A 57,671-nucleotide genomic window follows, 5' to 3' on the forward strand; every position below is an offset into this window, starting at 1 on the left:
CATTACAGTACCGTTTACACCAGGTCGTGGCGATGCCTCACAAGAGCAAACCGACGTTGAGTCGTTTGATGTATTGGAACCAATCGCTGACGGTTTCCGCAACTTCTCGAAAGGTCAGTACACCGTTTCAGCCGAAGAAATGCTCGTTGACAAAGCGCAATTATTGACTTTGACAGCGCCAGAAATGACGGCGTTGGTGGGTGGTTTGCGCGTACTCAATGCCAATACTGGCAAATCGAAGCACGGCGTATTCACTGACCGTCCTGAGACACTTACCAACGATTTCTTCGTTAATTTGATTGATTTCGGAACGACTTGGAGAGCAACGTCGGATGCGCAAAACGTATTTGTAGGCAGCGACCGCGCTACGGGCGAGCCAAAATGGACAGCGACGCGAGTTGACCTTATTTTTGGTTCAAACTCGGAGCTTCGTGCCATCGCCGAAGTGTATGCTTGTGAAGATGCGCACGAGAAATTTGCGCACGATTTCGTAGCCGCTTGGACGAAGGTGATGAACCTCGACCGTTTTGATTTAGCATAAATAGCCTATTCTCTTATATGCTCCACGCGGTGGCCTCTCAGTAGGTCACCGCGTTTTTTTACATCTTCCCGAAAGTTTCAGAACTTTCGGGAAGGTAGTTCACGTGGGGATTATAGTCTAACGGAGCAAAGCGAAGGGGAATTTGGGGGTGATTTCTGGGCTTTTTTACCAAGGCTGGGGCAAAACACGTTTATTTTAAAAAGCTAAATATTCCGTCTATTAATCCACCACTACTTGAATCTTCACCTTTTTGCCTTGTTTGTAACCATATTTTACCTTTCCCTTTTACAGAATAAATGAACCCTTCTCCACTCGTAAGCAGTTCTTTCACGCCTTTTGATATGGTCTTAACTTCAAGTCTTTCCTCAAATGCAATCAGAGCATCCTCATCAATGTACACAGGTTTCTCTGATTCTATTTCTTGTAATATAATTTTTCCATATCCTTTTAAAAATACGGTTCCACTTCCAAAAGTTTTCAACTTTAGCCCATCATTTAGAGTACTTTTCCAATCTTTTTTCTCTAATTTAACCTCTAAATTTATGGTTCTTGCAAAGTGTAAATTTGGCTCAAAAAGCACAGGATTATCTTCGAAAACGTCAATTTTAAAAATCTCTGAACTGTCTTTTGGCGATAAGGCCATTTTTAATGCTTCATTGGCGGTATAAATATTATAAGAAATACTTTTTCCGAATAATTTAGCAACCCAATTTTGATAACTCTCAATCTCAACTTTGTTCTCAAATGAATATTCACCGTCACAAAATATCAATACGCCTTTTTCAGTAATTAATCTCTCTCCCTTTTCAAAAGCGACAGATAAATACGAACTTGGATAGTCAGATATATTAAATTTCATACTTTTATTAACTGTGTTAGTGGTTTTAACTGCAATTTATTGATTTTTTATTTACTAACCATTGATATTCCCAAGTGTCCTTAATAAGTAGGACAACAAGCTTTCAACTACTCAATTATGACTTTCAAACTCTTTGATATTACTTGTAATTACATTCAACTGTTTTTTAATAGGGTCAGCATTGTCTATCAATTCAGTTTCTGTATTAGTCAAAAAAATAAAACCTGTTTTGGTATCGGGGTAAAACGCCATGATTGTCGTCACCCCAAAATCACCGCCTGTGTGCCCTAAGCGTCCGTTTTTAAAATAAAACCAAAATATACCCGAATTATCTTCTTTTCCATCAAATTGGGCTGGCATTTTTCCAACTTCAAATTGTTTTTTAAACAACACATCAAAACTTTCTTTTTTTAAGAAGGTTGATTCTCCCGAAAGTCCTTTCATCATTTCAACAAAATATTTACTCAAGTCTTCATTGGAAGTAATCAATCCGCCATCAGGATAGGTGGCCATTTTATAAAAAGGGAACGGGTTATTACGTTCAAAATAGAGCATAGCCATTTTGGAACGACTATCGGGCGTAATAGTAAAGGTAGTTTGGTTCATACCCAAAGGCTTGAAAATGTTTTCAGTGCAATAATCAGCATACGATTTTCCTGTTTTTACTTCTATTAAATACGCAGCTAAAGCAGCTCCAATATTGGAATAACTATAAGTAGTACCAGCATCTGCGGATAAAAAATTGGTTTTTTGGTAAAATTGTCCGCCCACAGTGAAGTAGGCTTTCAGGAAGTCGGGCAATGACCAAACATTACCATTCTGGCCTACCTTCAATTCTTTTATCATACGTTGGGCAATAGGTCTACTGGTATTTTCACCTGCTAAAATGCTGTAATTGTTTAGATAGACATTCTCATCATCGACAATGCCTGATGTATGCGTAGCGAGGTGTTTTATTCGAATAATACTGTTGGGGACATTCGGATTAGTAATTTTGAAAGGTAAAATATCGTTGATAGGCGTTTCGAGTGTAAAATGTCCTTGTTCAATGGCTTTCATCAAAACAACACCGACAAAAGTTTTGCTAATAGAACCAATAGGTTGTAAAGTTTGATTGGTGTAAGGAACGTTTTTAGCCATATCGGCCTGGCCATACGCACTCTGAAACAAGATTTTATCCTTTTTAACGACCGTTACCGCAAAACCTGCAAAGAGCATATCTTGGGATAAAGCCTTGAAACTAAGGTCTAAATCTTCGGCAGTAGAGAGGGTACTTTCAGAGATAGTGTTCTTTGAGCAATTCAATAAACAGAGGCTCAAGAAAACGATGCAGAAGCGACTCAACTTCTTCATAATTTACAAAGATTAACGTGTACTAAATTTGAATGATGGCACAAAAATCCTTGTCATTCGGGCTAAAATCGCTTTAAATCGCGATTTGACACTCATTTTCTCGCTTTTTTCAGATTTATTTCAAAAATTCTGAAGGCATCTTACCTGTAGCTTTTTTTACAGCCCGATTGAACGTAGATTTTGAATTAAAACCACATTCTAATGCAATGGATAACATAGTGAGATGTTTCAACTTGGGGTCATTTACTTTTTCTTTAAAAAGATTGACCCGGTATTCGTTGATAAAATCATTGAAATTTTTTTCAAAAACTTCGTTGATAACACCCGAAATAAGCTTGTTATGCGTCTGCAAATGCTGTGAGAAATCTGTTAACGTTAATTCAGGATGAAGGTACAAACGCTCTTTTTGCAACAAGTCTAAAATTTTATTTTTCCACATTTCAATCTCTTGCGGTGGCATTTTGGCAATCATTACGGTTTGTTGATGATCTGTTGTGGTTTCTTCAATACTTTCGTTTGTAGTTCCGTATCGTAAACCTTCTGGTTGAAAATAAGTATAGCCCTCTATGCTCAAATAGTAAATACAAATAGCCACCAAAATCCCTTGAAACGCATCAAGCCATAGGGGAGTTGTAAAGATGAAAACATCAATGAAATTGAGCACAATACCCGAAAATATCAAAACCCCGATGGCAATCAGAAATCTTTTAAACCAGACAAAACGCACCCCCTCAGTATCAGAACGTTCGGTAGGTAGCCATTTTCGGTAATTTTGATACAATTGCCACGATAAATACCAATAAACGATTGTACCGACGGTTCGATAGGTATAAAAAAACCAGCTTGCTATTTGGAAAAATAGCGGGCGTTCCCACTTACCATGGTGTCGAAAAATTTGAACAGAATTGATGCAAAACAGAATAAAATACAGGAAAAAAGGCAGAAAATGCACTAAATCCTTCCGAGTAACTCGATAATGACTATTGATTTGAGTCTTAAAATAAAGGAAAATACATACCCCCACCGCCATATAACTGCACGACATCAATCGAATGATAAAAGAATTGGGTTTTTCGGGTACAATATCAGCCATCGCATACCGCAACATATACGTACTAATGGTGATTAACAGTAAACCCAACCAATAATCGGAATAACGTTCTTGTTTCTTTGCTCTGATGATGAGTAAAATGGCAAAGATATACCCCTGAAAAACCGCGATTATTTCTATTAAATTGTAGATACTAAGAGTAAAACGCATGGGGTTGGCAAGTACTGTGAAAGATGTCTGAGTTTTGGGGGTGCAAGTTAAGGAGTTTACGTTTTTCTTAAAACCTCTACATTCCCATTCCCACTTATTTTTGCGTCCCCGTCTTTGACTCGCGAAAAGGTATCCTTCCCTACAGGTTTATCATCTGAATATCAATAATTTACAAAGCTAGTAAATTAATATGAGGTAAGCGCCTACCTTCCCGAAAGTCTCAAAACTTTCGGGAAGGTAGTTCACAGTATAGGGCTTTCCTTCCACTGATTTTAAACGACCATCTGCCCCAGATTTCACTTCAATAGGTATTAGTTTTCCACGGCTTCTTCTAAACATGTCACAGAATTAGGGTAATTAGCAGATAACGGGTTATTTTTTGACCTCAACATTGTGATACGTCATAATTTTCCATTCGCCATCCGTTTTTGCCATTACCTGTAATAATCGTGTACAAAGACGCCCCTTATCGTCCAACACCGTACCTGGTAAAGGGCCATTTAAAAAACCTGATGTCCAAGTAAGACACTCGACAAGGGCAACATCGGGTCGAACGAATTTTAGTGCTACGATTTTCATCTCAAGCCTGGTATCCTTAAATTTACCTTTGAAAATATCGTCATGTCGCGCGACAAAGGATTGATGCCCTGTAAAAAACATTCCCAAAATATTTGTAAAAGTACCGTCTTCAGCAAAGTGTTTTGAATAATTGATTGCGTCGCCTTTGTTCCAAGCACTTACTTCATCATTCACAATATTTTCGATGCTTGTTGTATCTGATTTGGTCTGAGCATGTATGTTACTCATTGCTACTACGACAAGGGCACTTATCAATACACTAACAAAAGCATTTAATTTCATTCGTTTTTATTTTAGGGTGAAACCTCTATTGTTGCTTGTCCAATCTCTAACCTTAAACGCTTATCTTTTTTCCGAAAGTTTCCACCACTTTTGGGAGAGTAGTGCAAAGTAATAACCAGCCAATCCAAATATATAGCTTTTTATTTAGGTCGCTGTTTATTTTACTCGTTGCGGAAGAAAGTAATGCAACGAGGTGTGGTTTGAGGCAATTTTTGCTCTTAATTCTTTGTTCGTCGTACTTCTGAAAACATGGAGGCAGCCCGCCGCCGTTGAGCCTTGCGGGTGGGTTTTGCCGCAAATAGGCATAGATGCTTTACTGGGCGGATTTATTTATTCAATTGATCTTCAATAATTTGCCGAACCACCTGCTCTGATTTCTTTACAATTTTTGCAATTTGAGGAATTGAAAAGCCCTCTTTGCTCATTTCGAGTATGATTTCTTTTTCCTTTCTTTCTTCTCCTTTATTTATTCCTTGATTTATCAAATCTTGGGCATCTGCCATTTTTGTGTGTTGTTCGCTGGCAATGTCCCGCAGTTTTTTTAAATAAGCGTTATATTCTTTCCTTTCTTTCTCTGAAAGTTTCATTTCATCAAGTCTCGCTCCTGCTTCTTTTAACCCTTTCGCTGAAAAGCTATCTTTAACTTCTGAATTTTTAAAAAAATATATCCACTCGTCCAATTTATCTTTTACCCGATTTCCAAACATACCTACTTTTATTACCCAATATTCGGGATATATCTGATGTACTTCCTTTAATTGTGTCTAACGGGCGGCACTGGCGACGGACGACCGATATGCCCGTCCAGTGCATTGTTATGCTGGTTTTACTTTTTTGGCTAACATTTATTGAGTCAATGAAATTCATTATTATAAAAAAGCAGTAGGACCAAAATCACTAAACCTTTCACACCAATCCAAATATTCTCCTGACAGATTCCCATTTCCAATCATTGGCAAATCAGTTGCCTTAATTTTATTAATGTTTATATCGATTAAATCATCTTCGCTTCCTGTATTCTCATCAATTGCTCTCATTACATTCATAGCTGTTACGTCAATTAACTGCTTAATAAAAATATTTAGATAGGATAACTGTTCTGAGCTTAAGTTATTAAAAAAAATAGCATCTTCGAGATGTTTTTTCCTTAATTCTGGAAGCCAATGATTAGGTATTTCATTTTCTATTTCTTCCATTGTTTTTCCAGTAAATTTATTAATATACCAGTTATAATACTCTAAATTATCATCTCTAAAAAACTTAATAATATACCTTCCAAATAGTTCCAATTCTGTTTCAATTGCAAAATAATTTTCCAAAGAATTTTCAAAACAACATAGTACTGTGGGAAGATTTAATTTCCTTGTCGCATTTCTAACTCCTGTCCATAGTCGCATATCATAAACTAGTCCATACTTATTTGGAATTCCAAATTCAAATTGGGTTTGACGATAATTGAGAATTTCAAACTGATGTGGGCTCTTGTCTAGCTTATTAATCTGTAGCTCATAATTATAATGTACTGAAATTGTCTTTTTTGAAATTGATAATTCAATACCTATAGCAGTTGGTTCTTTGAATTCAGATATAAATTCAAGTGTACTTGCAACTAAGAATTCAGAAAATTCATCTTTATTTGGATTTAAGTTTATTTTCATATCACAATTCTAACTTCATTATTATCGTTTTTATATCTACTATAGCTTTTATTTATCCGCAATAATTTACGTTTATTTTTCTTCACCAAACATACATCTTTGAATTGCCTCTCATAATCTCTATAACGGCATTTGTGTCCAAAGCTACTTTTTCCATCACCATTCGCCCTCAATTTTACTAAACTCTTCCCGAACAGTTTTTTGTAAATCGTCGGCGGTTTCATCGCTGATACTTCCAGCACAGGCTAAAAGTAAGTCACGATTTGAGGTCATTACGTTATTTTTACTCATGGTAATTTCTAGTTTTAACAAAACTACGCAAAAAACATGGTTTTTTAGTTCATGCGCTTTTCATAATTATTAAAATACTGGCACCGCAACGCCTTCCACCCTACCCGCTCTCCCCACCCACCTCACCACCTCACACCCAAACGACGAATTTTTCAACCTCTATATAGCATAAACGCCGATTTGTGCGTTAGGGAATTAGCAGCCATTACCTAACCAGCCACCGTTTTGAGAACTATTTTACGTCTATTCTGCCTTCTACTTGTTGCCACTACTGCCTTTTCACAAGAGTTTTACCAACTTCGGGGGTTTGTTCATTCCGAATCCAACGAGCCACTTCCTGGGGTTACGGTTCGCGTCGTAAATGCCAATACGGGCACTGTCACCGACAAAGAAGGGCGTTATCAACTCAAATTATTGGAAGGACTCAACCGCATTTCGGTGTCGTCGATGGGCTACCAAACGGAGGTGTTTGAAGTGGTAGCGGCCAAAGACCTTGTCAGAAACGTGTACCTAAAAATAGACCAAAAGCAACTCGACGAGGTGGTGGTCAAGGTCAAAAAACGAGATTATTCGTACGAGGTCATCAAGCAGGTGCTCCAGCGCAAAGATTCGCTCCTCAGGCAGTATCAAAACTACCGTGCGAAGGTCTATATCAAGAGTGTAGAGCGTTTTGAAACCAAAAAAGTTGCTCCCAAAAAAGAGGAGGATACCCCCGCCAAAGTCGAAGATGCCCTCAAAAAACCTGTCATTACCGACAGCATTCCCAAATTAAATCTCTTTGAATGTCAGCTAGTTCGGCACCAAAGTCGGGCAGGACAACAAAAAGAAGAGCGCGAAGCGGTCAAGCGGCTGGGCGACCAGAGTACGTTGTTTTTTAAGTCGGTGACCGACGGGGAGTTTAACTTTTACCAAAATCACCAAAAAATCGCCAAAATCGGCGATAACGAAATCACCTCACCCCTAAGCGACCTGACGTTTTTGAGTTACCGTTTTCAGCTGTTGAAGTACTACATCGACGGCCCTTACAAAATATACCAAATAAAAGTCATTCCTCGCGAGCTGGGCAACGCGCTCTACGAAGGCACCATCGAAGTCATTGAGGATGAATGGGTTTTGCGTAACGTTGACCTTCAAATCACCAAGCGAGGATTGCTGCGTTACGATGAATTTGGCGTAAAACAGCAGTTTGAAAATGTACAAAACCGCTGGATTCCAACGCGGGTTACGTACCACTGGAAAGTCAAAGAAGGGAATACCAAAAAAACGGGCAAAACCGAAGTATTGCAGTCCGATTATGCCTTTGATTTGACCTTACCAAAGCGCTTTTTTGGGGACGAAGTAGGCGTCACTACCGCCGAAGCCTACAAACGCGACACCACTTTTTGGGAACAAATTCGCCCACAACCATTGACCCGCGACGAACAGAAGTTTATCAAGGAAAAAGAACGGCTCGAAGCGCTGGTGAACTCAAAAGCGTATTTGGATTCCGTTGATAAAATTTTCAACCGCATCACGTTTCCCAAAGTCGTGTATTTGGGCATGGGGCACATCAACCGCGAAAAAAAGACCACTTGGCACTTCGACCCCGTGTTGGGGCTGGTTGACCCGTTGGCCATTGGCGGCTGGCGGGTACGCTACGGAGCAGGTTTTTACAAACGCCAAGAAAACCGAAAACAACTTTGGGTCAACAGCAACTTAGGCTATGGGTTTAAGAACAAGGATGTGATTGGTTTTGTGAGTGTTAGCTATTTTTACAATCCCCTCAAAGTCTCTAACATCAGTCTGGCGATGGGCTCAGGGTTCAACGTCATCAACGGCGCGGCGACGATTAGCGACATTGCTCGTCGAAGCAATTTTTACCGAAATCAGTACATCAATCTTATGCACCGAACGGAGCTTTTCAATGGCTTTTATTTCAGCGCCCAAGCCTATTACGAGACCCGTCGCGATTTGTCGAATTTCCAGTTTAGCTCGCTCGGCGACCGCATTTTTAGCAATAATGCCCCTCAACCTTTCCCCACCACGCACATCTACCGAACCGTTTTCGGTATTGACTATACGCCACGCCAACTTTACTTGCGTGAACCCAACGAAAAAGTCATTCTGGGGTCCAACTACCCTACGTTTAGCCTAAACATCGACCGCGCTTGGCCTGTTTCGGGCAAAAACACCAACGTTTACACCAAGTTGTCGGCCTCAGTACGGCAGACTTTTAACGTAGGTATCATCGGCACGTCGGAGTACCGTATCAGTGCGGGTAAGTTCTTGGATACCACAAGTTTGGCAGTGATGGATTATTCTTACATGCGGGGTGGCGACCGCTACTTTTTCTCGCCTGCCATGTACACCTATCAGCTCATTCCTCAGACGTTTCCTGTGTTCGATTGGCATTTGGAGACGCACTACGTGCATCAATTCAACGGCTTCTTGACGAGTAAAATCCCATTGCTCAACAAAACCAAAATCCGTGAAATGGCAGGAGGTGGCTTTTTGTACGTCCCCGAACGCAAGTTCCAGTATTCGGAATTGTATTTTGGGTTGAATCGTATCTTCAAATTGGGCCGCGAACGGATTCGGTTGGGAGCGTATTACGTCATCGGCCAATCAAACACTTTTGGCGTTAGCAACGGTATCAAATTTTCCATCGAGCCGTACAATGCCGCGAAAAACACGTGGAGTTTTTAAACTGTTCAACATTTTAAAGGTAAACACATAGTTCATATAGATTTTCACATAGGATACATAGACTGCTATGTTTTTTATGTGTTTATGCTAATGTTCCCTATGTGTTTATAAGAAAGAAGAAAAATATTTTACATACAAATAGTGAATTTATTAAACCCATTTTACATACATTTACAGAATAAATAAAATTGATATATGAAGGGAACAAATTTGGGCGAGTTTGAAGAGTTGGTGTTACTTACGATTGCCGCCTTAGCCAGCGAAGCCTACAGCGTGGCCATTTGCGACGAATTGGAGAAACGTACGGGAAGAGCCGCGAAATTAGGCGTTGTTCACGCTGTCCTTAATCGGCTGGAAGAAAAGGGCTTAGCCAAAAGTTTTTTGGGTGAAGCCACCAACGCTCGCGGCGGCAAACGCAAACGTTATTATGAAATAACCCAAGTAGGAAAAATTGCCCTAGTGAACGCCCGTGAAATCCGTGAAGGACTCTGGCGAATCATCCCTGACCTCAACCTTGGCGGCGCAGTATGAGCACTCTCCCCCAACCTCCCCGCAATGCACAACGACTCTTGGAATGGTATTGTCGCCCCGAGCTCGCCGAAGATTTGCAAGGCGACCTCTACGAATTTTTTGAGCGTAACCTTCAACGCCGCGGTCTTCACTACGCCCGTTTTATTTATTGGATAGACGTCCTGAAGTTTATTCGATTGTACACCCTCCGTGCGCCTAATTTTTATTCATTTTTTACTTATACCATCATGTTTAACAGCTATTTTAAAACATCACGACGCAGTTTGGTTCGCAACAAACTCTTTTCAGCCATCAACATTATCGGACTTTCCATCAGCATGTCGGTGGGATTGTTGATGATTTCATTTTTGAGTGACTTGCTTTCTTACGATGATTTTCACGAAAAAAAGAGCCGTATTTACCGTATCAACACCTCACTCCAACCCGCTGGGCAACCCTCCATTGAACTTGCCTCGGGGTCGGTATTGGCGGGTAAAAAAATTCAAGAAACATTCCCTAACGTAGAGCAAGTGACGCTATTGCGGCGGGGTTTCGGCGGGGATGCCAAAGTAAACGAAACCACGCTTCCCCTAGGAGGCTTATGGGCGGATGCGTCCTTTTTTAAAGTCTTTACGTTTCCGCTGCTTTCGGGTAATCCTGCCACCGCGTTAAAAAATCCTTACACGATTGTTTTGCCCGAAAAAACCGCCCAAAAACTGTTTGGTGACACCGACGTGCTGGGCAAAAGCATTCGATTTGATACCACCGAATACACCATTACGGGCGTCATGAAAGATATTCCCAAGCTGTCGCACTTACGTTTTGACGCCTTGGTTTCTTTCGCCAGTATCGAACTCCAAAAACCCGATTTTGACGGCGGTTTTATGAATTGGGGCAATGTTTTTTCAAATTATACCTACGTGTTATTGCCCGAAAACAGCTCACTTGAAACCCTGCAAGCAAACCTCGATAAGCTTTGTTTGTCGGAAAACAAACAACTTAAAAATCAGCAAATTCAGTTGAGCCCCCAATCATTAAACGGCATTACGATTGGCAATCGCTTGGAAAATGCCAGTGGCCCTACCATGAACCAAATCACCATCTGGATACTGGCAGGTTTGGTACTGGTTATCATTTTGTCGGCCTGTTTCAATTACACCAATCTTTCCATCGCGCGGTCGCTTCGCCGAGCGCGGGAGGTGGGTGTTCGCAAAATCGTTGGTGCGTTTAAAGAACACGTTTTGCTACAATTTATTACCGAGTCGGTGCTTATTTCTCTGATGGCGCTGTTGTTGGCGTTTGTACTTTTTCTGGTGCTACGAGCCCAGTTTTTGGGTCTAGCACCTCAGCTTACCGAACTCGTTTCACTGGAACTTTCGCCCAAAATCATCTTGTATTTTATCGGTTTATCAGCCTTGGTTGGCATTGCTGCTGGTTTCTTACCTGCGTTATTTTTTGCCCGTATCAAAGCCATTCAAGTGTTAAAAGACGCTTCTTCGGTGCCCCTTTTCCGCCGCGTTAATCTCCGCAAAGCCCTTATCGTTGTTCAATATACGTTCTCTCTGGTTTTCATCACTACTACGATTCTTGGTTATAATCAATACAAACATTTTATCGTTTTTGACCTTGGATTTTCCACCGAAAATATCCTGAATATCAACCTACAAGGCAACAAAAGCGAAGTTATTCGGAAAGAATTGGCCGAAATCCCAAGCTTGACCGACATTTCCACTTCTCGACTTGTCACCAGCCTAGGAAGCGTGTATGGCACCATGATTAAGTACCAACAGCCCGACGATTCTTCCAACATCGCCCAAAACTACGTGGACGAACGCTATTTGCCCTTACACGGGCATCGGCTGCTTGCGGGGCAGCATTTTACACCACGAGCTAAAAGCGAAGAGAGTTCGGAAGTGATTGTCAATGAGCAAGTCATAAAACGATTCAACATCGGTGGTGGCCATCCGACCAAGGCAATCGGAGAACAAATCAAAACCCTCGACGGGAAAAAGTTTACCATTATCGCGGTGGTCAAGGACTTTCATTACCGAACGGTCGAACACCGCATTGAGCCTTTTGTGTTTTTTTATTCCCCCAACGAAGGCAACCTTAACCTCAAAATCAACTCCAAAGACTTGCCCGCCACCATGGCGCAGATTGAAGCTGTGTGGAAACGCATTGACAAGGTTCACCCTTTGGATGCCCGTTTTTACGACGACCAAATCGAAGAAGCCTACCGCCAATTTTCGGTTATTGTGAAAGTCATTGGATTTCTGGCCTTTTTAGCCGTTTGCATTGCTTCCTTAGGCTTGTTTGGCATGGTTGTTTTTACGACCGAAACCAAACTCAAAGAAATCAGCATCCGTAAAGTGCTGGGAGCCAATGAGCCCTCGTTGGTTTATTTTCTTAGCAAAGGTTTTTTGGGGTTGTTGGTACTTTCGGCGGCCATTGCCTTACCTAGCACGTATTTGTTGTTTAATAAATTGGTACTTACCCAATTTGCCTACCACCAGCCTATCCATTTTTGGGAACTAACGGTCGGTTTTTGGTCTGTTTTGGCGTTGGCAGTTGTGCTTATCGGCTCTCAAACCCTAAAAGCCGCCCGCACCAATCCCGCAAATGTGTTGAAGAATGAGTAAAAAACTTTCCCTGCTCGAAAGAGTAAGACTTTCGAGCAGGTTTTTAGCTATATCTAAACGACTCCGAACAATTTCTATTACCTTGAACTTCCAAGAGTTTTTGTCACTTCTTTAAGGTCTATATCAAGCAAATCAGCTATTTCTTGAGTGGATTTACCTTTTTTGTCTAGTCTCATAATCATTTCAATTTGTTGTTGTTCACGGCCTTTTTCAATTCCCTTTTCAATTCCTTGTTGAAGTCCTTTCTCAATCCCCTTTTCAATTCCTTGTTGAATCCCTTTCTCAATCCCCTTTTGAATTCCCCTTTCTTCTGCCATTATTAAGTCAAGAGCATCTGCCATGAGGGTATGCTGTTCACTTGCAATATCGCGTAATCTTTTAAGATAGACGTTGTATTCTATTCTTTCTTCTTCCGATAATCTCATCTTGTCCAATTTCTCCCCTGCTTCTTTCAACCCTTTGGCAGAAAACGTATCCTTCACCTCCGAATTTTTCAAGAAATATATCCATTCATCTAATTTATCTTTGATTCGATCGCTAAACTGGCTCACCTTGATTACCCAATATTCGGGATAAATCTGGTGTACTTCTTGTTTGTTGTATAAAGCAATCTGTTTATCTGAAAGCACTAAAACATCGCCTTTGTGTATCCCCTTAAACACATTTGTTCCATGATAAACATAGTCCTTCCCCTGTCCTAAGTCAAAATAAGCAATTGTAATCGAAATGACCTTTTTAACTTTTGAATACGCATCCCCTTCTTTCATGTGCTCTGTGATCACTTTAGAAGTTCCGAATAGCATTCTGTGAAAATAATCATATTCTTTGCTATTTTGAATTTCAATAATGACTAACTCATCTTTAGAATTTTCCACCAAAATATCCACCCGATTATGTTTATCATCATCAGTTTTTTTATTGGTTTCACTCTCTAATATTTGCTTAATTTTAACATCTTCTTTGAGTAGTTCCGACAAAAAACCCTCAAGAATATCAAAGTTGGCCTTATCTCTCAAAAGTTGTTTTATGGCCCAGTCAAAACGAATTAGTTGCTTAATTTTCATTTTTTTTAAGTCCCATTTAGACATTTATTTAATGCAAGTTAATCAAACCTCCGAAAGTAACCATCCAGCGTCGTTTCTTCTGATTGGTTTTGCTGTTTGACTTTTAGGATTATATACCAAGTGTTGTTATCCATTTTTTTGCCCTCAATTTTGCTCGAAACGATACGGCTCGCCCACGCCCCAAAAAAGCTACTCGTCATCCCATTAATTGCTTGGGCATTCTCAAAGTCCGAAGTCGTCGTATAAGAAAAAGTTGAAAGGGTCGGGTCAAACTCAAACGCAATAAAAGGGTTTCCGCAATCATCACAGGCCAAATCCCCTATAATGTCTTTTTCATAATACCCCACATATTTGTTTCCCGTCTTTTCAAAACGATACGCCAAAAATGAACTTTGGCTGTTTCTGGACGACAAGGCAATGGAGTGGTTTGGCAAAATTTTAAAAATTTCGGAAGGACGAACATCAGCCTGCTTTTTGCAACCAAATAGCAAGAATAAACATAGAATGGGTAGGAGCTTTTTCATAAGTATGTGGCTTTTTTAAAACAACGAATTAGTGGCCTAAAATAGTGCTATCTAAATGACTACGCTTTCCAATTGCTTATACCAGAATTCACCGCCCACTCAACATACTTCTCCACTTGCGAAATAGCGAAATAAGGCAGATTCAGCAACTGAAACAGCTTCCCTTGGCGGGTTGTGACAGTTTCGATGTTTGCCTCATTTCTTAGAAATCGGATGGCTAAGGAGTGGTCGGTCAAATCCATAAACTCATGAAGTGAACGTAAACTTCCTTTAGCTCCTGATTTTACCTCAATGGGCAACAGGTATTTTTGCCATTTGAGGGTCAAATCTACTTCGGCATTAGAGGTCGCATTTTCTTTTACCCAAAATTGAGGCTTAAAAAACACTTCATTATGCTGTGCAATCAGTTCCTGCGTGATGCAGTGATTAACCACAAAGCCCTTATGGTAATCGTTGAGGTCGTCTAATTGTAGTAGTTCCGCCTGAATCTCAGAGGCATAATTGAGCAGGCCTGTATCCAAAAACTGTAAGCGAGGCTTACGTGAAATTTCGGGCAGTTGAGGCGGCGCAACCTGAGTAGTAGGATAAATCAAATAAATGACTTTGGCCAAATCCAAGGCCCTAAACGCTTCACCCACTTCTCTCGAACGATAGTTAGACCCTCCAAAACCCGCAAAACTGATACGATCTCGCACCAAAGGCGCCGACTCAATGACAAATCGCATTATTTTTGCCTCAGTCGCATTGTGCGCGTATTTGACCACGTCTGACTTGTACGTTTCCCAAATAGATGCATAAATGCCTTTCAAACCCGTCAACTTTCCACCAGATGCCACATATTGTCGGATAACTTCGGGCATACCACCGATGATTACATACTTTTTAAATAGGTCGAACAGTTTGTCGTAAGCAAACGAAGGCAAAGGTATTTGTCGTAACGCTTTTAAGGCATTTTCTTCTCCAGTAGCCATCAAAAATTCCTCAAAATCAAATGGATGCAACACCATTTCTTCGACGCGTCCTACGGGAAATGAACCCACATCACCCAAAGCAAATTCAAGCAATGAACCCGCTGCAATGACATGAAGCTGCGGAATTTCTTCGTAGAAATACCTCAACTGCTTAATAACGTGCGGAATCTCCTGAATTTCATCAATAAAAAGAAGTGTATTTTGCGGTCTATCTGGAAGCGCTTTCTCAAAAATAAGTTGTTGCCATATCTCAGTTACCTCTCGTTCTTTCTGAAAAAAACGCCTGTCGTTGGGTTTTTCTAAATTCAATTGTATGAAATGGTCGTAACTTTTTCCCAACTCCCTCACAAGAGTAGATTTACCAACCTGCCGTGCTCCCCTCAAAATCAGTGGTTTACGATTCTTTTTTTCCTTCCAATCTAGAATTTTTTGTTCTAATTTTCTTTGAAAATTGCCCATATTTGTAACAAATTATAAGCAAATTTACATTTTTTTGTAACAAATAAGGGGCAAATTTTAAGGAATTTTGTAACAAATGGGGGGCAAATTCTAGGGCTATAAGGTTTCAAAAACCTTATAGCCCTGAACTCAGCAGAATTACCGCAATGCGTTCCAATTTAAAATCGCATTCCACAAAAGTGGCGCGTCGTGGTGGTTAAGGTAACGATGAAGTGGGTCAAACGTAAACGCAACCACTTGGCCTTTGCCTACGGGTACGTTGAAAATAGCACCGTGACCGATGATGGTTTGCTCGTTGCGCACCATCCCCGACAAAACGTATGGCGGTTCAGGCTTCGGCGTGGCGGGTTTGGGGTCTTTTACCTCTTTTTTATCAGGCATTCCCATAATCAATCCTTTGTATTCTTCTTCTTCCTTGAGTGGCTTGGTGCCGTATTGCATCAACATCATGTCGCGGTCGCGCTTTTCGGTTTGCAACAATGCCCCTTGTCCTTTGAAAATAGGGAAGGTTTCGGGGTAACCATACATAATTGGATGCGAAGGCTTGCGGTTTTTCACCTGAATAATCGAACCTGGGTGAAACAAAGTGGGCGATTCGTACCGTTTCAATTCGCGCACAATGCCCAAGTCCGACATGATGCTCGATGAGTTGTCGAGGGTTATTAATACCCCACCTTCATCGACAAACTTTTTCAATTCCGCAACTCCCTCAAAACCTGGGCCACCCGTCATGTCGTCGGTGCTACTTGGTGTGCCGTGCGACGGAAACTCAGCGGTTTTGGTGTAAGGCATGGGGCCAAATTTGGTGTCCACTTCGTGCAAGAAGTTGGCTCCCGTACCGCCCACGCGAGGCACCAAAATCACGTCAAACTGCGACCGTAAGTTGCCTTTTTTCAAATGGTCTTTATGAATCGAGGTGTAAGGAATACCGCGTTGTTCAAACGTATAGCGCGACCAGCCTTCGTCTTGGGTTTGGTACCACGTATGGTAAATCGCTACGCGCGGCAAACTTACCTCGTGCTGCTTCACCGACGGCATGGTTTTGGTCGAAATCAAATCCACGCTAAACTTATCCGCCAATTGCTTCGCTTGGTCGGCCGACAAGCCCGAAAACACCACCGCTCCTTGCGCCAACGTGTCTTTACGACCTTCCAGTGTGGTTTTGGCATCTAACACAATGGTTTTAGCATTCTGCGATTTTGCCCAATACGCGGCAGGCAATACCGTATTTTGCGCTTTGTAATTGACCACATAGTACGTTCCTTCTCCCTCGATTTTTCCGTCGTACTTCACATCCGCCGTAAGTAATTTCAAGTCCGACAATTCGTATTTGAGGGTATCTTGTTGGGTTACATTTACGCCATTGAGGTACTGCAACGTCCACGCAATCGCGTCGTAGGGCGGAAATTTGGCTTCTTTCGGGTAGTTTTGCTTGGTCAACAACGAGTACGCATAGTTGCGATACGGTTGGTTCAACAACACCACATAATCCCCTTGATTTTTACCCGTTTCGGCTTTGTGTACTTCAATCCCTTGGGTACGTAGCTGATTGACCAAATACGCTGCCATCGCGGGGTCGCGTTGCTGTTTTCCAATCACAAAAGCCTTAGGGCCGTCTTTGGCTGCTTTGGACAGGTTATTCAAGCTTTTTTGGTAAAAATTCTTCAACAGTAGCTTGCCATTCGCTGCTGCGTATCCCAACGAAGCCAATACGCCCGCTTGCATGTAATTGATGTTGTTTCGGAACGACCAATACACTTTTTCGGTCGCAGGATACGGGCGGTACCACTCGCGACTTGTCACGTTGTCGCCCGCAAATTTAGCATTGGCCAAGTCACGCATGAAGGTATTCGCGCCCGCATTGCCGTAGGTTTCGTAAAAACGCCCGACGGAGTTGTGGTTGTTGGCTACCCAAATGCCGTAGCCAGGGTACCAGCCATCGTAAAACGCCCAGTTGAACACCCCAGGAAGCCCTTGTGCTGCCAACGTCGTCATGTCGTGGTCGGCCATAATTTGCCATTCGCCAATCGCTACGGGGTCCACGGCTTCGCTGTACGGCCCTGTTCCTGTTGAAATGTACAACAAAGGCACCGACTCGTGTAAGTCGAGCATCACCGTAGGATGCCAGTCGAAATAGGCTTTAAAAATACTCTTTGTAATGGCCTGCGAGACCTGTAAGCCGTCGCGGTTGTTGTCGTGATAGACATACTTTCCCCAATACGGTGGCGAAGCAGGCATTCCGTCCTCAAAATTGGTGCGTTTTTTGGTATAACGGTTGTACCAATCCACCATCTTATCCCAGCCGTCGGGCTCGGATACGGGGTTAATAATCACAATCAGGTTGTCGCGAATGGCTTTGATTTCGTCAGACTGTCCCGTTACCAAACGATACGCCAATTCCATCAGCATTTCGGGCGAACCCGTTTCGGAAGCGTGCATTCCACCATTCAGGAAATACACCACTTTGCTGTCACCCAAGATTTTTTGCACATCGGCAGGGTTTACTTTGCGCGGGTCAGCAAGAAGTGCCAGTTGTTTTTTGTAATGGTCGAGGCGCTTGATAGTGGCGGCATTGGCAATAACGGACATTTGAATGGGACGATTTTCTTCGGTAGTTCCAATCTGTTCGTTGACAATGTTCGGCGACGTTTGGGCTAATTTTTGAAAATAGCCGTAAATATCCGCCGTACGATGCAGCACGCCAGGCGCTCCGACAATTTGCCCAAATTGCTTCAACGGCGACGGGATTTTGGGGTCGTTGACCAAATCCAGCACCGACGACGGCAGGAAGCGCGGGTCGGTCGTAAATTCTTTGATTTTTTGGTTGTAAGGCTCGTCAATTTGCTGGGCCTGTGCCGTCAACGCGAGGGCACTGGCACACGCTCCCGACAACAAGAAGCGAAAAAGTGATTTCATAGAGATATGACAAAAGGCGTTGTTTTACAAACGATTCCAGTTGATGAGTACATTCCAAACCATTGGCGCATCGTGAAGGTTGATGTAACGATGCAACGGATTAAACGTAAACGCTACCAAACGACCTGCCCCCACGGGAACGTTGAAAATTCCGCCGTGACCCACGATGGTTTGTTCATTTCTTACCATTCCCGAAAGCACATACGGTTCTTCTTTCTTAGGTTTGGCAGGCGCAGTTTCTTTGGTTGTTGTTCTGTCAGGTAATCCCATGATGGGGCCGTTGTACTCTTCATCTTCCTTCAATGATTTAGTGCCATATTGAAGCACCATCATGTCACGGTTGTACTTTTTGGTCTGCAACAACGGTGAAATACCCTTGAAAATCGGGAATACTTCAGGAAACCCGTACACAATCGGGCTATCCGACTTACGTACTTTAACGTTTACAATGGAACCTGGATGATAAAGCCCTGGCGTTTCTACTTTATCTAAATCGCGGGTAATTCCTGTTTCCGCAATCATCGCAGAAGTGTTGTCCAAAGTCACCAATACGCCACCTGCTTCCACAAACATTCTGAGTTGGTTCATGCCATCAAAGCCTGGCCCGCCCGTCATGTCAGGAGTGGAATCAGGAAACCCGTGCGAAGGGAATTCGGGGGTTTTGGTATAAGGCAATGGCCCAAACTTTTTATCAATTTCGTGAATAAAATCACTGCCCGTACCACGCATTTTAGGAATCACAATCACGTCGTATTTACTGCGCAAATCGCCCGCCTTCAAATCATCTTTTTCGATGGAAGTGTAGGGAATCCCGCGTTGGTCAAAGGTAAAACGCACCCATCCTTCGTCTTGGGTATTGAACCAACTGTGGTAAATGGCCGTTCGTGGGAGGGTCACTTCGTGTTGTTTCACGTTGGCCGTCGCTTTGGTCGCGGTCAGGTCAAGTCCAAACTGCGTTGTCATGTTTTTAGCTTGTTCGGCCGTGATTCCTTGCAACACCACCGATCCCGCTGCCAAAGTATCTTTTATGCCACTCAGGGTAGTTTTGGCATCTAACACTACTGCCTTGCTCGATTTATTCTGAGATTTTAGCCAATACAAGGCCGACAGCACCGTGTTTTGGGCTTTGTAATTGAGGACATAGTCTGTACCCTCTCCTTCCACTTTACCCGTATATTTCACTTCTTGATTCACGAGGGTAAGGTCGCTTGCGGCATACGTGACGTTGTCAAGAGCTTTGACGTCAACTCCATTCAGGTACCCGAGCGTCCACGCAATATCATCATACGATGGGTATTTGGTTTCTTTGGGATAGTTTTGCTTAGTCAACAACGACACCGCTAGATTACGGTAAGGCTGCTCCAACAACACCACATAGTCATCCGAAGTCGATTTATGGACTTCAATTCCTTGCACACGTAACTGATTGACCAAATACGCCGCCATTACTGGGTCGCTTTGTTTTTTGGGAATGACAAACGCCCTTGGCGATTCGGTTTTTCCTTTTTGGATAGCATTTACTCCTTTTTGGTAAAAATTGGTCAACAACAACCGTCGGTTATTGGCAGCATAGGTCAAGCCTGCCAGTACGCCTGCTTGCATGTAATTGATGTTGTTTCGGTACGACCAATTCACTTTCTCGGTAGCAGGATTGGGCCGATACCATTCTTTGCTCGTTACGGGGTCACCTGAATACTTTTGGTTTGCCAAATCGCGCACATACGTCGTGGCACCTGCATTACCAAACGTCTCATAAAAGCGTCCGACAGAGTTGTGATTATTGGCAATAAAAAACGCATAACCTGGGTTCCATCCGTCATAAAATGCCCACGTAAACACCCCTGGCAACCCCTGCGATGCCAAGGCTGTCATTTCGTGATTGGCCATGGTTTGCCATTCACCAATGGTGATGGGGTCGATGGCATCGTTATACGGCCCTGTTCCCGTAGAAATATAAAGCAACGGCACCGACTCGTGCAAATCGAGCATCACCGTAGGGTGCCAATCGTAGTAAATTTTGTACATGGCCTTGGTCAACGCCTGCGACGACTGTAAACCATCGCGGTTGTTGTCGTGATAGGTATATTTTCCCCAATACGGCACGCGTGGGAAGCCATCATCATAGTTTTTACGGTCTTTGGTGTAGCGGTTGTACCAATCCACTTGTTTGTCCCAGCCATCGGGTTCCGATACGGGGTTAATCAACACAATGATATTATCCCGAACGGCTTTAATATCAGGCGTTTGGGCGGTGATTAAGCGATAGGCCAACTCCATCACCATTTCGGGCGAACCCATCTCAGGCGAGTGAAGCCCGCAGTTGATGTAATATACCAATTTAGTATCACCCAACACTTTTTCCAGTTCCGAAGCGGGTAATTTGCGCGGGTCGGCCAGCAGCGAAAGCTGTTTTTGGTAGTGGGCCACGCGTTTCATGGCGTCTTCGTTTCCGATAGCCACCAAATGAATCGGGCGACCTTCTTCGCTTGTCCCTACCTGTTGCATGGTCAGGTAAGGCGAACTTTGCGACAATTTTTGAAAATAGCCATAAATGGCCGTGGTGTTGTGCAAAATCCCAGGGGCACCCACAATCTCGCCAAAGTGTTTACGCGGCGAGGGCACTTTGGGGTCGTCGGGTAGGTTGAGCACCGACGAGGGCAAAAAGCGCGGGTCGGTAGTGTATTCTTTGATTTTTTGGTTGTACGCTTCGTCGATTTTCTGGGCGTACGTCGTTGCCGCACAAAGAGCAATGGTAGAAACGGCAAGCGGTCTAAGCAGACGTTTGAAGTACATGAGTTAGTTTGGTTAGGACAGATGAAGTAATGCAGGCATTAACAGCCTTTAAAGATGGCACGATAAATTGCCTATTTCAAGCGTAGAGAAGATTTAATTTTACATACCAGAGGTTTATTCTTCCTGATTCTAAAAAATCACTTTTATAATCCAAAAGCAACGGATAGGTTTCAAACAAATCCCTGTTCTATTCACTTTGATTCACTATTTTTGGCTTTCTAATCTTTTTTACTCATCAACCCTCGTATAGCCATGTTTAAACCCCTGTTGTGGGCCAGCCTTTTTGCGACCAGTGCAGCCATTGCCCAGTCGAATGTGCACTTTGCTACCCATCCTACCCTAAGTCCCGACGCCAAAACGGCCATTTTTTCCTACGAATCTGACTTGTGGAAAACCGACCTCAATTCTGGCATCACTTCGCGCCTGACCGCCATGCAGGGCAACGAATCGAACCCACGGATTTCTCCCGATGGAAAATGGTTGGCATTTACGGGTACTGAAAATGCCAACGCTGACGTCTATCTGATGCCCTTGGAAGGAGGAACCATTCGCCAATTGACCTACCACAGCACTTACGATTTCGTGGAAGCCTGGTCCTGGGACTCCAAAACCATTTATTTTGAATCAGGTGTACAAAACGGAGGTACTACCTACACGGTTTCGATTTTGGGAGGAACGCCCAAACGCGTTTTTAAACACTATTTCAACCGTACGCACAACGTTGCCGAAAGTCCAACGGGTGAGTTATTTTTTAATGACACCTGGGAAAGCGATAACCAAGCCATGCGCAAACGCTACAAAGGCGACTTTAACCCTGATATTCAGTCGTATAACCTAAAAACCAACACCTATAAACGCTACACCGACTACCGTGGTAAGGACATGTGGGCGACGGTTGACAAAAACGGTACGATTTATTTTGTATCAGACGAAGCCAACGGAGAATACAATTTATACACCTTCGTCAACGGTCAAAAAACGGCGTTGACATCCTTCAAAGAATCCATCAAACGCCCTCAGGTAAGCGCCGACGGCAGTAAGGTTATTTTTGAAAAAGACTACCAACCTTGGGTGTATGACGTCGCAAGCAAAGCCGCTACTCCGCTCAAAATCAATCTTGTTCGGAATTTTACGTTGACCAAATGGCAAGATTTTAAAGTAAGTGGATCTATTTCAGCCTTCGACGTCGCGCCTGACAACAAAAAGTTGGCGTTCGTTTCTCGGGGAGAATTATTTGTGTCGGACATTGAAGGCAAATACATTAAACAACTCAAAACCACTCCTAACGAGCGCGTTCAGGAAGTAAAGTGGTTGACCGATACTTTGACGCTATTGGTGGGGCAAACCGTGGGTGGCTACCAAAACTGGTTTACCCTCAAAGCAGACGGCAAAGGAACGCTCAAACAACTTACAACGGATACGCAAAACAACCGTCAGATTATTTTCAACAAAGACCGCAACTCGGGCGTGTATTTGAGCGGACGCAACGAGGTTCGCCTGCTTGACCTCAAAACCCTTGAAAGTAAGACGATTGTGAAAGATGAGCTTTGGGGGTTTTATAACGACAATGCTTACTTCTCACCCAATGGCGAATACGTGATGTTTACGGCTTACCGCGATTTTGAAAAAGACATTTTTCTTCATCACCTCACCAAAAACGAGACCATTAATCTCACCAACACGGGTATTTCGGAATCGGCACCTGTGTGGTCGCCCGATAGCAAGTACATTTATTTTGAGTCCGACCGTATTAACCCAGGTTATCCGTTTGGCCCGCGTAATGTGAAAGTTTACCGCTTGGCACTCACCAAAATCGAAGACCCGTTCCGCAGCGACAAATGGGAAGATTTGTTTAAAGTAACCAAAAAAGATTCGACCGCTACGGCGGCCAAAACGCCCGAAAAATCGAGCAAGAAAAAGAAAGCAGCAACCCCTGCCGAGCCTAAAAAAGAAACCAAGAAAGAAATCAAACCGATTGAGATTGACCTAGCCGACATTTGGGAGCGCATGGAGCAAGTAGGGCCGTCGTTTGGTCAACAAGGCTCTCCCACTGTTTTTCAAAAAGACGACAAAACCTACGTCATCTACGTTTCTGACCACAGTGAGGGAGAAAATAAGCTTTGGAAAACAACTTACGAACCATTCAAAGCCCCCAAAACCGAGAAAGTGGAAGACGGCGTTCAGGGGTACGATTGGGTACAAGTAGGCGATAAATCGTATTTGCTCATCAACGGTAAACTCAAAAAATTTACGCCAGAATCGGGCAAAGCTGAGGATATTTCGATTGACTTTACCTTCCGTCGCAATTTGGAGGAGGAGTTTCGGCAAATGTATTACGAAGCATGGGCGAGTGTAGAGGAGAATTTTTATAATGAAACCTTCCACGGTGCCGACTGGAAAGCCCTGCGCGACCGTTACGCCAAGTACTTGCCTTATCTCAACCAACGCGATGATTTTCGGACGCTGTTCAACGATATGCTAGGCGAGCTAAACGCCTCTCATTTAGGCTTTTACAGCAACGGCAAAGAGGAAGAGGTTTTCTACAAATCTCGCACAATGGAAACGGGCATTCTTTTTGACAATCAGCGTCCGTTTGTCGTTGACCGCATTCTTAAACGTAGTGCCGCCGACAAACACGGTAAGAAAATTGGCAAAGGCGACATCCTCACGCACGTCAACGGTGAAGCGATAGACTCGCTCCAAAACCGCGACGTGTATTTTACCAAACCTTCGTCTGATACCGAAATTACGCTGACGTTCCGTCGCAGTAACGTCGATTCTAGCTATACGGTAAGAGTGCATCCAAGAGGCTCTTTATCAGGAAATTTCTACGATGAATGGATGGATTGGAACCAAAATTACGTGGACGAAAAAAGTAAAAAACGGATTGCCTATGTGCACATGAAAGACATGGGCATGGGCGAATACGAGCGTTTTGTCCACGATATGACCCGCGATTGGTACAAAAAAGATGCTTTAATCCTGGATTTGCGCTACAACACAGGCGGAAACGTTCACGACTTGGTGCTTAATTTCTTGTCGCAAAAGCCTTATTTGCAGTGGAAATACCGCGAAGGAAAACCCACGCCTCAACCCAATTTTGGGGTAGCGGCCAAGCCAATTGTGTTGCTTATCAACGAGCAATCGCTTTCGGATGCCGAAATGACCGCTACTGGTTTCAAAGCCCTCAAGTTGGGTAAAATCATTGGTACCGAAACCTATCGTTGGATTATTTTTACGTCGGGCAAAGGGCTCGTCGATGGCTCGTTTTATCGTTTGCCTTCGTGGGGATGTTATACGCTTGATGGCAAAAACATCGAGCAAGAAGGTGTCACGCCTGACATTTACATCAAGCAAACGTTCACCGACCGCCTCACCGACAAAGACCCCCAACTCGACCGCGCCATCGAAGAGATTTTAAAAGACCTCAAGTAGAATTTCTGTTATCTTTACGCCCCAAATTTGGAAACTTTAAACTGTAAAATATGCCAAGCTGGTACTTAGGAAAAATCAAATACCAACAAGAACAAGAAAACGGCGCGCTCAAGACGATTTCGGAAGCCTACCTTGTGGACGCGGTTTCATATACTGATGCCGAAGCACGAATTTACCGCATTGTAGCCGACAACACGCCTGACTTTCAGATAAGTAGCCTTACCAAAATGAAACTTTCGGATGTATTTCATTTTGAGGATGAAGGCGGGGAAAAATGGTTTAAGTGCAAAACATTTTACGTCTCTATCGACGATAGCAGCGGCTCGGTGAAGGAGAAAAAAATCATCAGCTACATGCTTGTCAATGCCGATAACCCCAAGCAAGCCATCGAACGTATTGAAAAGAGTTTGGCGACGATGTTGATTCCTTATGAAATCACGGACGTGAACCTAACGCCTATTTTGGAAGTGTATCCTTATTCACCCGAAGACGAAGCGCAACAAGTTCCTGCGGGTTTTCGCCCGCTCGCCGAAGTGATGGCAGAACGCGGAGCTGAGTAAAATAACGCGACCTTTTCAAGAAATGTGCCTTTAGGCACTACCTAGATGTTAAGCCTCTATGAGGTACAAAACCAAGTACTTATCTTGAAAAGTTCGCGTTAAAATAAAAGTAACGAGGCTGCTCAAAAAGAGCAGCCTCGTTTTTTATTGTCTTCTTCGCAACGTCTGTACGCCCCCTCCATTCTCGGAAGGTTGTAGCTGCTTACGATAATTCATTTCTTGAGTTTGTTCTTTTATGTCTTTTGTTTGCGCAGAATTCGATCCCTTCTTATGGTTGGCGCCCGCAAAATCAAGGGTTAAATTAGAAAGATACACCATGCCTCGTTTAAATACCAAATTAACGACTACAATATCATCTTGGGGTACTTTATCATAATGAGCGGGTAGCCATTTAGGCATATCTTTGATAATCTCCGCCATTCGAGGCAGCGTTATTTTCTCGCTTTTACTAAACTGACGCAAAACCACTACACTATCAGCCTGCACGTGCAGCTCAAAAGTAAACAATGACGTCTCCGAGCCAATGTGTAAATCTTTCAGTTTTGAGCGTAAATACGCTTGAAATGCATAATCCCCACCAGGAAAAGCAGCAGCTTCCGAAAACGGGTAGTAATCTATTTCCCCTCCCTCCTCATTATAACAATGTTTTTCCTTCAATAAGCCTGCCCAATACGTCTCTCGGCGTTTTAGCTCACCGTTTTCGTGGTAAACGCGCATTTCACCCCAAAGGTCATTGTTGCGATAGTCGGCAATCCAGTACAATTGTCCCGTCGGATAAAATCCCTTCGAAAACCCCTGGCGAATCCCTGCTTGGTAATCTTTGAAGTTGGTTTCGGACAATAAGGTTCCTTGCTTGTTATACGTTTTAAGGGTAGCAAACCGCTTTTTGCGGTCGTGAAATGTCAGTTCTTCGTCGTGGTCAACAAATTCCCGACGAATAACGGCACGTTGCAACGAATCAGGGAAAGAGGCTTGAATTGTTTGAAGCGTTATTCCCCACAAAATCACCAACAATAGACTAACTTTCTTGCCCATAACTTGTAGATTTTCAAGATACAATCAATAATAAACACTTTGATTCACATTAATGTAATGCCGCTAGATGCACCCTACCATTTTGAAAAAGAAGCGAGATGGGGACAATCTCCCCCTGCGGATTTTTATCGTAGCGGGCAGGTTTCCATTTGGGCATATCTGTGAGAATATCCGTCAACTTGTTTATCGTCATTATATGACTGTTGGTAAACTTGTGTAACACCGCTTTCCCATCTTCTTCTATGTAAATCTCGAAATTATAGATTTGCGAAGTATTACCCGCAACAAACTCGTTTAGTTTGGTTTGCAAATACGCTTGCAACGCCCGATCTCCACCAGGGAAACTTGCTTTTTCCGCCAGTTCGTAGTACGGAATTTCATTACCATCCCTGTCGTAGCAGTGTTTTTTCTTTTGAAACCCCGATCGGTACGTTTCCCGACGCTTTAAACCTCCGTCTTCATAATATACCCGCAGCTCACCGTGAAGTTTATTGTCGCGGTAATCTGCGAGCCAATAGAGGTTCCCGCTTGGGTAATATCCCTTCGAAAACCCTTGACGAATGCCCTCTGCGTAGTCTTTGAAGTTGGTTTCAACCAGTAAAGTCCCGTTCTTACTGAAGTGTTTTAACGTGGCAAAACGTTTTTTACGGTCATGAAATACGAGTTCTTCATCATAGTCTGCAAACGCACGGTGGCGTATCGTACGCCATAGCGAATCGGGCGAGAAAGCTTCTACTTCTTGAGAAGCGATACCCCACATACAAACCAACAAAACACTGATTTTCTTTAACATAGCTGTTCATCTTGACAATTCTATCAAAATTAACTGCTTTTTTTATCAATATCAATACCCATCGGCCACAGGCGTCTGTATTTCTGAGGCTGCCAGTCCCAGTCGTTTTTTAGCTTCTTCAAGCATTACAACGGTAGCGGTAGCGCCAATCCTCGTCACGCCGAGCGCCTTCATTTTGAGCATTTCATCCAACGACCGAATTCCTCCTGCAGCTTTTACTTGAACTTCAGGTGTGCAGTTTTTGCGCATCAAACGGATATCCGCTTCCGTCGCACCTTTGTAATTGTAACTGCCGTCTGGTTGTTTAGTATATCCATATCCCGTCGAAGTCTTCACGAATTCAACCCCTAGCGTACTACAAATTTTACACAGCTTCACTTTGTATTTGTCTTTGGGAAGAAAATCGTTTTCAAAGATAACTTTTAGAATGGCCCCGTGTTTGTGACATTCTTTCAGAATCGCGTAGATTTCTTTTTTGACGTAGCGCCAATCTTCACTTAGCACTTTTCCTACGTTTACCACCATGTCGATTTCGGTGGCACCGTCTTTGCAAGCCTGTCGGGTTTCGGCTACTTTCATCGCGATGGTATTCCCACCATGAGGAAACCCTACCACGGTACAGACGCCAACGTTACTTCCATTTAGAAGTTCGGCGGCGCGTGTTACGTAGTAGGGTTTGATACAAACTGTGGCGACATCGTATTGCAATGCCAACGCACAACCTGCTTCCAATTCGGCATCGGTCAGGTGCGGTTGCAACAACGAATGGTCTATCATTTTGGCCAGTTCTGAAAGAGAAGTAAACATAGAATGAACTTGTTAAGGTACATTCTCCCATAAGAACACAGGCGAATAAACCTACTTAGAGCAAAGCTGGCTAATCACGTTGTACGCTTCAACGAAACCGTATTCTCCCGACTTACTAAAGTCGTAGCAGGCTTCGTTTTTGTCGAGCAATGAAAATTTAATGACTCCTCTCAAGAAAAAGGCTTCGGCGTGGCGTGGTGCTAGTTTAATCGCGCTGCTGCAATCCACCAATGCGCCTTTTTGATCTCCCAAAGATGATTTCACCACCGCCCGAATAAAATAACTATCGGCGTTGGTAGGCTCAATCTCGATAGCTTTGTCTAAGTCAGCAACCGCAGATTTTCCTTCACCGATTGTATTTTTAGCAATTCCTCTCGACAAATACACCTCTGGACGACCTGGCGATAGGTCTTTAGGTTGGGTGTATTTTGTGACAATAACGTCCAACAATTTGATGGTATTTTCCGTAATCAAGGTGTTATAATAAGGCAACGTATTGGCCGACGCACCGTTGATTTCGATGGCTAAGTTATAATCAGCCACAGCCTCTTTGGGTTGCCCAAGTTTTACTTTACAAACCCCTCTCCCGTAGTAGGCCATGTAATTTTGTGGGTTGATTCGCACCGATTCGTTAAAATCGGTCAGTGCTTCTGCAAACTTACCCATTTTGCTACGCGCTAATCCACGGTAATAAAACGACTCTGAATCGTTGGCGTTCAATTGAATAGCTTTTGACAAATCAGTAATCGCGCCGTTCAAGTCGTTCATGTTGGTACGTGCATTTCCTCTACCTGCATAGGCAGCATTATAGCCCAGCTCAATGGCTTTAGTAAAATCGGTAATACTTCCCTTGTAGTCTTTTACGCCAATTTTGCACTGCCCGCGACTATACCACGCTTGCGCGTTATTGGGCTCTAATACCAGTCCTTTGTCAAAGTCTTGCATGGCACGGCGTTGGTCTTCCATTTTAAACCAGATTTGGCCGCGCTGTAACAATGCTTTTGCTTCATTGGGATTAAGCTCAATGGCAGAATTGAAGTCGCGCAACGCTCCTCCCAAATCATCTTGAATAACTCGGCACATACCTCGGTATAAAAAGGCTTTGGCATCTTTGGAAGTAATACCGATGGCCTCATCATAATCGCGCATGGCGCCACGATAATCTTTGAGCGAAACCTTCAACAAACCCCGTTGATAGTAACTAGGCGCGTGATCGGGATTGGCCTGAATAGCAGAGGTATAAGCCAGCATGGCACCTGCTACGTCGCCTTTGGTCTGCTTCGTAAGTCCTTCTTCGTAATAGGTTTCCGCAGAATTTTGGGCAAAGGTGATATGACACGACAATAATATACCCAAAATAGGTAGTAGAGTTTTTCTCATAATTTAGCGGTTAGGATAGAAAGTACAATAATACGTCAATCAAGGTATTTTTTGCAACATAACCGACATAAATATTATCATTTTATGTCGGTTACTATTTTCGCAGGTAGGTTTTAAGTACGTCGGAGTCTGGGGTATTATTTCGGAATAAAAATTGCAAAAACGGCAGACGGGTCGATGTACGGACAACAATGTCCTCCAAAGGCACTTCTGGAACCTCCAGTAAATCAGCCACTTCCTTACCTAAAAGAAAACGCATCTGCGCGATTGGAAAGTTTTGTAACTGTTTTGTAGGTACCTGATTTTGAAGCACTTTCGTGAGGGCTTGGGTCAGCCCTTTCCCTGCTGCTGATGGCTTAAATTGACGGCGATAAATGGCCCGATCTAGGTGGTATGCTTCGCGCAAATCGATGGGTAAAAGGCGCTCATTGACGCCCAGTAGGTATCCAATTATATCCCAAAAGTGCAAATATGATTCTTCGTCATTTGTTTCCGTCTTTACGTTCATTTTCCGCAACCCTCGAACAACGATATACGAAAAGGCGAGGTTTGTCCCTGCCATGTCTTCTTGGTTAATGGGAAGCCCCCAAGCCGAATCCCACTGGGCATAGCGGCTGGTAAAATACCGAACAACGGCGTGCATCAGCCTTATTTTAAGTACTTTTATCACGTTACGGCCGTTGCGCCAATCACGCTCCTGCATGATTTCAAACACAAATTCGCCCGTCTCTTCTAGCCGTTTATAGGTGTCTTTTTTGATTCGTTCGGTCAACCAAAGTACTTGAGCACCGTTGGCAGCAGCGTAGCAATACGGGAGTGAATAGCAGCCCAATAATAACGCAACTTCGGTTTCGTGCTTCCAAAAAAAAGCCATGCCTTGCGCCATTTTTTTAGGGTCGGTCCAGCGAGGTAAATGCCCCTGCTGTTCAAAAAAATGAACGACTTCGGGAAGCTGTTCGGCGAGCGAAACGTTTTTTAAGTCGCCCAAATACCGCATAAAAGCAGCTAGCCCCTCTCGGCCTTGCTGTTGAGCCACGGCCATTACAACATCATCGGCCGCAGGGTCTCCCACCAAGCGAAAAGGGGCTAATAAAGTATCATTGAACGTACGCGTTTGTGCAGGTCTCATGACCTTGAAACCATTTAAACTATAAAAGGTTTGATAACGCGCGCGTTTTGTTTTTTAAGTTCGATAAAAAGACGATTGAGCATTTCTTCGTCACGGTAAATTCCAATTATAGAGCCACCCGAACCCGTAAACGACGCCGAAGCCCCGCAAGCGCGAGCGGTGTCGATAAGCGCTTGGTTTCGGTCGGTGATGGTCATGATTTGGGCGCGGTAGTCAAAATTTTGGTTAATCAATTCACCCAAACGTTTGAAATCTTGGTTTTTGATAACGTCACAGCCTTGTTCTGCTACTCCCGCAATGTTTTGCAACGTGCCAACCACGTGCGGGTCGCCTTGCTCCCATCGCTCACGAATGGTATTCAGTACTTTTCCCGACACTTTACTCAGGTCAGTTTTATAAGCAATGTACAATTTGGGTAACATTCGAGGGTCAAGAGGTTCGTAGTAGCCGTAGCCTTGTTTTTCGATGAGGTCTCTCGAAAAATCCATATAGACACAGCCTTCGTAGCACTGAATAACCCGATCTTGTAAACCTGCCGTAATGCCCAATTCCTCCACTTCTGATTTGAGGGCCAAAGTCGGCAACATCGGCTGCGGAATTTCAACTTTGTAAAACTGCATCAACGCCCGAAGTGTAGCTACCACAATGGCGCTAGAACCTGCCAAGCCTACTTGGCGCGGGATGGTCGTGCGGTAGCGAACGGTAAAGTTTTTATTGGAAAGTTTAATCCCTTCTCTATCGCAGTACTCTACAAATTTTTTAATGGACGCTTTCACCAGCGGTACACCTCCGTGGTAGCCAAGCGTACTGATGGTATCGCGCAGGTGGAAGATGTTTTTATAAATGTGAGTATCTTGTACTTGGGGTTCAATCTGTAACTCAGGCGATTCGTACAGCGTAATAGAAGCGCCAAAATTGCGCACCGAAATTGAAATTGTTTTCCCAAAATATCCATCGGAAGGGTTTCCTAGAAGCCCAGCACGGGCATAAGCACGAGTTTCAATCATTTTTTGTGTGTCTGTCACGCCGTAAGCGACTTTCGCTTTCAGCAACCGCAAATTAACAACAAAAAAGCGAAGGCTGCTACCTTCGCTTTCTCATCTTTGGTTAACTTCCCGAAAGTAGTACCCTCAGTTTTTCTTTTTTGTGGTAATAATAATCACCCCATTCTTCCCTTTGTCACCATACGTCGCCGTTGCCGACTCGTTTTTCAATACCGAAATATTGTCAATTTCACTGGGATTTAGCTTCTTTTCAAGTTCTTCATAATTTATTTCTTTACCATCCAGTATGTAAAGTGGTTGTTCCTTAAAAGGGCTTCCCTTTCCATTAAAAATAATTTTTACGGGGCCATCCGTAAGTGTTGAATTTGCAGCCGTTTTTCCAAACTCAAACCCAATTGGCAATTGATATGAGATAGCCACTGGTTTACCGTTTTGCTTGGCAGGCGTCCAGTTGGGCATGATACCCATGATACGCATTGCTTCTTCGTCACACCCAAAACCAATCCCTTTTACGACACGCGGGTCTTTCACCACTCCGTTTTCATCAATCGTAAATTCTATAAATACTTTTCCTTCTACATGCGCACGACGGGCAGCGGCGGGGTATTTGAGGTTAGTAGATAAAAAATCACCCAGCCCCCTTACGCCACCAGGAAACTCAGGGTTTTCTTCCGCCTTTGTAAAAATAACTCCTTCTTTCGACATTGTTGGAGCAGTGCTTCCACCCTGTACCTGACGCCCGCCACTACTTTGTGATGGAATGGGTTCACCAACGACAGTAACTCCTTTCAGTTCTGCGATTTCGGGGAGCATAACTACATTTTGTTCTCCTTGCAAAGCATCAATTACCTGCATTTTGAATCCAATAAAAGAAAAAGCCAATTGTTTCCCACGAGCAACATTTATCGCATAATTTCCCTGTGCGTCGGTGATTGTTCCTCTTTGTAAGTTCACCACAACGACATTGACCCCAGGCAGTCCTTTACCGTCAGACGTTACTACTTTTCCTCTTACCACAAACTCCTCACCTGTACTTACCAACGTTTGTACTGGAGTAGCGCTACGGGCCGCCACCAATACAACCAAACCAACCACAACGGGGATAACCATTAAGTAACGGCCCAGTACCCATTTTGAACTACGTTTTCTCGTTAACATGGCAATTCTGCTTTTTAACTGTTTTACATCAAAAAAATTATTTGTTAATGTCTGTGGCGATACCCCCAGTGCGTAGCCAGCCAACGTATAGGCATAGCTTAAACGATCACCATTGGTCGCGTTTTCATCGGCTATAAATTCATGGATTTCTTTAAGCGAGCGCTTATAAAAAATCAAAATTGGGTTAAACCATAAGAGCGCTTGAACCACTTCGACCCATAGTAAATCCCAGCTATGGCGCTGTTGGATATGCACAAGCTCGTGACTTACAACTACTTGCCCGTAAGCACTGGCATCTTTTTGGTTTAATACTAAGTAATTAAAGAAAGAAAAAGAGCTCATTGACGAGTCATCGACTGTCACAAGTACACAGTCTCCAAAAGGTTGGTGCTCACCTGCACGAACCATCTTGAAAATTTGAGAAAGTCGCCAAATCAATCGGCCTAACATAAACAAAACACCGACTAAATAGGCCATTAAAATGCCCTGTTCGAGGGTGAATAGCGGCGGTTTTTCAACCTGAATAACACCTCCGCTGACGGTTCCTAGCGCCATTACTTGCATCGGTACTTGCTCATGCGCCGCTTCGGGAAGCACTACCCAAGGCGCGAGACATGAGAGCCCCATGACCAGTAACAAATAAATGCGGTTTGCGGTAAAATAGGTATGCTTACGCAGCAAACCCCAATATAAGGCATAGAACAACACTAGCCCAAAGCTGACTTTGAGGAGATAAGAAAAGAATAACATGGCTTAGGTTAAGTTAGAAATAGTATGGTGTTTTGAACTTCCCGAAAGTTTTACCTTTCGGGAAGTTACGAGCTTGAAGCGACGCGATTGCCGCCAACAGAAGAAGGCTTACGCCTGTGAAATGCGATTACTTACCGCCTTCCTGAAGCAACTTAATAATTTCATCGGCATCCTGAACACTTAGGTCTTTGTCTTGAACAAAATACGACACTAAGTCTTTCACTGAGCCGCTGAAGTAATTGGACATCAATTTATTAGCTTCATAGGCACGGTAATCTTCCTTTGAAATAATTGGAAAATACTCGTACGTCTTACCACTAATCGGGCGGTGCGCAATGAAACCCTTTTGTTCCAAAATTCGGATAAAGGTAGAGATGGTATTGTAGGCTGGTTTTGGCGTCGGAAAACGCTCCAGTACATTCCATACTACGCCTTTGCCCAAATCCCATAGGATTTGCATTACTTGTTCTTCGGCTTTGGTCAACTCTCTCATGGTTCTCAAAAAGTAGGTTAAAAAATAAAATAATAGACAAATATAAACTATCCGTGTAGTTTTTGCAATTAAAATTTTATTAAATTTTTAGGTCTTGCAAAAAACATTCATTTTAGCGCATTTATTTACGTTTTGGTCCTCTGAGGGCAACAACCGCAATTTCGACACTGGCTCCCCCTGGGAGGTTATTGACCCCAACGGTGGTACGGGCGGGAAAGTTTCCGTTAAAATATTTCCCATAAATATCATTTATTTTTTGAAAATATGCTACGTCTTTTAAGTAAATAGTTGTGTTGACGATATCGTCCATCGTCAAACCTGCTGCTTGGAGTATTGCTTTGATATTTTCCATCACCTGTGTCGCCTCAGCTTCGAAGCCCCCTGAGACCAGCTGGCGAGTTTGTGGGTTCAATCCTATTTGTCCTGCGACAAAAATTAGACCATTGGCTTCTACTGCTTGACTGTAGGGGGCGATTGGAACAGGGGCTTGGTCGGTTTTAATAATTTTTTTCTGAGCAAATATGCTCAAACTACTCAAAAATAAGGCAAAAACAAGGACAAAGGGCTTCATAAAATTGGATTTATATTCTATTCTGTCGATAATATACGGCATACTACTAATTTTGCTTTCCAAATTCTGTTTTTTTTTACTAAAAACCAATTTTATGAGCTTACAAACTCTTACTGAGAAAGTAAAAACACTGGTTGGCACTGACAGTGGCCTTGATGCGAGCTTCAAGTTTGTCACCGACGAAGGTGTTGTGTTTGTTGACACGAAGCAAGTTCCGAACGTTGTCTCAAACGAAGACTTGGAAACGGACTGTGCCATGGAAATCACTACTAAAAACGCCTTAGACCTCATTAATGGTGACCTTAATCCAATGATGGGTTACATGATGGGTAAGTTCAAAATTAAAGGCGATATGGCAGTAGCAATGAAAATTGCACAAACTTTCGGTAGCTAAACTAAAAAAGCGGGCTTGGTATGCCAAGCCCGCTTTTAGGAGTTAGAATAAAAAACTACTCTTTGTCATTCTTGCTACTCTGTACTTCCGAACGTATTGTTTGGGCCAAATTCTTCAACTCCTGCATTCCTTTGCGAACGCGTGTTCCAGCTGCTTGGTTACCCTTGCTGTAGAATTTATCAAAGTCAGCTTCAAGGCTTAACACGAGATTCTTGACTTCATCAAATCTTGCCATAATAATTGACGGTTTTTGGTTTTATAAAGTGTCCTAAACGCCTAAAACAGCGTGTTTTGGCCGAAATTTAGTAATTCTACCCTGAAACACAACAGAAATAATCAAAAAACTAATAAAAATAATGCAATTTCTTAGCCAAAACAAAACACAATTCACATAACCACCTCAAATACAGGAAGTTATACAATATTGTAAATTTACTTAATTTTAAACCTTTTTCATCAAAAACGCCCTAATTCGCTCAAAAAGGCACATTTCTGAAATTAATGCGGGAAGGATGATTCTTCTTTTACACGCATCGCTTGGTTGAGGTGACGTTGGTGGTGTGCTACCACAAACAGAAAGACATCGCCCAAACGAAACTTGAGCAAAGCCGTAAAAGGAGAAATAATTTTTTGATTCCAATCAACACCTTCGGAGCTTTGAATGCTATTTTCTAAATCCTGAAGAATCAGAAAATACCTTTCCAACACTTTTGGCGCATCCAAATGATACGGTTTGGGCTTGAACATTCCAGGTGAAGGGATTTTTCGGGGCGATGCAGGATCCACAAAACCAAGCATCATTTTACCGTTGAAACTCATCTCAAAGTCCGTTGCAGAAGAGCGGATTGGCGTTTGTGAAAATTTAAGTTTCAACTGGTTCGTATAGTATTGACTGGCTGCATTGAGATGAACCAAACATTCCAAAATCCCCCAACGCTCGGGGGCTGGTTTCCAGAGCAGTTGCGCTTCTGAAAGCGTTTTAAACTCCAGCGAAACGGTTTGACGAATCTGCTGAATATCTTTTAGAAGTTGTTGTCTTGTCTCTGCAATGTTCATTTTAGCTCAATTGTTCACGCGTTTTTTTGGGCAACGACGCCACTACAAGTTCGTATGAATGATCAATCCACTCTCGTATGAGGGCATCTTTGACTGAGCCATCCACAACCACAGTATTCCAATGTTTTTTGTTCATGTGAAAACCTGGGTGCACACAATCGTATTCTTCACGAAGCTGAAGGGCGCGTTCGGGATCGCATTTAAGATTGATACTCAAAGGAGTTGAATCGAGCGAGCTAAGTGCGAAAATTTTTCCCACTACTTTGTAAACCAGCGTTTCGTCTCCAAACGGAAACTCCTCTGTCACACCAGCTTTCGACAAACAATACGCTTGTAAGGTCTCAATGTTCATTCCTAACCTATCTTGTAAAAAAGCGATACAACATCACGCCAAGGCAAAATAAAAACATGACGATAGAAATACGGTTGATGCCGTGCATCACGCGGAGAGAAGTCGTACTAGGCCGCGAAGGGTCTGGTTTTTGAAACACCCGCAGAAAGTATCCGAATACTTCTCCCAACTGCAAAAATTCAACAATTTTTTTCATTTCTGTACTGTATTAAGTTAGCTCCAACGCTTCGGGTTCAAACCATTTGGCGTCTTCTTTGATTAAATTAATCAATTCATCGACTGCCGCCGCCGCAGTCACCGACTTTTTGACAACCTGCTGGCCACGATACAAGGCTATTTTATCTTTACCAATCCCCACGTATCCGTAATCAGCATCGGCCATTTCACCTGGACCATTTACAATGCAACCCATAATACCAATTTTAACTCCTTTGAGGTGATCGGTACGTTTGCGAATCATGGCGGTGGTTTCTTGCAAATCAAATAATGTTCGTCCACACGACGGACACGAAATGTATTCCGTTTTTGACATCCGCGTACGAGCCGCTTGAAGAATGCCAAAACCAATGCTATTTTGTTGTTTTGCCAATGCTAAATCCGTTTGCACAGCACTGAGCATGATTCCATCCCCGATTCCATCCACCAATAATCCTCCGCAATCGGTCGCGGCAAAAAGCGATAATTCGTCAAAATCGTTTCCTGAATAAGTACGTTGAATAATGACAGGAATAGTCACGTTCTTATCCATTAAATCAATCATAAAGCGACGCATTTCGGGCATAGCGTGCGCATTTTGACTTTCTAGTACCAAAACTACTGGAATATTCCCAAGCGTTTCGACTGACAACGGCGTACTTGTGTCCACCTTCACAAAATTCAAGATGGAACTTTGTTCTTCGGCAACAATGAACTCATCAAGCGTAAACAAAGGAAACTTATGTTCGCGGTCGGGCTGGGTTTTCCACGTTTCGTAATCCATGATTTCTTTCAATCCCATGGGCAACATAAACGGCACGGGGCGCGCACCTGAATAGACAAAGTCGGCGCCGATGTCGTTCATTTTCCATTTGTCGGGAACGGGCAAATAGAAATGGCCAATACTGCGCAAATCTTCGTATTGTTCGACAGCAATTTGTGAAAAATCGGCAATCACCCGTGGCACGTTTCCGCCCCCGAAATTATAGACTTCCTGCGTTTTACGGCGACTGTATTGGAATGGATTAATGGGTGAAGCAACCAAAGGCGCGATGGGTTTGCTTACTTGCGCCCGTTGGGTATATCGGTCAACGAGCGATTTTGCTACGGGGGCTTCAAATTCGGGGTCTTCGGTTAGAGAAACGCGAACGGTATCGCCCAACCCATCTTCCAACAAGGTTCCGATGCCAACGGCCGACTTGATACGACCATCTTCGCCTTCACCTGCTTCCGTCACGCCTAAATGCAACGGATACGGTTTTAATCCTTCGGCATCAAGTCGGTGAACAAGCAAACGATACGCTTCTACCATCACCAAAGGATTACTCGACTTCATCGAAAGTACCACTTGGTCGTAGTTAAATTCCTCGCAAATCCGCAAAAACTCCAACGCCGACTCCACCATTCCCAAAGGAGAATCGCCGTAGCGGCTCATGATACGGTCAGACAACGAACCGTGGTTCGTTCCAATCCGCATGGCCGTTCCGTACTCTTTGCAAATATTTATTAATGGTATAAATTTTTCACGAATGCGTTCCAATTCACGCTGGTATTCATCTTCGGTATAGTCGATGATTTCAAAGCGTTTTTTGTCGGCGTAATTTCCTGGATTGATGCGCACTTTTTCCACAATACGCGCCGCTAGTTCGGCAGCATTTGGGGTAAAATGAATATCGGCAACGAGTGGCACTTCGTACCCGCGTGCGCGCAATCCTTTGCGAATATTTTCTAAGTTTTGGGCTTCTTTCACGCTTGGTGCCGTGATGCGCACATACTCACAACCCGACTCCACCATCCGAATGACTTGCTCAATCGACCCTTCGGTATTCATAGTATCAACAGTAGTCATGGACTGTACGCGAATTGGGTAGTCAGAACCCATAGGAACACCCCCGATGTTGACAGTGATGGTTTTACGGCGAGAATACTCGGTCAACGAGTTAGCGTATTGATACGACTTAATCGCGTCTTGAAGCGATACAGTGTCGTTGATGATTGTCATAAGCAAGAGTTCATTTTGCAGTGAGTGGAAAGTCTCACCCGTTTAACGCGACAAAATTACTGATAAAACCCCAAAGAAGCAGGGATTGTTTTTAGCCTAACACCGAAAGCATCGTTTGGCATTTCATTTCGGTTTCTTGCCATTCTTTTTCTGGCTCTGAATCTTCCGTGATTCCGCCGCCAGCGTAGAGCGTTGCCACATTATTTTGAATCTTCATACAACGCAAATTCACAAACAGATGGGTTTCGTTTCCTACGTTTACTGGGCCTAAATACCCGCTGTAAAACTCGCGGTCGTAGCCCTCGTGTTGTTGAATAAACGCCAATGCTTCCATTTTGGGCATCCCACACACCGCCGATGTCGGATGGAGCAATTCCAACATCACCGTTCCCAGTTCAGGGAAATTTATTGTCTTGGTATCCACCAAATAGTCGCTTCGAAGGTGCATGAGATTTCCAGCGACGACCGTTTTTGGGCCTTCTTCGAGGTATTCACGAACCCGAATTTTTTTGAAGCACGAAATAATGTAACGCCCTACCAAGGCTTGTTCTTCAATCTCTTTTTGAGTCCAAGCCGCTTTTTTGACGGAAATCGGCGCGCCCGAAGCATCAAAAGCCGACTGCGTACCCGCCAACGATACCGTCCGAAAAATGCCTTGTTTATCAACACTTACCAAGGTTTCGGGCGTGGCGCCCAACCAAACTTGGTCAAGCTGCGGCAAATACACCATTGACACGAATGCAGTTGGATATTTTTCGCACAGGCGTTCAAAGACTTCTGAAAAAGTAAAATCAGTTGCCAATTCCACCTGTTTTACCCGCGAAAAAACAACTTTTTTGAATTCTCCTGCCTCAATCGCCTTCACTGCTTTTTGAACCGCATCCAAATACACAAAGCTCGGCAACTCGGGCTGGCGTGAACTGACAGAATGTGCCACCAATGGAGAAGCATTCGTTGGGCGATTTCGGTAATGATTATACCATTTTTCACGGTTGGAACCAGACAAAAAGGCGCTTTCTTTCTCCAACGTCACATCTCCGTGTTCATCGAAACGAAAATACAAATCGGCTTCAATAAAGAGCGAACTATCTCCTTCGATGTTTAGAAACGGGCTCATGGCAAAGCCCGCGGGCAGTTCATCAAGCGTCATTCGCGTACGAGGGAGCTCTGACCCAAAATTGACAATGAGGTGTTTGTCTTTTTGGTGTGGAAGCCGCCACAGCGCCGCCGCAAAGCCTAACTCACGGGTGCTTTGCCACGCAGAAAGTGGATGTAAGCCGTGGTCAAAAAGGGAAGAAGCCCCTGTTGTTTCTAGTTTGTCTGACATCATACTCACCTAACACTTTTTAAAGTAAAAGTGTGCCTTACTTGGGGCAAAAACATTTACTTATAAAAGTGCAAAGGAGCACAATTTGTTCGATAAAAGGCACTTTTTTACTACAGAAATCTACATGCGACTATTCTACCCCTTTCTTTTAGCTGGCAAAAAGTAGAGGTAGAATAGTCCCAAAAATGAGTAACAAACTAGCCCGCCAACTACGACCGATTGGCGCCGAGCGTATTCGCATTCGTCATGTTCGCATTTGTCATATTAGCGCCGCGTAGATTGGCTTGTATCAAGACAGCATTGGTAAAGTTTGCGTTGCTCAAATTCGCATTGACTAATTGAGCTTTGCTGAGATAGGCACCTGTGAAATCAGCTCCACTGAGGTTAATCCCTGTGAGGTTCATGGAGGCTAAATTGGCTTTTACAAAAGATTTCCCTTGTGCGTAAGCCTCTTCAACAGCCGATTTATACGTTGCAGCATCGCTTGTATGTTCATGAATAAGCGTGCCATCCATCTGGGTAATTCTGATTGTTTTCATCGTTTGGTAAAGGTCATAAATGTGTGGGTGTGACAAATACCCTGAAATTTTCACTCTACTAACTATCCTATCATTAGTGAAATAAATCGGAAGAAGGCTTGGCGTAAACCTCTTAAAATATCCCCAAAACACTCTCCATTTTCTGTTTAAGTGTTTCGGCGTTAAAAGGTTTTACAATGTAATTATTAACTCCCGCCTGCTTTGCAGCAATGACTTTTTCGGTCGAACTTTCGGCTGTCACCATTATAAAAGGAGTACCTTTCAATTTGCTGTCGTTTCGAATCTCTTTAAGTAATTGTAGGCCTGTCATTGGCTCCATATTGTCATCTGAAATAACAAGACCGTACTTGTTTTCGCGCAGGCGTTGTAAAGCAGTTATTCCATCTGATGCTTCTTCGACATCTGTCATACCAATCTGTGTCAGCAGATTACGTACAATACGTCTCATAGTTGCATAATCATCTACTACTAATACTTTCATAATCTTCGATTTTTTGGTTAATAAAAACGGAGCAAGTATCACTACCTTTTGGCTTACCAGAGTGCAAAAATTTTGTTTAATCCTCTTTAATTGAAAGCCTTACCTCTCTTTCAAATATCCCCTTCCATTCTTTTTCGTAAACTAAGTGGACGCATATCCGTCCATACCTCTTGAATGTACAGAATGCACTCTCCTTTCAGCCCTGTTTTGCCCTCATCTCGCCAACCCAACGCATTGTCGCGGTCAGCAGGCCATATACTGTACATTTCTTCGTGATTGACCACAACTTTGTAGATTGTTTTATCTTCTCCTGTAAGGTCAAGAATTCTTTGATTGTCCATAATGTCTTGAATCGTGAATGAATGAAAAGGAAATACTACGGATTAATTACGAGCGCCAAGGAAAACCTCCACTTCTCGTACAAATTATGTAGCGGATAAAATTTTTACCACTATCTGTTGCATTGTTAGTTTTGAGTTTTGCTATTTTGGGTAAACCAAACGTTTTTCTCATATCACCTCCATAGGTTGGCCCTAACAAACTAAACAAAGCGGTATTTTGATTTATGTCCATTAATTGACCATCACAGAATGACCAACCGTTCGGTGCAAAATCTGTTGCAGTTGGATAAATAAAACCCAAGTAAAAATCTTCATGGTCTTCTGTAGCAACGAAATATGAAATCGTATTATCATATTCATCATAGACCATATCAGGTATATTCGGCGTACCATTTTCGCCGTTGCAAAGGGCCCAGCCTTTGGGAGTAAAATTTCCTGCGAAAAGCGCAATTTGTCCTTTTCTTGCCATTGTTGATTATTTTTTTGGTTGTAAAAAAGTAGTAGTAAGAATAAACATTTGCCATGTTGACTACGAACGGGACGGGAAATCACCCTTCACACAAATGATGTAGCGTGCATTTCCTAAATTAGGCACTTTGGGGAGAGCAAAATCTTTGTATCCATCGCCACCGTAGCGGGTTTCTAACAAACTGAATATCGCTTCATTTCCTTGAATAGGCATTATTTTACCATCACAGTCTAGCCAATTCTCTGGTGTTTTTACATCAGTACAAAGCGTCATTGTGCCTATAAAATCATTAAAATACATAAAACTAAAATTTAGAATAGTGCCGCCATTATCGCATTTTGGCTTTGCGTTTGACTCAACTTCAGCCAGCAGTTAATTGATTGTAGAAAACTGCTTTAGCCTCATTATCTGTTCTAATTTGCTTCTCAAATACACTGTCCATAAGACTGCCTACTCCAAAGACCTTAATCTCTACAGTTACATCACTGATAAGTCGTACTTTACTATCCCCTATTGGTTGAACACGTAGGACACCTTCAATTTTAAGCTTATCCACTAATGTACTAGGTGTCCATTTCCAGGTAAAAAGATTGCTAGTTTTATCAAGCGTTCCTTCTTCAGTATAACGATATTCCTCTCCTATCAATTTAGCAAGTGGGTCAGGAAAATTCATTTTAGGTTTTACACCTAATTTCTGAAAAAACCTTGTGCTTAATTCTGATTGATTTACAACTTGAATATCTATAACACCTAAAGAGTTCAAGTATAGATTTTCAATCGTTGGTTTGTCAAAGAAAATTGTCCAAAACCTATCTGGTGTGCAATTAATCTCGTGAGTGGTTGTAAATTTTGACATTTGTTTAATTGAATTATAACACTAAAAATAAATTCATAAACTATCCAACAATAAAGAACTCAAAAAGTCTTTATTACTTTAATTAGATTCATACCTACGTACAAACACATTCAACATATTATCCCGTAGTGTCTTAATTGTGTCTTTTATAGTTACATTTTCATCTAAATTCATCTCATGAAATTCTCGATAAAAATCAAAATGATGATGAAAATACTGAGCTGCGACAACCTCATTTGAACTTGGTAAAATTTTCTTAATAATAGTATCATCGTCATAGGGTTTACCACCAGCTAAACTATTTATAATGTCTATAATCACCTCTTTGTATGGGGCAATTTTTTCGAGCTGTTCCGCTTTTACTCTTTCCATATCTTCAAGGTATTCATTACGATACCTTTTAGCACATTCAACAGCTTCTATTCTGCTTCTGTCGCAATAAAGCCCAGCGTCTTCCCACCCTTGTGGGATTTCAACTGTTGCTATCCAAACTTTGTACTCTCCTTTGTTATTAGTAACAACTATATAATTTGTGTATAGTTGATAACTCTCATCATTAAAGCCATAGCAATACTTTTTGATAAAACTCATCTGAAAGTCCAACCACTCTTTAAGAAGTTTTTTGGTTATTTTGAGCCCTCTTTTAGCTTTATAAAATGACTCAGACTCTGGGTATTCAACAAAATCTGTAAGCACCCAAGCATTTTGCATAGTAGGAGTAGTGTCAGGGGACAAAATGTTAGCTTTAACCCCATCGACAAGAAATATCCACAACTTTTCTGTGTTAATATACTCAATAGCAATTTCATTTAAAATCATTTCAATCGCATCCAACTCATCCCCTTTCGCAACTACCAATAAGTTGGGGGTTGTGGTATCGATGAACCATTGTAACGTTCTATTGGAAACTTCAAAGTTTGGGGAAGGATTCGATATTCTTACGATTAAGTTGTTTAAAAGGTAATTTTCCATTAATGATTTATATTTAAAATAATGGGTACTGGCCGCTGTTATCGTATTTTGGCTTTGCGTCGAATTTCAAAAAGTCATTTATATTCCGAAAAATAGCTTTATCATACAGATAAGGAAGATTAACCTTTAATAGCTGCCACTTATTTTAACAACATTTTTTAGCTTGGATTCCTTTTGGCCCTTCAATCACCTCAAAATACAACTCTATCGCCTTCGCTAAGGGTTCTAAACCCTTCCATTAAGAGAGCAGTATGTTGCACAAATACATCCGCCCCTCTTTCAGGTACAATGAACCCATAGCCTTTGGCCTCATTAAACCATTTAACAACTCCTTCTTCTTGTCTTCCTTCTTCTCTCATTTTCAATTTATTTTAAAGTGAATAAATATGATTTTCTGGTTATTTTAAACAAAGCACTTATGCCTAATAAAGTCACCTTTATGGCCATTAAAACATAAATTCGTGTCTTTTTTCTAAAAAAATACACCCTAGGTTAGTTGCAACATTTAAAGTCTTACTTTTGTGGTAGCTTACGCTCTGCTGTTGTGATAACAAACATATAAGCCTATGCAGAAGAAAGAAAATCGAAAAATCGAAAGATGACAAACCCTTCGATTTTGCTGACGAAACTGCCTATCTCACTTGTGAAAAACCAGTAACTCATTCTTATGAAAATTAACACTCTGATTATTGACGACTCTCCCGACTGGCGAGATATACTCACGCGTTTGGTCAAGATGAACCCACTTCTCAACCTTGTTGCCGCTTGTGAATCAGCCCTAGAAGCTTACGACTACATCGCCAACGCCTCTATACACCTGATAATTAGCGACATTGAAATGTCGCCAATTTCTGGGTTAGAGTTTATCAAAAATTTAAACAGTCCCCCTCTGGTTATTTTTGTCACAGCCCATCAGAACTATGCTTTAGATTGTTACGAAGTCTCCCCGCTTGATTTTTTGGTAAAACCTATTGAGCCTCCTCGGTTCTTTAAAAGCATCGAAAAAGCCCGCCAACGATTGACCGAAGCCCCCGAAGCCGTCGAACCATATTTTTACATTTGGGAAAATAAGGCATACGTACAAATTCATTATAAGGACGTGCTATACATCAAAGCCGAAGGAAATTTTGTTCAGATTGTCACCCCCGAACAGGTATTTATGCCCGCAGGGACAATTACCAAATTGGAAGAGAAACTTAAACCAGACATATTTTTACGCGTACATCGTTCTTTTTTGGTACATCGCAATGCCATTGCTAAAGTGGGAAGAAATGAAGTCGTGCTACGGGCAGGGCAAGAGATTCCGATTGGTGATCAATACCGCAACAAAATCAATCAAAAGCAAATTGAGGCCTATGCGGTTTTGCGGGGCTAATTTAATCAGCCTCAAGGGTGAACTTGAGGTGGCACTTTTAAACAAAAAACCCTCAAATTTCGTCAATTTGAGGGTTTTTGTGGAGTCGGCGGGAGTCGAACCCGCGTCCAGAACAAGGAAACCGTACGCCTTCTACACGCTTAGTTTTGATTTGATTTTCGAGCTTCGGTAAGGTTCAAAACAGACCTGAGCCAATGCCTTATTTGCTGGTGTCTTACCGCGTGTTAGCAACGTTAGCGCGGCCAGTCTCGCGGTTCGACGCCCCTTGACCCAACCAGCAAGACGGAAGTTGGAGGAACGATGGCTAATGGTTAATCACTCCGGATTAAGCAGCCATAGCGTAGCTATAATTGCCAGCTATTGTTTATGCGTGTTTTTAACAGGACTCGCGCACACGTCCCGACGTGCTTATACGTATTGCTTCAACTCGCTGTCAAAACCAAGGCGACCCCTTCGAGTTGGTTTTAGGCTAACAGAAATGCTTGTTAAAAAAGTTCAAGCTTTCTGTTTTTCTTTTGGATTTCTTCCAATTAAATATCGGGACTAGAACGCAGTGGGTCGGGTTGTGAGCAACCCTCTTCACGTTTGGATTTCTTCCAATGCACTATTGAGACAATTACGCAATCAGTCGGGTTGTGAGCAACCCTCTTCACGTTTGTGAGCAACCCTCCTCACTCTCTTTTTTATTGCTGAAGGCCGCTTACACCCGAAAAATAGGTTTTGGCCGAACTACTCAACACCGCCGCCGATGAATATACCGCGCCTCCAGTTTGAAATTCCCATTTTTTGGCACCCGACTGGACGTCAACGGCAAAAAAGCGCCCGTCGATTCCTCCTACGTAAGCCAAACTATCCGTCACTACGGGCGAGGCTTGGATGCGATTGGTGGACCATGTCTCCCACTTCTTAGCGCCCGTTTTGGCATCTACTGCGTACATTTTGTGGTCGTTGCTCGCCACATATACCACGCCATTGCTTACCGACGGTGAAGACAAAACTGGTCCATCTGTTCTAAATTCCCAAATTTTAGCACCCGTTTGGCTATTTACTGCGTATAATTTTCGGTCAAAACTACCAATATACAGACTCCCGCCCGATACTGTAGGCGACGAACTCACTTCTCCTCCCGTCGAGAAATTCCATTTTTTAGCCCCCGTTTCAGCATCAAGTGCATAGACGTTGTAATCATTGCTACCGACATACACCACTCCATCTACCACCGACGGCGACGAATCTACGCCCGCTCCCGTACCGAACTCCCACAGTTTTGTTCCTTTTTTGGCATCGAGGGCATACAAATTATTGAAACCACCTACATATACTTTACCATTCACGACCGTCGGCGACGAAATACTGATTCCATCGGCTACAAACTCCCATTGCTTTGCTCCTGTTACGACATCCAAGGCGTATAGTTTTGAGGTAAAATTCGACGTTCCCCCCATTCCTACATAGACTGTATTCCCCGAAACTGTGGGTGCGGATGAAATACCCATATCCAGCGCAAACTCCCATACTTTTGCGCCCGTTTTTAAGTCAACCGCGTAAATATTTTGGTCCGAACTGCCAACAATCGCCATCCCAATGGCCAAGGTTGGCGAAGAGTGAACCGTGCCTTTGGTGGCAAACTCCCACAATTTGGCGCCCGTTTTGGAGTTAAGTGCGTATAATTTATTGTCACTGCTTCCAACAAACACCGCATCAATTCCCCTTGGCATGGGGTCTTCTTTTTTGGAACAATGGGTGAAAATTTGAAAAGCGGCAAAGGTTGCTGCTGCCAAAAATGAACGAGTGGCTATTGATTTTTTCATGTACAAAAAGATAGACGAGACGTTTTGTTGTCTAACGACTTTGCTGGTCAATTAGTATGATTTGGGTTTGGGCGTAGTAGCCATAAAATCTTTCAAGTAAAAAGGCTCAAAAGCAGCCACTTCTTCAAATTGCTGATCTTGAAAGCGTTTCCAAGCCAGTTGTCCCACCGTTTTGGCCGAAGGAAAAATCGCGGCTGCAGGAAAATGAGCATTCGGATTTTGTCCCAATATCCGCTGGCATTTTTCGGCACCATCGCCAAAGAAAACCACCGAACGCTCCGTAAGTAATTCATGAAAAGACTGTTCATCAATAATTTTGGCTTGGGTCGCTTCCACAAAATGCAGTTCGGCGTCCAGCACTGCACAATACACTTCCATACGGCGAGCATCTAGCATCGGACAAAACAAGTAATTGGCAGGAAAAAACGACTTTAACTGTAGCGTCATCGCCTCTAGGGTATTGACACTTATCAAAGGTTTATCTAACGCAAAACACAACCCTTTGGCCGTCGAGACAGCTATTCGCAGCCCCGTGTAAGAGCCTGGACCTTTTGCTACGGCAAAGGCATCGACATCAACAAGCTGAAATCCAGCCTGTTCTACGGCATTGTAAATCAAAGTCGTGAGCATTCCAGAAGACGACTTTTCGGCTAGAAGGTCGTAGTTGGACAGCAATTGGCCATCTTGGTGGAGCGCCACCGAACAGCCGCGGGTCGAAGTATCTATGCTAAGTAATAGGGGCACTTTACAGATTAACGTTTGAAGTTTACAGTTTACAGTTATTTTTGCAAACTTAATTATTCGCCCTTCAAAATGAGTCAAAAAGTTCACTTTATCGCCATCGGTGGTAGCGTAATGCACAATTTAGCCATTGCCCTCCACCGTCAGGGTTATCAAATTACGGGTTCGGACGACGAAATCTATGACCCAGCGTCTTCAAGACTCCAAAAATTAGGTTTGCTTCCTGCTGAAATCGGCTGGTTTCCCGAAAAAATTCACCAAGGACTTGATGCCGTCATTCTCGGAATGCACGCCCGAAAAGACAATCCCGAACTCGCACGTGCCCAAGAATTAGGAATACCAATTTATTCTTATCCAGAATATATTTACCAACAAAGTCAGAACAAACAGCGCGTGGTGATTGCGGGCAGTCACGGCAAAACGACCATCACATCAATCATACTCCACGCTTTGCGCGTCAACAACCGCCAGTTCGATTACTTGGTTGGCGCTCAATTGGAGGGATTTGAAACAATGGTCAAACTTACCAAGTCAGCGCCTTTAATCGTCGTTGAAGGAGATGAATACCCTGCTTCTCCTACCGACCTTGCCCCTAAGTTTTTGCACTATCATCCTCACATTGCGCTTATTAGCGGTATTGCCTGGGACCATTACAACGTATTCCCTACGTGGGAAGGGTACGTTCAACAATTTGAACAATTGGCAGATTCCTTGTCAAAATCTGGGGTGTTGGTCTTTGACGAAACCGACGATATGCTCGATGTCATTGGCAAAAATGAGCGCGTGGACGTACGCCCAGTTCCTTACAATGTTCATCCGCACAAGATTGTCAATGGTCAAACGTTTTTGACAACGCAAGCCTACGGGGATGTTCCTTTGTTGATTTTTGGGGAACACAACATGAAAAATATTAGCGGGGCTTTGGCCGTATGCGAAGAAGTAGGACTCACACAAGAGCAATTTTACCGCGCCATCCAGACGTTTAAAGGAGCGGCGAATCGCATGGAAACCTTGGCTAAAAACGCTCATTCGGCCGCGTTCAAAGACTTTGCCCATGCACCTTCTAAAGTAGAAGCTACCACCAAAGCCGCAAAATCGCAATTCCCAACGCGCGAATTGGTTGCCTGCGTAGAATTGCATACCTTTAGTAGTTTGAATAAAAACTTTTTGGGACAATACGCCCACAAACTCGACGCTGCCGACGTAGCAGTCGTGTATTACAACCCCCATACACTCGCCCACAAGCGCCTTGAGCCAATCGAACCAGAAGAGGTAAAAGCCGCTTTCCAGCGCCCATCGCTCGAAGTATTTACCGATAAAGACGCTTTACAAGCTTTCCTGACCTCGTTGTCATGGAAAAATAAAAACTTACTTATGATGAGTTCGGGTACGTTTGGAGGATTAGAATTGAAGGGATTAGCATCACAGATTATTACCTGAATATAAAGCAACGCCATGCGTTTTGTAGATTACCTTTCCATAATCAGATCTGCTTGGAACGATTTCGATTCGACCAGGCCCATTGAATTAATTGAAGACATTAGCGCCCGCGTTTCCACCAATCACGTCTTCCGCGTGACCCTTGAAGGTGGAGGCCACGTCATTGCCAAACTTTCGTATTTTGGAAAGTTTGAGCATTTTAAAGAAGACCACCGCCTGATTCACACCTTGGCCAATAACTTGCTGTATCCGTTTGAAAACGTATTGGCAAAGTCGTTGGTCAAAAACAATCAGGTGTTTGTGTATCGCTACCAAGAAGAAGGACTTGATGTATGGGTGGTTTTCTATAACCCGATTCGAGTCGCCGAAAAAATGCCTCGCCGTTTGGAAGAACATCATATCCGTACGTTGGGGTCTCAGATTGCTAAATTTCACAAAGCCTGTGCCAGTGTAAGCACCGTCATGCCGAAGTCTTCGAAAACGCTGCGTTCGGACGTCCAAGATTTACTCAGTATGCTCAACACCGAAACAGGACGTTACGAGCATCGAATGCACATCGAAACCTTGCGGCGGCAGTGCAATCTTTTTCTGAAACATCGCAAAGAGATGGTCGCCAACGCCGTCGAAACAATGCCCGTGTTTTTGGATTGGAACATTGGTAACTTCTCAGTTACGGAAAAACTAGAACTTTTTTCGCGCTGGGATTACGACTGGTTCCGTATTAGTTATCGGGTCATGGATTTTTACTTTTTCAGTAGGGTTTGCTCCGACGCTGGTGACCGAACTGTCTTCTCCTACCTGATTGAACCCTTGGCCGAAGAGCGTTTTGGGTGGTTTTTGGAAGAATACCACAAGGTTTATCCGCTGACCGAACGCGAAGTTCGTTTTCTACCCGAAGCGTATCGCTTTTTTATCCTCAACTACGTCATCAAATACGGTAGGTATTTTTTCCATCGTACCTACGCCACAAAATTGCAGCGAGAAGCGTACGAAACCTATTTCCCGTCAATTGATACGTTCTCGGTTGACCCTATTTTAAAACGATTAGGACTTTAAACTTTAAATCCTAAAGCTGTAAGGTTTTAAAAACCTTGCAGCTTTCTCACCTACCCATGCTTACGATTGACTCTTTTGCCGATGTTGCCGCCCGCTACCAAGTTTTTTTCTTTGATGCGTTTGGGGTACTCAAAAACTCCCACGGGCTTATCCCTGGAATTCCCGATACGTTTGCGTATTTGAGAGAGAACCAAAAGCAGTTTTACATTTTGACCAACGATGCTTCGCGTAGCCCCCAACAGCTCGCCGAATCATACTGGCGCATGGGTCTGATGGACATCACGCCTGACAACATCATTTCGTCGGGGATGTTGGCAAGAGAGTATTTGGAATTAAAAGTAAATCAGGGAACGGTGGCGTATTTGGGAACAGAGGATTCTGCCCACTACATCGAATCTTCGGAACGCAAAGCCCTATCCATCAGCGAATTAAACCTAGATGCAATTGGCGATATAAACGCCCTTGTGATGCTCGACGATGAAGGTTTTGATTGGAACACCGACCTCAACAAAGCCACTAATTTACTCCGCCGACGCAATATCCCCGTAATTGTGGCCAATACCGACGCTACTTATCCTACTTCCAAAACCCAAGTTGCGATTGCCATCGGTGGCGTGGCCGATATGCTGGAAAGTATTGTGGGAAAGCAGTTTATTCGTTTTGGAAAGCCTGATGCTCAAATGTTTATGTTTGCTTACGAGCGGGTGATGGAGCAAAATCCTACGCTCGGCAAAAAGGACATTGTGATGATTGGGGACACGCTCCGTACCGACATTTCGGGTGGGAATAAATTCGGACTTGATACCGTGTTGGTACTGACAGGAAACATCCCCGCCGAAGATGCCGAAATTCGCATTCGCAGTACGGGTATCATTCCTACTTACGTGTGTGAATCGGCAGTTATTGGTTAACTTCCCTTTCGCCTCAGTTCTCGTTCAATGGTTTCTTTGTACAAATAAAAATCGACCTGAAACGTATGCCGAGGCGAAGCGTTATAACGACGCCTCATCTGCTGGGTGTCGCGTTCGATGTCTTTTGTCATGGAAGCAACATCAGGCAAACGACAAGTTCCTTTTATCAATTTAGCGACCCATTTGGCTTGAACTTCAGCCAACGGCATAATGGCACCCAATGGCTGAATCAACCCTACAAAATATAGATTTGGCCAATCGGGATGTATCACTTTTTTGTACAACCGAAATTCGTTGTTCGCACTCACCTCAAACGCTTTGTCTTTCAAAAACGGGAACGTCGCTTTGTAGCCTGTTGCATACACAATCAAGTCATAGGTTTCGGTCGTACCGTCTTCAAAAACAACTTCTTTTCCGCGAAACTCCTTGATATTGGACTTATAATCAATCAAACCTCGGCCACTCAAATTGAGCAACTCCTGCGACACCGTTGGGTGTTCTTGCAAGGGTGGGCGCTTAGGAAGCGGCACGCCATACGCCTCTTGACGACCTCGGGCGAGCAAAAGGGACACTTTGAGTAAAAAACGCTGCACTGATAACGGCAATTTGGCCGTTAGGGGATTTGCCAGGCTATCAAAAGGTTTACTCAAAATCCAGTTGGGCAAAATATACGCCCCACTTCGCGTCGAAATCGTCACCCGACCCGAATGAAGTTTAGCTGCCTCACAAGCAATGTCCACGGCAGAATTCCCAATGCCTACAATCAGGATATTTTTGTACATGACTTGTTCAGGAACTCGATAATGATGCGCGTGCAAGACTTCGCCCGTAAATGTTCCCACAAAAGGTGGATCGGGAAAACGAGGGTTCCAATGGTGGCCGTTGGCGATAATGACGTGGGTGTATTCTTTCACCTCTCCACGGTCGGTTGTCACTTTATACAAGCCATTGGATGTGGGCACAACTTCGGCAATTCCTGTATTGAAAGTAATTGAATTTCGCAGTCCAAAATGGTCAACGTACTCTTCAAAATACTTGATAATCTGCGAATGGTGCGGAAACATGGGCAAATCTCGCGTGAGCGGATAATCGCTGTACGCCATGATTTCGCGGTTGGTATTAATGTGCAACGACCGATACGCCGACGACATGTTGTTGTCATTGTTGTACCTCCAATTTCCGCCAATATCAGAGCCTTTTTCAAAACAATCGAAGCCAATTCCAAGGTCTTTGAGGGCTTTCGCCGCTGCCACCCCTGAAGACCCCGCCCCAACGATACATACTTGCTTTTGCATAATCATTCCGATTTTTTTAACCAACCTTCGGCCAAAGAAGCAATCATTGCCGCGCCTCGGGTATTAAAATGCAAGTTATCTTGGCTCAAATCCATGCCGTGCGACAGACAAATTTTATCCCAATCTTGGCCCAAAAGTTCGTGTTTGACTACGCTCATATAGACCAGTTTCAGGGTATCTTCAAAGGTATATTTGAGTTTTTTAGGGTGTTGTTGTAGAAACTCCTTCATTCGTTCGCGAACGGGCAAATACGTCAGTTTTTCGCGCTCAGCGACTTGTTTGATAAACTCACTGTAACGGTCGGCTTTGGCATTGGCCTCGTTTTGAAGGTCTTCACCCATGATTGGCAATGAGATTAGGGCAATTTGCGCACGGGTTTCGGTAGTGAGGCGACGCACAATTTCGGTATAGTTACGTTGATACCCTTCAAAATCAGGTGTTACATTTTTGGCTATTTTTTTGAATTGGTAATAACTTTTTAAGGCCGCTTTACTCATGGTAGCATTGACATCGTTGGTACCAATTAGCAGCGTTACGTAATCGGGTTTTGTTGCAATGATTTCATCCAAACGCTCCAAAAGGGTATAAGAGAGGTCGGAATTTACCCCAGCATTGTAGAAAAAATACGGCTCTCCCAGCCAGCGTTCGAGCATATCCACGTAGTTGACGCTGACATTGCCGTGCGTGATGCTATCGCCCACGCACACTACTACTTTTTTACCCGCAGCTCCTGCCAGTGGACCTTGTCCTTTTTTAGGGAAATGGTCAGGACGATGGTACCGAATTTTGCGTTCGAGGTATTTATAGATAAGAAACACACATAATAATAAACTACCAACCACAATCAAAAACACGCCCATAAAAAACAAAGTAATAGTCTGAAAATAATAAAGTTACATAAAATTTTCAATTGGCACACCCTTGCCCAACAACCGCTTTAAAGTTGCTATTTTTTTCGGCGACAAAACCTGGCTGAAGCGTAATTGAGTTTTTGGCATCGTACGTCATAGTAGCGCCCGCTTTTACCGTGTTCACGCCCGTAATGGCGTTAGAAGCTTTCACGTCCCCTACTGTTCCTGCATTAAAAGTAGTCGTTACAGTCACATTCTGTGCGCAGACTGTGACTTGGTATGAACTCGAAATCGAAGCGCAGCTTCCAATGCTACAGGTAGCGGAATAAGTTGTAGTTTGCGATGGATGCTGCACAATGCTATTGCCTATCAAACCTGCTGACCATGACACGGTTCCTGCACATCCCAGAGCAAACAAAGTCACTTCTTGACCCGAAGATACCGTAGATGCCGTTGAAGTAATGGTCGGGGGCTGGGGAGGTAACGCTGGAACGGTGACCATTTGGCTCAAAATAATATTCCCAGAAGCATCTTTCAAATACACCCGATAATTTCCACCTCCAACGTTTACCGTCTGACTGGATGAAAAAGAAGTCGAAATAGCCCCGTTGCCATTGACCCAAAAATACTGATAACCACTTGGAGCAGTAATCGAATACGTATTATTCAAACAACTGAGGGTCAGCGAGGGAGGCGTTGTAGCGCTGTAGGGAGTTGCGTTGGCAAAGAACGAATTATCCAACGCACTATTCCACCGCGATGCCAGCTCAGAGACAGCTTGTTGACCATTCGTCAAATTTTCAAGGTGGGCACCATCAGGGCGAGGTGTCTGTAGATTATCCGTTTCGGGACCTGCAAAAATTTTATCAGCAGGGCTTATTGTAAGATTTTGGCCTGAAATAATGTTGGCATCGGCTACACTAAAATAAGAAGCCCTTGCCACTACCCAAGGGAGCATAATTTTACCCGAATGATTACGCGAGCGGCTAATCACATGTTTTAAGCTATCGCGGTATTCATTGGCCGAAGTATTGTCGTTGGGGTCGGCATTGTTGTTTTTGTGCGTATCTGACTCGCCTTGGTGCCACAGCACTGCCCGTACTCCAAACATTGACCCGTAATAATTTAAGGCTTTTCGCAAATAATTATACGGGAAGTTGGGGTTTCCCGCGTACAAAATCCCCACGTGAACATTGACGGAAGGAAGCCCATCCGCACTTCGGCTCCAATTCCCTACCGAAGAACCATTGGCGGCAGCATTAAAAAACATAACGGGTACGTTATATCGCGCTATGATGGCATCCCCGAGTTCTCCCCAAGCCCAGGGAGATATTCCGTTAGGGGCAATTGCCAACCCTGCCCCTGCGTTGTTCAACGTCGAAATCACGGGAAAAGGTGGTTCCACATTCTGGCAAATTCCGCTGGGGCACGGCAATGTCCAATTGATATACTTTACACGACCTTGTCCATCTGAGGAGGCTTTTGCCCCGTGGTTATCGACCCCTTGGGCATTGGACTGCCCCGCAACTACAAACACCTCACCTACCCCTACCCTCGACAATGTGGTCGTTTGAACCACATTATTAAATAAAATCGAGCGCACTTCGAGGGTGTACCAGCCGCCCAACACACTAAACAAACTTCCTGAAAAAATTCCACCAGAAGGATTGATATGAATGGCTGTCCAATCAATATTTTGACCACCGCTAACGGCAACGAGTCGAGCCTCTATGCGATCGACAGCCCCCGTATAACTCCCTCCTACGTGAATCGTTGCCAAGTTAGACGTATTCCGTTGAAAAACAGCACCATCAAACGGAAAAGAAACAGATAACTGTGCCCGTAAATGCCACGAGCTACTGCACAACAGACAGAGGCAGAAAATAACCTTTTTCCAGGAGTTTTCACTGTGGAAGAAAAACATTTTAAAGGGTATTTGTAGGGTTTATGGTGCTATTCGTCTTGTACTCAACATACCGTTGCAAATTGCTTTTTTTTAACGAAAAACCTATAACTCACTTCTCAAATTCTTTTCTCGCGTATTTTTGCACCTCACAAAACCTATGTTGCACGATGCAAGCATTTCTTTTCGACCTCGACGGGGTCATTGTAGATACCGCCCATTTTCACTACCAAGCTTGGCGGCGTTTGGCCAACGAAAAATTGGGGTTTGACATTTCAGAAGAATTTAATGAAAGCCTCAAAGGAATCAGTCGTACCGAATCGCTCGACCGCATTCTTGCCCACGGCGGTGTCTCGCTCGACGATGTGACCAAAGAAGCCTACGCCACCCTCAAAAATCAGTGGTACGTAGAACTCGTCAACCAAATGACCCCTGCCGATATTCTACCTGGAGTCGTTGAATTTTTGGCTCAAACACGGGCCGATGGGATAAAAATTGCCCTTGGATCGGTGAGTAAAAATGCCAAACCTATTTTGGAACATATTGGGATTCTATCCGCTTTTGATGCCATTATTGATGGCACAAAAATCTCCAAAGGCAAGCCTGACCCCGAAGTTTTTTTAAAAGGGGCTGAAGAACTCGGAATCTCGCCTAGCGAGTGCGTAGTGTTTGAAGATGCCGTTGCAGGGATTGAAGCTGGGCTAAGAGCAGGTATGAAAACGGTGGGAATTGGTCAACCTGAGGTTCTAACCAAAGCCGATATAGTTCGTTCCGACCTGAACAACTTCACACCCAATGAGTTAAAAAAAATCTTGTTTCCCGAACAATAAATTCAAAAATGGTACCCAAAAAAAAGACAGGATTTTTTTTGGAATAAATTGTTTTCTATCTATATTTGCACAACTAATAATGGTGTGGATATAGTCGGAAAGCTGTTCGAGAATTTCGAGCAGCTTTTTTATTTTTTATACTGCTTCGTTGACTGAATAACATAAAAAAAGCCGGGTTTCCCCCGCTCTTGATTAACCTGCCGTTACTTTAAATTCCGATGTGGTATGGAACTGAATGTCGGGATTATTGTCTCGATTCATCCGAACCATCCATTCCGAATCAGCTAAAAACACTGGGTTGTCGTCTTTGTCGTACCCAATTTGGGTTCCTTTCAAACGGATATATTCTTGAATTTTCTTAGGGTCTTCGCTGGTAATCCAACAGGCCCGCGAGGTATTCATCGGTATCCAACGGCATTTGGCACCGTACTCGTGTTCGAGACGGTACTGAATTACTTCAAACTGAAGCTCTCCCACTGTCCCTACGACTTTCCGATTTCCAGGCTGTACCGTAAACAACTGCGCCACCCCTTCGTCGGTCAACTGCTGAATCCCTTTTTCCAACTGTTTCGACTTCATAGGGTCAAGGTTAATCAACTCTTTGAAAATCTCGGGTGAAAAACTTGGAATTCCTGCGTATTGTAGGTCTTCTCCTTCCGTCAACGTATCTCCAATTTTAAACGTCCCTGTATCGTACAAACCAATCACATCACCAGGAAATCCTTCCTCCACAACTTCTTTGGCAGAAGCCATAAAACTGTAAGGATTGGAAAAACGCACCGATTTGTCTAAGCGCGTATGGTGGTAAAATTTACCTCGCTCAAAAACCCCCGAACATACGCGTAAAAACGCAATACGGTCGCGGTGACGCGGGTCAATATTGGCGTGAATTTTAAATACAAAGCCCGTAAATTTCTTTTCGAGTGGATCGACTGAGCGCACATTCGTAGGGCGAGCTGCTGGGAGTGGAGAAATTTGGCAAAATGCCTCCAAAAGCTCACGTACCCCAAAGTTGTTGACCGCACTCCCAAAAAACACGGGAGCTACCTTGCCCGACAAATACGTATCTCGGTTAAAGGTGTCATACACGCCTTCGATAAGCTCTACGTCTTCACGCAGTTGATTGGCATCGCGCTCACCTACTTTTTGGTCAAGTTCCGACGAGTCTAATTCCAATAAGGCCACGTCATCTTCCACCTTCGTTTTGTTGACTTTGAAGAAATACATTTGTTTCTCCAACAAGTGATAGACTCCTTTAAAGGTCGCCCCACCATTAACAGGCCACGTCAGAGGACGGACTTTTAGATTGAGTTTTTGTTCCAATTCATCCAACAAATCAAACGGGTTTTGCCCTTCACGGTCCATTTTATTGATGAATATAATCACTGGAGTATCTCGCATCCGACACACTTCCATGAGGCGTTCGGTTTGTTCCTCCACTCCTTTTACACAGTCAATCACCAAAATGACTGAGTCCACCGCCGTAAGGGTACGGTAGGTATCTTCGGCAAAATCTTTGTGACCTGGCGTATCGAGAATGTTGATAAGCAGGTCATTATATTCAAACGTCATTACCGAAGTTGCCACCGAGATACCACGTTGTTTCTCGATTTCCATAAAGTCGGAAGTGGCCGTTTTCTTAATTTTATTGGATTTAACAGCCCCTGCCGTTTGAATTGCCCCCCCAAAAAGTAGTAACTTTTCAGTGAGCGTAGTTTTTCCCGCATCTGGGTGACTAATAATCGCAAACGTACGCCGTTTGGCGATTTCTTGTTCTATTTTTGACATATTGTAGGCATTCGAATAAAAAGTCCGCAAAGTTACGGCTTATTTCCCGTAATTTTTCACCACTAGTTTTTCGGAAGTATAGACAATTCGGTTTTGGCCATTTTCATGGTATAACAACCCTAGCTGATAGGTCCCTGGAAGAACATTATCTTGAAAAACCCATGCTTCAAACCCTTCTTTGAAATA

General features: G+C 43.3%; 53 protein-coding genes, 1 other RNA gene and 1 pseudogene (2 of these 55 running past the window's edge). 12 read left to right on the top strand and 43 right to left on the bottom strand.

Features of this window, described 5'->3' with window-relative positions:
• Positions 1-541: the 3' portion of a catalase/peroxidase HPI gene (katG, locus tag DTQ70_RS14400; RefSeq protein ID WP_122934407.1), read on the top strand. 1,697 nt of this gene lie to the left of the window's left edge; 541 of the gene's 2,238 nt are visible here — the last part of the coding sequence; the start codon falls outside the window, past its left edge; it ends in the stop codon at positions 539-541.
• Positions 542-731: 190 nt separating this feature from the next.
• Here the strand turns inward: katG and DTQ70_RS14405 are convergent, their stop codons facing one another.
• The 7 genes from DTQ70_RS14405 to DTQ70_RS31205 all read right to left on the bottom strand — a co-directional run bounded on the left by DTQ70_RS14405 (position 732) and on the right by DTQ70_RS31205 (position 6,824).
• Positions 732-1,400, bottom strand: coding sequence for an AIM24 family protein (locus DTQ70_RS14405; protein ID WP_122931458.1), 669 nt, complete (start codon positions 1,398-1,400; stop codon positions 732-734).
• A 111-nt stretch (positions 1,401-1,511) separates the two neighbouring features.
• On the bottom strand, positions 1,512-2,753 hold the full coding sequence (locus DTQ70_RS14410) for a serine hydrolase (RefSeq protein ID WP_122931459.1): 1,242 nt from the start codon (positions 2,751-2,753) through the stop codon (positions 1,512-1,514).
• A gap of 115 nt (positions 2,754-2,868) precedes the next feature.
• Positions 2,869-4,014 carry an AraC family transcriptional regulator gene (locus DTQ70_RS14415; RefSeq protein ID WP_122931460.1) on the bottom strand — a complete coding sequence of 382 codons (1,146 nt, stop codon included), beginning with the start codon at positions 4,012-4,014 and terminating at the stop codon, positions 2,869-2,871.
• 372 nt (positions 4,015-4,386) lie between these two features.
• Positions 4,387-4,875 (bottom strand): SgcJ/EcaC family oxidoreductase, encoded by a 489-nt coding sequence (locus DTQ70_RS14420; RefSeq protein WP_122931461.1) that lies wholly within the window; start codon positions 4,873-4,875, stop codon positions 4,387-4,389.
• A 326-nt stretch (positions 4,876-5,201) separates the two neighbouring features.
• Positions 5,202-5,582 carry a hypothetical protein gene (locus tag DTQ70_RS14425; RefSeq protein WP_122931462.1) on the bottom strand — a complete coding sequence of 127 codons (381 nt, stop codon included), beginning with the start codon at positions 5,580-5,582 and terminating at the stop codon, positions 5,202-5,204.
• Between the two features lie 162 nt (positions 5,583-5,744).
• Positions 5,745-6,533, bottom strand: coding sequence for a hypothetical protein (locus tag DTQ70_RS14430; protein ID WP_122931463.1), 789 nt, complete (start codon positions 6,531-6,533; stop codon positions 5,745-5,747).
• Positions 6,534-6,689: 156 nt separating this feature from the next.
• On the bottom strand, positions 6,690-6,824 hold the full coding sequence (locus tag DTQ70_RS31205) for a hypothetical protein (RefSeq protein WP_255417974.1): 135 nt from the start codon (positions 6,822-6,824) through the stop codon (positions 6,690-6,692).
• Positions 6,825-7,049: 225 nt separating this feature from the next.
• Between DTQ70_RS31205 and DTQ70_RS14435 the strand changes: the two genes are divergently transcribed.
• The 3 genes from DTQ70_RS14435 (at position 7,050) to DTQ70_RS14445 (ending at position 12,658) form a co-directional block, all read left to right on the top strand.
• Entirely contained in the window at positions 7,050-9,509 is a 2,460-nt protein-coding gene (locus tag DTQ70_RS14435) for a DUF5686 and carboxypeptidase regulatory-like domain-containing protein (RefSeq protein ID WP_122931464.1), read from the top strand.
• Positions 9,510-9,704: 195 nt separating this feature from the next.
• Positions 9,705-10,040 carry a PadR family transcriptional regulator gene (locus DTQ70_RS14440; protein ID WP_122931465.1) on the top strand — a complete coding sequence of 112 codons (336 nt, stop codon included), beginning with the start codon at positions 9,705-9,707 and terminating at the stop codon, positions 10,038-10,040.
• Positions 10,037-12,658 (top strand): ABC transporter permease, encoded by a 2,622-nt coding sequence (locus DTQ70_RS14445; protein ID WP_229600133.1) that lies wholly within the window; start codon positions 10,037-10,039, stop codon positions 12,656-12,658. Before DTQ70_RS14440 ends, DTQ70_RS14445 begins: the two co-directional genes overlap by 4 nt.
• 77 nt (positions 12,659-12,735) lie before the next feature.
• Here the strand turns inward: DTQ70_RS14445 and DTQ70_RS14450 are convergent, their stop codons facing one another.
• The 5 genes from DTQ70_RS14450 to DTQ70_RS14470 all read right to left on the bottom strand — a co-directional run bounded on the left by DTQ70_RS14450 (position 12,736) and on the right by DTQ70_RS14470 (position 21,385).
• Complete coding sequence (locus DTQ70_RS14450; RefSeq protein WP_122934409.1) at positions 12,736-13,722, bottom strand: Rpn family recombination-promoting nuclease/putative transposase; 987 nt, start codon at positions 13,720-13,722, stop codon at positions 12,736-12,738.
• Between the two features lie 38 nt (positions 13,723-13,760).
• A complete protein-coding gene (locus tag DTQ70_RS14455; protein ID WP_122931466.1) occupies positions 13,761-14,246 on the bottom strand; it encodes a hypothetical protein in 486 nt (161 codons plus the stop codon).
• Positions 14,247-14,305: 59 nt separating this feature from the next.
• Positions 14,306-15,676 (bottom strand): ATP-binding protein, encoded by a 1,371-nt coding sequence (locus DTQ70_RS14460; protein WP_122931467.1) that lies wholly within the window; start codon positions 15,674-15,676, stop codon positions 14,306-14,308.
• Between the two features lie 138 nt (positions 15,677-15,814).
• A complete protein-coding gene (locus DTQ70_RS14465) occupies positions 15,815-18,592 on the bottom strand; it encodes a M14 family zinc carboxypeptidase (protein WP_122931468.1) in 2,778 nt (925 codons plus the stop codon).
• A gap of 24 nt (positions 18,593-18,616) precedes the next feature.
• Positions 18,617-21,385: a M14 family zinc carboxypeptidase gene (locus DTQ70_RS14470; protein ID WP_122931469.1), complete on the bottom strand. Its 2,769-nt coding sequence runs from the start codon at positions 21,383-21,385 to the stop codon at positions 18,617-18,619.
• Between the two features lie 252 nt (positions 21,386-21,637).
• Here DTQ70_RS14470 and DTQ70_RS14475 point away from each other — a divergent pair, with 252 nt between their 5' ends.
• Together DTQ70_RS14475 and DTQ70_RS14480 are read left to right on the top strand one after the other, a co-directional pair.
• Positions 21,638-24,820 carry a S41 family peptidase gene (locus DTQ70_RS14475; RefSeq protein WP_122931470.1) on the top strand — a complete coding sequence of 1,061 codons (3,183 nt, stop codon included), beginning with the start codon at positions 21,638-21,640 and terminating at the stop codon, positions 24,818-24,820.
• A 50-nt stretch (positions 24,821-24,870) separates the two neighbouring features.
• Positions 24,871-25,380 (top strand): DUF4494 domain-containing protein, encoded by a 510-nt coding sequence (locus tag DTQ70_RS14480; protein ID WP_122931471.1) that lies wholly within the window; start codon positions 24,871-24,873, stop codon positions 25,378-25,380.
• Positions 25,381-25,524: 144 nt separating this feature from the next.
• On the opposite strand, the gene DTQ70_RS14485 is transcribed toward DTQ70_RS14480, so the two are convergent.
• The 9 genes from DTQ70_RS14485 to DTQ70_RS14525 all read right to left on the bottom strand — a co-directional run bounded on the left by DTQ70_RS14485 (position 25,525) and on the right by DTQ70_RS14525 (position 34,500).
• Positions 25,525-26,415 carry a toxin-antitoxin system YwqK family antitoxin gene (locus DTQ70_RS14485; RefSeq protein ID WP_122931472.1) on the bottom strand — a complete coding sequence of 297 codons (891 nt, stop codon included), beginning with the start codon at positions 26,413-26,415 and terminating at the stop codon, positions 25,525-25,527.
• A gap of 49 nt (positions 26,416-26,464) precedes the next feature.
• Complete coding sequence (locus DTQ70_RS14490) at positions 26,465-27,208, bottom strand: toxin-antitoxin system YwqK family antitoxin (protein WP_122931473.1); 744 nt, start codon at positions 27,206-27,208, stop codon at positions 26,465-26,467.
• Positions 27,209-27,259: 51 nt separating this feature from the next.
• The gene (gene deoC / locus DTQ70_RS14495) at positions 27,260-28,015 is read right to left on the bottom strand and encodes a deoxyribose-phosphate aldolase (RefSeq protein WP_122931474.1); all 756 of its coding nucleotides are present in this window, start codon (positions 28,013-28,015) and stop codon (positions 27,260-27,262) included.
• 51 nt (positions 28,016-28,066) lie between these two features.
• Positions 28,067-29,395, bottom strand: coding sequence for a tetratricopeptide repeat protein (locus DTQ70_RS14500; RefSeq protein ID WP_122931475.1), 1,329 nt, complete (start codon positions 29,393-29,395; stop codon positions 28,067-28,069).
• A 94-nt stretch (positions 29,396-29,489) separates the two neighbouring features.
• On the bottom strand, positions 29,490-30,524 hold the full coding sequence (locus DTQ70_RS14505) for an oxygenase MpaB family protein (protein ID WP_122931476.1): 1,035 nt from the start codon (positions 30,522-30,524) through the stop codon (positions 29,490-29,492).
• Between the two features lie 14 nt (positions 30,525-30,538).
• Positions 30,539-31,531, bottom strand: coding sequence for a mevalonate kinase (locus DTQ70_RS14510; RefSeq protein WP_122934410.1), 993 nt, complete (start codon positions 31,529-31,531; stop codon positions 30,539-30,541).
• Positions 31,532-31,654: 123 nt separating this feature from the next.
• Complete coding sequence (locus tag DTQ70_RS14515) at positions 31,655-33,436, bottom strand: TonB family protein (RefSeq protein ID WP_122931477.1); 1,782 nt, start codon at positions 33,434-33,436, stop codon at positions 31,655-31,657.
• A gap of 127 nt (positions 33,437-33,563) precedes the next feature.
• Positions 33,564-33,929, bottom strand: a complete 366-nt coding sequence (locus DTQ70_RS14520) for a BlaI/MecI/CopY family transcriptional regulator (protein WP_122931478.1) — start codon at positions 33,927-33,929, stop codon at positions 33,564-33,566.
• 121 nt (positions 33,930-34,050) lie between these two features.
• Positions 34,051-34,500: a RidA family protein gene (locus DTQ70_RS14525; RefSeq protein ID WP_122934411.1), complete on the bottom strand. Its 450-nt coding sequence runs from the start codon at positions 34,498-34,500 to the stop codon at positions 34,051-34,053.
• A gap of 94 nt (positions 34,501-34,594) precedes the next feature.
• Between DTQ70_RS14525 and DTQ70_RS14530 the strand changes: the two genes are divergently transcribed.
• Positions 34,595-34,894: an SCP2 sterol-binding domain-containing protein gene (locus tag DTQ70_RS14530; protein ID WP_122931479.1), complete on the top strand. Its 300-nt coding sequence runs from the start codon at positions 34,595-34,597 to the stop codon at positions 34,892-34,894.
• 55 nt (positions 34,895-34,949) lie between these two features.
• Here the strand turns inward: DTQ70_RS14530 and DTQ70_RS14535 are convergent, their stop codons facing one another.
• The 14 genes and pseudogenes from DTQ70_RS14535 to DTQ70_RS14600 all read right to left on the bottom strand — a co-directional run bounded on the left by DTQ70_RS14535 (position 34,950) and on the right by DTQ70_RS14600 (position 43,843).
• Positions 34,950-35,129 carry a histone H1 gene (locus tag DTQ70_RS14535; protein ID WP_122931480.1) on the bottom strand — a complete coding sequence of 60 codons (180 nt, stop codon included), beginning with the start codon at positions 35,127-35,129 and terminating at the stop codon, positions 34,950-34,952.
• 263 nt (positions 35,130-35,392) lie between these two features.
• Positions 35,393-35,950, bottom strand: a complete 558-nt coding sequence (locus tag DTQ70_RS14540) for a DinB family protein (protein WP_122931481.1) — start codon at positions 35,948-35,950, stop codon at positions 35,393-35,395.
• Position 35,951: 1 nt separating this feature from the next.
• A complete protein-coding gene (locus DTQ70_RS14545) occupies positions 35,952-36,302 on the bottom strand; it encodes an MmcQ/YjbR family DNA-binding protein (RefSeq protein WP_122931482.1) in 351 nt (116 codons plus the stop codon).
• Between the two features lie 7 nt (positions 36,303-36,309).
• Positions 36,310-36,498, bottom strand: coding sequence for a DUF6728 family protein (locus DTQ70_RS14550; protein WP_122931483.1), 189 nt, complete (start codon positions 36,496-36,498; stop codon positions 36,310-36,312).
• A gap of 12 nt (positions 36,499-36,510) precedes the next feature.
• The gene (gene ispG, locus DTQ70_RS14555; protein ID WP_122931484.1) at positions 36,511-38,499 is read right to left on the bottom strand and encodes a (E)-4-hydroxy-3-methylbut-2-enyl-diphosphate synthase; all 1,989 of its coding nucleotides are present in this window, start codon (positions 38,497-38,499) and stop codon (positions 36,511-36,513) included.
• A 91-nt stretch (positions 38,500-38,590) separates the two neighbouring features.
• Entirely contained in the window at positions 38,591-39,829 is a 1,239-nt protein-coding gene (locus DTQ70_RS14560) for a chorismate-binding protein (protein ID WP_122931485.1), read from the bottom strand.
• 206 nt (positions 39,830-40,035) lie between these two features.
• Complete coding sequence (locus tag DTQ70_RS14565; RefSeq protein WP_122934412.1) at positions 40,036-40,365, bottom strand: pentapeptide repeat-containing protein; 330 nt, start codon at positions 40,363-40,365, stop codon at positions 40,036-40,038.
• Positions 40,366-40,477: 112 nt separating this feature from the next.
• Entirely contained in the window at positions 40,478-40,846 is a 369-nt protein-coding gene (locus DTQ70_RS14570) for a response regulator (RefSeq protein WP_122931486.1), read from the bottom strand.
• Positions 40,847-40,956: 110 nt separating this feature from the next.
• Complete coding sequence (locus DTQ70_RS14575) at positions 40,957-41,187, bottom strand: MbtH family NRPS accessory protein (RefSeq protein WP_122931487.1); 231 nt, start codon at positions 41,185-41,187, stop codon at positions 40,957-40,959.
• A gap of 46 nt (positions 41,188-41,233) precedes the next feature.
• Positions 41,234-41,656, bottom strand: a complete 423-nt coding sequence (locus tag DTQ70_RS31310) for a phage tail protein (RefSeq protein ID WP_122931488.1) — start codon at positions 41,654-41,656, stop codon at positions 41,234-41,236.
• A gap of 60 nt (positions 41,657-41,716) precedes the next feature.
• Entirely contained in the window at positions 41,717-41,869 is a 153-nt protein-coding gene (locus DTQ70_RS30720) for a tail fiber protein (protein WP_164490038.1), read from the bottom strand.
• 148 nt (positions 41,870-42,017) lie between these two features.
• Entirely contained in the window at positions 42,018-42,512 is a 495-nt protein-coding gene (locus DTQ70_RS14590) for an SRPBCC family protein (RefSeq protein ID WP_122931490.1), read from the bottom strand.
• 78 nt (positions 42,513-42,590) lie between these two features.
• Entirely contained in the window at positions 42,591-43,484 is an 894-nt protein-coding gene (locus DTQ70_RS14595) for an MbtH family NRPS accessory protein (protein ID WP_122931491.1), read from the bottom strand.
• A 145-nt stretch (positions 43,485-43,629) separates the two neighbouring features.
• A pseudogene (locus DTQ70_RS14600) lies at positions 43,630-43,843 on the bottom strand (cold-shock protein).
• 308 nt (positions 43,844-44,151) lie between these two features.
• On the opposite strand from DTQ70_RS14600, the gene DTQ70_RS14605 reads away from it, so the two are divergent.
• Positions 44,152-44,859: a LytTR family DNA-binding domain-containing protein gene (locus DTQ70_RS14605; RefSeq protein WP_122931492.1), complete on the top strand. Its 708-nt coding sequence runs from the start codon at positions 44,152-44,154 to the stop codon at positions 44,857-44,859.
• A gap of 77 nt (positions 44,860-44,936) precedes the next feature.
• Here the strand turns inward: DTQ70_RS14605 and ssrA are convergent.
• The 3 genes from ssrA to tsaB form a co-directional block, all read right to left on the bottom strand.
• Positions 44,937-45,311, bottom strand: a transfer-messenger RNA (tmRNA) gene (ssrA, locus tag DTQ70_RS14610).
• Positions 45,312-45,542: 231 nt separating this feature from the next.
• Positions 45,543-46,670, bottom strand: a complete 1,128-nt coding sequence (locus DTQ70_RS14615; RefSeq protein ID WP_122931493.1) for a PQQ-binding-like beta-propeller repeat protein — start codon at positions 46,668-46,670, stop codon at positions 45,543-45,545.
• Between the two features lie 51 nt (positions 46,671-46,721).
• Complete coding sequence (gene tsaB / locus DTQ70_RS14620) at positions 46,722-47,414, bottom strand: tRNA (adenosine(37)-N6)-threonylcarbamoyltransferase complex dimerization subunit type 1 TsaB (RefSeq protein WP_122934413.1); 693 nt, start codon at positions 47,412-47,414, stop codon at positions 46,722-46,724.
• A 69-nt stretch (positions 47,415-47,483) separates the two neighbouring features.
• On the opposite strand from tsaB, the gene murC reads away from it, so the two are divergent.
• Genes murC through DTQ70_RS14635 form a run of 3 tightly spaced genes read left to right on the top strand, consistent with a single transcriptional unit; the run spans position 47,484 to position 50,818 of the window.
• Positions 47,484-48,851, top strand: a complete 1,368-nt coding sequence (gene murC, locus DTQ70_RS14625; RefSeq protein WP_122931494.1) for a UDP-N-acetylmuramate--L-alanine ligase — start codon at positions 47,484-47,486, stop codon at positions 48,849-48,851.
• Between the two features lie 15 nt (positions 48,852-48,866).
• Positions 48,867-49,907 carry a hypothetical protein gene (locus DTQ70_RS14630; protein WP_122931495.1) on the top strand — a complete coding sequence of 347 codons (1,041 nt, stop codon included), beginning with the start codon at positions 48,867-48,869 and terminating at the stop codon, positions 49,905-49,907.
• A gap of 56 nt (positions 49,908-49,963) precedes the next feature.
• Positions 49,964-50,818 (top strand): TIGR01459 family HAD-type hydrolase, encoded by an 855-nt coding sequence (locus tag DTQ70_RS14635; protein WP_122931496.1) that lies wholly within the window; start codon positions 49,964-49,966, stop codon positions 50,816-50,818.
• On the opposite strand, the gene DTQ70_RS14640 is transcribed toward DTQ70_RS14635, so the two are convergent.
• The 3 genes from DTQ70_RS14640 to DTQ70_RS14650 are packed head-to-tail and all read right to left on the bottom strand — an operon-like array spanning position 50,815 to position 54,888.
• A complete protein-coding gene (locus DTQ70_RS14640; RefSeq protein ID WP_122934414.1) occupies positions 50,815-52,113 on the bottom strand; it encodes an NAD(P)/FAD-dependent oxidoreductase in 1,299 nt (432 codons plus the stop codon). The two genes, DTQ70_RS14635 and DTQ70_RS14640, sit on opposite strands and share 4 nt — an antisense overlap.
• A 2-nt stretch (positions 52,114-52,115) precedes the next feature.
• Positions 52,116-52,973 (bottom strand): SGNH/GDSL hydrolase family protein, encoded by an 858-nt coding sequence (locus tag DTQ70_RS14645; RefSeq protein WP_122931497.1) that lies wholly within the window; start codon positions 52,971-52,973, stop codon positions 52,116-52,118.
• 46 nt (positions 52,974-53,019) lie between these two features.
• A complete protein-coding gene (locus tag DTQ70_RS14650; protein WP_122931498.1) occupies positions 53,020-54,888 on the bottom strand; it encodes a 3-coathanger stack domain-containing protein in 1,869 nt (622 codons plus the stop codon).
• A 149-nt stretch (positions 54,889-55,037) separates the two neighbouring features.
• Here DTQ70_RS14650 and pgmB point away from each other — a divergent pair, with 149 nt between their 5' ends.
• Complete coding sequence (pgmB, locus tag DTQ70_RS14655; RefSeq protein ID WP_122931499.1) at positions 55,038-55,697, top strand: beta-phosphoglucomutase; 660 nt, start codon at positions 55,038-55,040, stop codon at positions 55,695-55,697.
• A 192-nt stretch (positions 55,698-55,889) separates the two neighbouring features.
• Here the strand turns inward: pgmB and DTQ70_RS14660 are convergent, their stop codons facing one another.
• Positions 55,890-57,485: a peptide chain release factor 3 gene (locus DTQ70_RS14660; RefSeq protein ID WP_122931500.1), complete on the bottom strand. Its 1,596-nt coding sequence runs from the start codon at positions 57,483-57,485 to the stop codon at positions 55,890-55,892.
• Positions 57,486-57,524: 39 nt separating this feature from the next.
• A protein-coding gene (locus DTQ70_RS14665; RefSeq protein ID WP_122931501.1) for a hypothetical protein crosses the window boundary here: on the bottom strand, positions 57,525-57,671 show its 3' portion. It continues 1,581 nt past the right edge of the window; only the last 147 of its 1,728 coding nucleotides appear in the window; the start codon falls outside the window, past its right edge — the gene reads right to left on this strand; it ends in the stop codon at positions 57,525-57,527.

It is taken from the genome of Runella sp. SP2 (assembly GCF_003711225.1).
Classification (GTDB): domain Bacteria; phylum Bacteroidota; class Bacteroidia; order Cytophagales; family Spirosomataceae; genus Runella.

Bases quoted from the DNA above. Each gene is read 5' to 3' on its own strand.
- DTQ70_RS14550 (WP_122931483.1), bottom strand. From the start codon at position 36,498: ATGAAAAAAATTGTTGAATTTTTGCAGTTGGGAGAAGTATTCGGATAC.
- DTQ70_RS14420 (WP_122931461.1), bottom strand. From the start codon at position 4,875: ATGAAATTAAATGCTTTTGTTAGTGTATTGATAAGTGCCCTTGTCGTA.
- DTQ70_RS14500 (WP_122931475.1), bottom strand. From the start codon at position 29,395: ATGAGAAAAACTCTACTACCTATTTTGGGTATATTATTGTCGTGTCAT.
- DTQ70_RS14640 (WP_122934414.1), bottom strand. From the start codon at position 52,113: ATGCAAAAGCAAGTATGTATCGTTGGGGCGGGGTCTTCAGGGGTGGCA.
- DTQ70_RS14630 (WP_122931495.1), top strand. From the start codon at position 48,867: ATGCGTTTTGTAGATTACCTTTCCATAATCAGATCTGCTTGGAACGAT.
- DTQ70_RS14650 (WP_122931498.1), bottom strand. From the start codon at position 54,888: ATGTTTTTCTTCCACAGTGAAAACTCCTGGAAAAAGGTTATTTTCTGC.
- DTQ70_RS31205 (WP_255417974.1), bottom strand. From the start codon at position 6,824: ATGAGTAAAAATAACGTAATGACCTCAAATCGTGACTTACTTTTAGCC.
- DTQ70_RS14405 (WP_122931458.1), bottom strand. From the start codon at position 1,400: ATGAAATTTAATATATCTGACTATCCAAGTTCGTATTTATCTGTCGCT.
- deoC (WP_122931474.1), bottom strand. From the start codon at position 28,015: ATGTTTACTTCTCTTTCAGAACTGGCCAAAATGATAGACCATTCGTTG.
- DTQ70_RS14575 (WP_122931487.1), bottom strand. From the start codon at position 41,187: ATGGACAATCAAAGAATTCTTGACCTTACAGGAGAAGATAAAACAATC.
- DTQ70_RS14465 (WP_122931468.1), bottom strand. From the start codon at position 18,592: ATGAAATCACTTTTTCGCTTCTTGTTGTCGGGAGCGTGTGCCAGTGCC.
- DTQ70_RS30720 (WP_164490038.1), bottom strand. From the start codon at position 41,869: ATGCCTATTCAAGGAAATGAAGCGATATTCAGTTTGTTAGAAACCCGC.
- DTQ70_RS14450 (WP_122934409.1), bottom strand. From the start codon at position 13,722: ATGAAAATTAAGCAACTAATTCGTTTTGACTGGGCCATAAAACAACTT.
- DTQ70_RS14460 (WP_122931467.1), bottom strand. From the start codon at position 15,676: ATGGGCAATTTTCAAAGAAAATTAGAACAAAAAATTCTAGATTGGAAG.
- DTQ70_RS14540 (WP_122931481.1), bottom strand. From the start codon at position 35,950: ATGAACATTGCAGAGACAAGACAACAACTTCTAAAAGATATTCAGCAG.
- DTQ70_RS14480 (WP_122931471.1), top strand. From the start codon at position 24,871: ATGCCAAGCTGGTACTTAGGAAAAATCAAATACCAACAAGAACAAGAA.
- DTQ70_RS14440 (WP_122931465.1), top strand. From the start codon at position 9,705: ATGAAGGGAACAAATTTGGGCGAGTTTGAAGAGTTGGTGTTACTTACG.
- DTQ70_RS14535 (WP_122931480.1), bottom strand. From the start codon at position 35,129: ATGGCAAGATTTGATGAAGTCAAGAATCTCGTGTTAAGCCTTGAAGCT.
- DTQ70_RS14505 (WP_122931476.1), bottom strand. From the start codon at position 30,524: ATGAGACCTGCACAAACGCGTACGTTCAATGATACTTTATTAGCCCCT.
- DTQ70_RS14415 (WP_122931460.1), bottom strand. From the start codon at position 4,014: ATGCGTTTTACTCTTAGTATCTACAATTTAATAGAAATAATCGCGGTT.
- DTQ70_RS14545 (WP_122931482.1), bottom strand. From the start codon at position 36,302: ATGAACATTGAGACCTTACAAGCGTATTGTTTGTCGAAAGCTGGTGTG.
- DTQ70_RS14595 (WP_122931491.1), bottom strand. From the start codon at position 43,484: ATGGAAAATTACCTTTTAAACAACTTAATCGTAAGAATATCGAATCCT.
- DTQ70_RS14530 (WP_122931479.1), top strand. From the start codon at position 34,595: ATGAGCTTACAAACTCTTACTGAGAAAGTAAAAACACTGGTTGGCACT.
- murC (WP_122931494.1), top strand. From the start codon at position 47,484: ATGAGTCAAAAAGTTCACTTTATCGCCATCGGTGGTAGCGTAATGCAC.
- DTQ70_RS14485 (WP_122931472.1), bottom strand. From the start codon at position 26,415: ATGGGCAAGAAAGTTAGTCTATTGTTGGTGATTTTGTGGGGAATAACG.
- DTQ70_RS14455 (WP_122931466.1), bottom strand. From the start codon at position 14,246: ATGAAAAAGCTCCTACCCATTCTATGTTTATTCTTGCTATTTGGTTGC.
- DTQ70_RS14660 (WP_122931500.1), bottom strand. From the start codon at position 57,485: ATGTCAAAAATAGAACAAGAAATCGCCAAACGGCGTACGTTTGCGATT.
- DTQ70_RS14560 (WP_122931485.1), bottom strand. From the start codon at position 39,829: ATGATGTCAGACAAACTAGAAACAACAGGGGCTTCTTCCCTTTTTGAC.
- DTQ70_RS14565 (WP_122934412.1), bottom strand. From the start codon at position 40,365: ATGAAAACAATCAGAATTACCCAGATGGATGGCACGCTTATTCATGAA.
- DTQ70_RS14520 (WP_122931478.1), bottom strand. From the start codon at position 33,929: ATGAGAGAGTTGACCAAAGCCGAAGAACAAGTAATGCAAATCCTATGG.
- DTQ70_RS14430 (WP_122931463.1), bottom strand. From the start codon at position 6,533: ATGAAAATAAACTTAAATCCAAATAAAGATGAATTTTCTGAATTCTTA.
- DTQ70_RS14635 (WP_122931496.1), top strand. From the start codon at position 49,964: ATGCTTACGATTGACTCTTTTGCCGATGTTGCCGCCCGCTACCAAGTT.
- DTQ70_RS14590 (WP_122931490.1), bottom strand. From the start codon at position 42,512: ATGTCAAAATTTACAACCACTCACGAGATTAATTGCACACCAGATAGG.
- DTQ70_RS14570 (WP_122931486.1), bottom strand. From the start codon at position 40,846: ATGAAAGTATTAGTAGTAGATGATTATGCAACTATGAGACGTATTGTA.
- DTQ70_RS14515 (WP_122931477.1), bottom strand. From the start codon at position 33,436: ATGTTATTCTTTTCTTATCTCCTCAAAGTCAGCTTTGGGCTAGTGTTG.
- DTQ70_RS14615 (WP_122931493.1), bottom strand. From the start codon at position 46,670: ATGAAAAAATCAATAGCCACTCGTTCATTTTTGGCAGCAGCAACCTTT.
- DTQ70_RS14470 (WP_122931469.1), bottom strand. From the start codon at position 21,385: ATGTACTTCAAACGTCTGCTTAGACCGCTTGCCGTTTCTACCATTGCT.
- ispG (WP_122931484.1), bottom strand. From the start codon at position 38,499: ATGACAATCATCAACGACACTGTATCGCTTCAAGACGCGATTAAGTCG.
- pgmB (WP_122931499.1), top strand. From the start codon at position 55,038: ATGCAAGCATTTCTTTTCGACCTCGACGGGGTCATTGTAGATACCGCC.
- DTQ70_RS14475 (WP_122931470.1), top strand. From the start codon at position 21,638: ATGTTTAAACCCCTGTTGTGGGCCAGCCTTTTTGCGACCAGTGCAGCC.
- DTQ70_RS14645 (WP_122931497.1), bottom strand. From the start codon at position 52,973: ATGGGCGTGTTTTTGATTGTGGTTGGTAGTTTATTATTATGTGTGTTT.
- DTQ70_RS14525 (WP_122934411.1), bottom strand. From the start codon at position 34,500: ATGAAGCCCTTTGTCCTTGTTTTTGCCTTATTTTTGAGTAGTTTGAGC.
- DTQ70_RS31310 (WP_122931488.1), bottom strand. From the start codon at position 41,656: ATGGCAAGAAAAGGACAAATTGCGCTTTTCGCAGGAAATTTTACTCCC.
- DTQ70_RS14490 (WP_122931473.1), bottom strand. From the start codon at position 27,208: ATGTTAAAGAAAATCAGTGTTTTGTTGGTTTGTATGTGGGGTATCGCT.
- DTQ70_RS14425 (WP_122931462.1), bottom strand. From the start codon at position 5,582: ATGTTTGGAAATCGGGTAAAAGATAAATTGGACGAGTGGATATATTTT.
- DTQ70_RS14445 (WP_229600133.1), top strand. From the start codon at position 10,037: ATGAGCACTCTCCCCCAACCTCCCCGCAATGCACAACGACTCTTGGAA.
- DTQ70_RS14605 (WP_122931492.1), top strand. From the start codon at position 44,152: ATGAAAATTAACACTCTGATTATTGACGACTCTCCCGACTGGCGAGAT.
- DTQ70_RS14410 (WP_122931459.1), bottom strand. From the start codon at position 2,753: ATGAAGAAGTTGAGTCGCTTCTGCATCGTTTTCTTGAGCCTCTGTTTA.
- DTQ70_RS14510 (WP_122934410.1), bottom strand. From the start codon at position 31,531: ATGATTGAAACTCGTGCTTATGCCCGTGCTGGGCTTCTAGGAAACCCT.